We start from the raw sequence: 55,218 nt of genomic DNA, 5'->3' as shown, positions 1-55,218 counted from the left end.
GGGATCGATCCCCGGACCTCGTAGTACTGCTGGGGATCGACGACGTTGTTGAGGCCGAGGGCCGCCAGCTTGAAATAGTTGGTGACCCCGGGCACATCCGAGAGGATACGCTCGATCGAGGTCGTCGACATCAGCTTGTCGAGAGCCGCCTGATCGATCCCGGCTCGGCCGAGAGTCTCTTGCATTTGAGCTTGAATCGCGAAGTTATCGCGAATGTTTTTCATCGCCATGGGTCATCACTCCTACAATTTCAACCCTTCGCCGCCTTTTCCGCGGCATCGTACTCGGCCCGCTCGTCGAGGACCTGCTTCTTGAGGAAGCGGGCCCGGTTGGCCCAGGGATCCTTGCCCTGGGGATCGAGCTGGATCGCGGCTTCGAAATCCTGCATCGGCAAGTCATCGGAGCCGAGCAGGTAGTAGATCTCGCCGCGATTGACATAGGCCGTGGCGTCCTCGGGATCGAGCTCGATGGCCGCCGTGTATTCGGCCAGGGCATCGAGGTAATTCTCCTGCTTCTGGTAAATCGCGCCCAAGGCCGTGTGGTAATAAGCGGTCTTGTGATCCAGAGCGGAGAGCCCCTTGAACAGTATCTCGGCCTCCTTCATGCGTCCGCTCTTGAACTTGAGATAGCCTCTTTCGGCGATGTCCAAGAGCATCTGCTGGGGAATCCCTTGGACCTGGGCCCAAGTCGAATCCCCCTGAATAAACTCTTCCAGGTCGCGCAGCGCCTTCTCGGAATCCTTGGGATCGATCTTGTCGAGCAACTCGCCCAGCGCGTTGAGCCAAGGCGGCGGAGACTCTGTCGCTCCGGCGTCGGGAGCGGGACCGGATGGATTTTTCGGAATGACCATAGGTCAATAGGCTAAAACGTCCCGCCCAGGCTGACAAGATAATATCGCAAAAACCCCTTGAATAACCTCCTTCTTACCGCATCGTCATGACGCGATCGTTGGTGCGGAAGGTCTCGTCGCGGAAGGTCGCGACGGTCTGCCAAAAAGTCTCGAGGTTGCGGAATTGGGTCTGGAGAGCGTCGACCAATTCGCGCTCGGTGTTCTGCAACTCGTTCATGAGCTGGGTGCTCATCTGGACGAACTGGGTGTACTTCGCCGACTTGTCCTGAGCGCGGGCCGCGGTTTGGGGATTGCTGCCGGCATAGGCGCGCGGCGGCTGCTGGCGGGCGAAGTTGCGGATGACGGTGGAGCGAGCCCGGCGAACGCCGTCGAGCTTCTTGACGATCAGCCGAGTGAACTGCCGCATGTCGCGATCCATCAGCACCGCATAGGAGCGGAGCGCGCCGGCAATGTCGCCCATCATGATCTGCAAGAGGATCATATGGATCTTGACCTTGGCCTCTTGCTCTTTCTTCTTGGCGTCGCGAGCCATGCCCTTGGCGTCCTGCATCATCTGCTGTTGATCCATGAACTTCTGGAACTCGGGGCTGCCGTAACCCTTGGCGTAGACGCCCATGTTCTTGCCGTTGTACTGGGGATAGCCATTGGGCGGCACGTCGCCCGGGAAAGCGCCGAAGCCTTGCTTGGCGTAAGCGATGTCGGCATCGGTCGGGGTCCATCCGTAAAGCTGCTGCATCTGAGCCTTGATCTGCTGGGGCGAGAGACCCTGCTGAACGAGAGTCTGCAGGTAAGCGCCGGCGTCGGAGCTGGGCGGCTCGCTAATGCCGCCGCCGGTGGCCAAGCTCTTCCCGGGACCGGTTTGGCCGGGCTGACCGGTGCCGCCGGTGGGATAAGTTCCGCCAGTGGGATAAGTTCCGCCGGTGCCGTAGTCTTGGATCTCGCCGCCGGAGTTGACGTTGCCGCTGTCGAAGTCGTAATCGCTGCCATACTGATTGGCATAGGGATCGTTGTTGACCCATTCATCTTGGCGTTGTTGGCTGCGATCGGTCGTCCCGGAATTCTTGACTTGGCTCATGTCTTCTCCTTCGGCTTTTGCTAAAGCCAGCTCCCTCCGATTATCGGAAACGCTCCAAGCCGGAGTTGCTTCAAGGGCGCCCCAATTCGCTCTCATTTTAACGGGTTCGGCGGCCTTCGACTAGCCGAAGCAAGGCCTGGCTCCGATTTTATGCGGTGCGTCAACGAAGGAATTGTTGAAGAATTTGCTGGCTCACCTGGAGGGTCTTGAGAAACCAGACCTTCATCTGGTCGTAGACGATGGGCAGGCTGAAATAGGCCAGCAACATCCCGACGAACCCCTTGATATTAAAGCCCATTTCGAAAACGTTGATCATCGGGGCCACCCGGTTGGTGAGGCCGAGGATGAGGTCGGCGATGAAAATGGCGATTAAAATGGGGGCCGAAAGCTGCAGGCAAATGATCAAGGTGTCGGCGGTGAGGCGGATGACCAGCTCCAGCAGGGGGGTCAGACCGGGCTGGATATCGGGCATCTTCAGGATCGGGACCATTTGGAAGCTTTCGCCGATGCCCTGAATGAACATCCGGTGGCCGCCGATGGCGATGAAGGAGACCAGCGCCAGCTGGTAGTAAAAGACCCCGAACAGCGAAGCCTGGGAGCCCAAGGCCGGGTTGAAGATACGGGCATTGGCCAGCTGGCGCTGGTTGTCGACCATGTTGCCCGCCGATTGAATGCCGTAAAACAGGAAGACCAAGGGCATTCCGATCAAGATCCCCACCAGCATCTCCTTCAAGAAAAGCGCGAAGAGAAAGCCTCCGCTCTGCGAGGGCAAGGTCTCGGTGGCGGTGGCCGAGATGGCCGGGAAGAAAAAGAGCATGAGCAAGATGCTGATCGTGATTCGAATTCGCCCCGGCACCGGCCTGCCGCCCATGAAGGGAACGAAGAGAGCCAAGACAAAAATGCGGGTGAAGATGAGGCCGCCGATCAAAATGAAGCGGAAGAGATCGAGATGGATCCCCAGCGAATCGAGAAACTGCTGCGAGCTGGTGAAACTGAACATCGTGTTGAGGTGTCATTCCTCGTCGCTTCGTTCCTCGGAATGACAGAGAGCACCCTAATGGATGTAACTCGGAAATCCTTCTAGCAAAGTTTTGGTGAAGGCGATCATTTGCGCCATCAGCCAAGGGCCGGTCAGGGCCAAGATCACGAAAACGGCGACTAGCTTGGGGACGAAGGTCAAGGTCTGCTCCTGGATCTGAGTCGTCGCCTGGACCAAGCTGATCAGCAAACCCACGATCAGCGCCACCAAGACGGCCGGGGCCGAAAGGATCAGGGTGAGGAAGAGGCCTTGTTGGCCGATGGCGAGAATATAGCTTTCCATTAGCTGTACCCCAATATCAGGCCGCGGGCGATCAAGTACCAGCCGTCGACCAGCACGAAGAGCAAAAGCTTGAAGGGCAAGGAAACGGTGACCGGCGAAAGCTGGAACATGCCCAAGGCCAAAAGGATGTTGGCCACCACCATGTCGATGACTAGGAAGGGCAGGAAGATCACGAATCCGACCTGAAAAGCCTCGGAGAGCTCGCTGATGACAAAGGCCGGGATCAGGACGATAAAGTCATTGTTCGAGAGCGACGCCCGGTCCTCCGGCTTCCGCATTTGCCGGGCGAGATTGTAGAACATCGTCCGGTCCTTGGCGCTGGCGTTCTTCACCAGGAAGGCCCGCATCGGTTCCTTGCCCTGGTTGAGGGCGTCCTGCATCAGGGCCACGGTAGCGGTCGAGAAAACTCCTTGGTTGCTCGTCGCCTGGAAACTGGCGTTGGCCGCCCGGTAAATGTCGAGGCCGACCGGCATCATGATGTAGACGGTCAGGATCATGGCCAGGCCGGTGATGATCTGGTTGGGCGGAATTTGCTGGGTGCCGAGGGCGTTTCGGATCAAGGCCAGGACCACCGCGATCTTGACGAAGGAAGTGATCATCGTCAGCAAGATCGGGACAACGGCCAAGGCGATCAAGGCGAAGACGATCATCAGGGGCTTGCTGACCGGCTGATCGAACTTGCCTTGGGCCCAGAGCGCTCCGGCGCCGAGGCAGAGCGAAAAATAGATCGCCAAGCCCAGCCAGCAGGTCCGGCGGTGGCGCAGCCAGAGGTCTTTAAGCTTCTTCATCATCGTCTTCGTCTTTCGTTTGGGCATCGCCCAAGTCGGCGACCAAGCCGAGGTGGTTGTCGCTGGCCCCCACCAGCAGGCGGCGGCCCTCCACTTCCAGCACGTACAGCGATTTCCTCGAATCGAGCGGAATCCGGTCCACGATTCGGAGGTCGGTGCGTCCCGAGCCTCCGCGATGCAGGCCGAGCTTCGGGACGACGTAGCGCAAAATCACGATGGCCAGCGCGATGACCGCGATCATCGCGAAGATCATCTTCAGGAAGAGCCAGGTGAAATCCACCGAGCCCGCGCCAAGCGCCGCGACATCCGGCGTCGCCCCCCAAGGGGTCGGCGTGGGAGTCATGGCGGCCGCGATAAGGCTTGAGAAGATCATTCGAAGATCTTGATGATCCGGACCCCGAGCTTCCCGTCGATTTCGACCAGCTCGCCCTTGGCCATCAGCTTGCCGTTGGCGACCAAGTCGACGGCTTCATTGGGAAAGCGGTTGAGCTCCAGGACCTGGCCCTTTTTGAGCGAAAGAATTTCTTTGATCGAAATGGCCTTCTTGCCGAGGACCGCGACCAATTGCACCGGCACGTCGGCGGTGAGCCCGGCGCCGCGGCGATCGACCTTGCCGCCGGCCGCGGGAGCCGCCGGCGGAGCGCCAAAACCGCCCGAGGGCTGGGGAGCCTTGGGCGGAGGCGAGCCGGGATTGGGATTGAAGTCGAAGGGATCCCCGGCGCCTTCCAAGCCCGGCGTGCCTTCTTCGACACCCGCCCCTTCGGCGAAGGGGTCGAGCTCGGCATTGAACTCTTCAACTTCAATGTTGGGATCGGGTCTCTTCGCCATCACTCGCCTCCAAGGAAATCCAAAATCTTGACGACCACCTTGCCCTCGCTGTCGATCAACTCGGAGAGCAGGCCCTCCGAGGAGTTTTCGCCGACCCGAAGCACCGTTTTGCCGCTAAGCCCATGAGGGCTCTTGTTGGCCTGGGACTCATCGAACAGGATGACGTCGCCGGGCTCCAGCTGGCCGATCTCCGAAGCCATCAAGTTGACCCGCCCAACCTCCGACCAAATCGAGGTCTTGATGTGGGCCACCCTTTCCAGCCGCTGTTCGAACTCGGCGTCGGAGACGTCGGTCGCGACGTCCTCCCGGAGAAACACCCCTTCGACCAACGGATGGGGCAGATAAACACGAACATATCCCCCCCTACCCTCCAGGCCAAGGTAAAATTTGAGCACGCAGCCCCATTCCTCGGGCGGGACCGCATCGGCCAAGAGCCGGGGCTCATTCACGATTTTGGCGATCCGGAAAGCGCTGGGCCCCTGAAAAGAAGGGGCATCCTTCAACAGCGAAACCGCCTTGGCGAGAAGGAACTCCAAGGCCCCCTCTTCCAGTGGGCTAAAGGCGCGCGGCTCCCCGCTGGCCTCCCCCTCCGGTTGGCCGAGAACCCGGTCGACCATCCGGCGGCAGCTGGCGTAGTCCAGCTCGACCAGGGCGGCCTGACCCGAGGGTTGGACCGAAAGCAGGATCAAGACCGTAGGGTTGGGCATGGCCGCGATGAAGTCGGCGGCACTGGCCTCCTCAAAGCCGACGAACTCGAGCTTGAGACCGATGCCCAAGTCGCGCTCGAAGGAACGGGCGAATTCGGCGGCGAACTCGCCGGCCTCGGAAAATTGAGGATAGAGTCGCAGCAAGCTGTCGACGGTGGCCAGCTGGCGGCTCGACAGTTTCTTGAGCTTGGCGAAATCGAAGGGCCGGATCTGGGGTTGGGCCATAATAAAAGTTTCTTACGAATGTCATTCCGAGGCCCCCAAGGGGCCGAGGAAACTCATACCTCCTTGGTGGGCATGAGATCCTTCGCTACGCTCAGGATGACGCGGCTAAAGCCGCGTCACCTTGATCGAGCGGACATCGACACCTTTTTCGCCCAGGGCCAGGGCAATGTTTTCGCGTTCGTTCTTGAAGGTCTCTTCCACGCTCCGGTTGGGAACCAGGAATTCGACGCTCACTTCCTTGCCTTGGGCGGTGACCTTGAGACGAAGGCCGTTGAAGACGCTGTCGTGGAAATCGATCTGAATTTCCTTACTCAAGTCCTTCTTCTGCACAATAGTGACAGATTGGACGATCTGGTCAAGCAAAGCCTTAGGCAGCTCGCGCGGCGCCTGAGGCGATTCGATCTGGCTGAGGTCCACTTGCTGGATCTTTTGGAACTCCACCGGCACCGGGGCCGGAGTCGGCGCGGCATCTCGGCGCCGCAGATCGGCGGCGAAGCCCTGGCTGGTCTGGCTGTCCTTTTGGAAGCCCTTCTGGCCGCCGCTGCCACCCTCGCGCTTCTCGCCGGAGCCGCCGCCGGAGCCCTGCTCGCCCGAGGAATGCTTGCCTAATACCCGCTCCCGGGCGCTGAGGCCGGTTTCTTTGCTCTTCTTGCCGGCTTCGGGCTTGTTGTCGGCGGCCTTTTTGTCGTCCTCGGCCTTGTCGCGATCCGACGAGGAGGAATGGCGGTCATCGTCGTGGGTGATCTCCTTGAGCCGGGAATCGAACTTGTTCTCCGAGGGCAGAAGATTGGCGGCTTGGCCCGACTCCGAGGCATGCTTCAGCATTTCGTCGAAGGGACTGGCCTGCAGCTTCTTGTTTTGACCGGTCTGGCCCGATTGGAGCGCGCCCTGCTGGCCGGCCAAAGTCTGGGACTGTTTGGTCTGCTTCTTTTGATCCGCCGCCCGGGCCGCCGCTCGGGCTTCCTCGCCGGCGCTGGGCCGAATGCTTTCCGTCATATTAACCGTTCATCTTTCTAAGCTGATGCACGACATTGCCCAGTTCGTTCATCACTTTTTGTTCCTCGTACTCCAGCTTCTGCTTGAGCTTCTTCTTCCAAAGCTCCTTGTGTTTCTCCATGATTTTAACTTCTTTGCAGGCGTCAATGTAGTCCCTTTTGCAGGAGGCGACCCGCTCCTCGGCCTTCTCGATCTGGATCTTTTGGTTCTCGATCTCCTCGTCCTTCTTGGCCTCGTCCTCGACCAGCCGCTTGATGAAGTTGAGATGACCGTGGGAATCGGAGACGACGCTCTCGCCCATCCGCAGCATCTCGGACATTTCGCGCCTGGCGTTTTCCCGCTGCTGGATGATGGCTTGTTTTTCCTCCTCCAGTTTCACCAGCCGCTGCTGCTCTTCCTTCAGCATGCGAATCGACTTGCCCAGCTCGATCTCGGCATTCCGCTTGTTGCGGATCCGAACGTCCAAGAGCGGCTGGAGCCGGTATTTTTCTTTTTTCTTCGCCATCGCTTTTCATCACATGAAAATATTCTTCAACTCATCCACCGATTCCGAGAGGTGGATCTTGTCCATGACATGTTGCTTGAGGAAGTTGTTCACATCCTCGATCTTTTCGATCGCGTAGTCGACGTTGGGGTCGGAGCCGGCCTCGTAGGCGCCGATCAGGATGAGGTCGCGCTCTTTCTCGTAGTTGGCCACGACCTCGCGAAGCTTTCGCGCCGCCTGCTCGTGCTCTTCATCGACGATCGAGCTCATGACGCGGCTCACGCTCTCGGAGACGTCCACCGCCGGATAATGGCCCCGGGCGGCCAGAGCCCGCGACAGCACAATGTGGCCGTCCAAGATCGACCGGACCTCGTCGGCCACCGGCTCGGTCATGTCGTCGCCCTCGACCAGAACGGTGTAAAATGCGGTGATCGAACCGGTGGCCGAGTTGCCGGTGCGCTCCAAGAGCTTGGGCAGTGTCGAGAACACCGAAGGCGTGAAACCCTGTCTGGCCGGCGGCTCGCCGATGGCCAGGCCGATCTCACGCAAGGCCCGCGCGAAGCGGGTGACCGAGTCCATCATCAGGAGCACGGTGCGGCCCTGGTCGCGGAAGTACTCGGCAATCGCGGTGGCGACATAGGCCGCCTTGGAGCGGACCAAGGAAGGCTGGTCCGAGGTCGAAACCACGACCACCGAGCGGGCCATCCCGGCTTCGCCCAAGTCCTTCTCCAAAAAATCGCGAAGCTCTCTTCCGCGCTCGCCGACCAGGCAGATCACGTTGACGTCGGAGTCGCAGTTCCGCGCCAGCATCCCCATCGTCGTGGATTTCCCGACGCCGGCGGCGGCGAAGATGCCGACGCGCTGGCCCTCCCCGACGGTCAGCACCGAGTCGATGCAGCGGATGCCGACCGAGATCGGTTTGGAGATGCGCTTGCGGGTCAGCGGATCGGGCGGCGGCGCCATGACCGGATATTCGGTATCGTAGCTCAAGGGCCCATGGGTCTCGGCGTCGATCGGATCGCCCAAGCCGTCCAAGACGCGCCCCAGCAGGCCATCGCCGACCCGAACCTTGAGGCAGCCGCCGGTCGGAATGACGTCATTGCCCGGCCCGATGCCCTCGAGATCGCCCAGCGGCATGAGCAAGACTTCCTTGTCCTTGAAGCCGACCACCTCGGCTTTGATCGGGAGTGCCCGGGCATTGAAGGTCTGGATATAGCAGAGCTCGCCGACGCGGACGCCGGGAACCACCGCCTTGACGACCAGTCCGGTGAGCTCGGTCACCTTGCCCTTGATCCGGTAGGTCGAGAGCGAAGTGACCGCGCGGTAGTACTTGTGAAGGTCGATCACCGGCAGCTCGAAGCCATCGTCGAAGCCGAGATCCACCGCTTGTGCCGCTTCCATAGTCCTTACCTACAAAGCCAACGCCTTCTTGATCGCGTTGAGCTGAGTGTCCAATTGAGCGTCGATGGTGCCGATGTCGGTTTCCACCACGCAGCCCCCCACCTTTACGGTATCGTCTTCCCGGAACACCAAAGTTTTGCCGGACTCCACTTTTTGGAGCAGCTCTTCTTCGTTTTTCTTAACCTTTTCATAGTCTTTGGGGTTGACGTGGACGATGATTTTCTCTCCGACCGCGTCGCTGACCGCCAATCGGATGACGTTCATGATGGCCTTGTCGTTCTCCCGGAACTCGCGGCCGATGATCTTTTCAGCGATCTCGAAGATCAGCTTGACCATCTCCCGCTCATTGTCATCGAAGAGCTTTTGGCGCAATTCCTTGACGCGCTGCAACATTTCCAGGCCCTGTTGCAGCCCTTCCTGCTGGCCCTGCTCGAAGCCCTGCTGGCGGGCCTTTTCCATCTCCTCTTGAACCTGGCCCAAGACCTCCTTGGCTTCGGCCTTGATCCTGTCGGCTGCGGCCTTGGCCTCGGAAATGATGATCTTGGCCTGATCGCTGGCGTCGAGGATCTCCCGGTCGATCACACCACCGATTTCAGGCCCCCCGCTGAAGGTGGAGGACAGATCGGACTCGATCCGGTCCTGGAGGTTGAGCCGTTTTTTGAAGTCTTCGCCTTTGAGAATCTTTGCCATGAATGGGGACCCTGTCCTTCTGGATGACACCGCACGGGTGCCCTTCAGTCTAACGAAAAGAATCTACCAATTTCAATGATATCCTATGGGATTATCACCCGAATTGAGGCCGAATTCGCTCGAGGGAGTTGGCGATGTGCTCCCGGACCCGGCGGGCCTTTTCGGGGTTGTTCCGGGGAATGTTCAGATCGAGGTAGCGCTTCAGCACATAACCGTAACGGGGGGACAGCTTGTAGATGAAAATGGGGGCGAAGGGCTCATGTTCCTTGCCGAAGGCCCGGCTGAAGACCCCGAAGCCGATCTCGAGAGTGAGCTCGTCGGTCTTCACCTTGTCGCCCTCCAGCGAGAGGATGTTCATCTGGGCCTCGCGCATCTGATCCTTGGAATAATTCCCGCCCCGCTTGATGCGGCTGCGCAGCTCCTTGGCCTCGTCCACGCCCAAACGATGCAAGATGGCCCGAGTCGCGGCGCGGTCGACTTGGCTGAAGGCGATGGCCATCTCGCTGATCCCGAGCTCCCGCATGAGCTGGTAGAACTGGTCGACGTTGAGCTGGCGAAAATTCTCGAACTCGCCCAAGTGATCCCAGACCTCCCGCGGCACCGCCGGGAAACGGCTTTCGATCCTCCGCTTGATCATCGCCCAAATCGGCTTGGCCGGAACGTGATGAGCCATCGCCTTGATCGTCTTGCGCATCTCCTTGGGCAGCTCCGAAAGCACCCGGCCGATCTTGGCGCGGGGCAGCTCCCGGAACACCAGGGCCCAGACGAGGGCCGACTCGTTGCGCAAAGCTTCCACCACCCAACCGCCATCGGCATGGAGCCAGAGGTTGACCTTGCCTTCGGCGCCAAGCCGAGCGAGGTGGCGATGGATCTCATCGTCGCGGTTGCGCTTCGGCTGCTGGAGCAGGTTTTCGAGGACGGCGCCAAGACCGCGGCTTCTGGACTCGTCGACGGCGGCGAGCAAGGCCGGAGCCTTCTCGCCTTCAACGAGAGCGGAGACGAGGAGAAAGGCTTGCTGACGTTCGCTTAAGTCTTGGAGATCGGCCATTCGCTTATCTTAGCCAGGTGGAAAGGCTTTGCCAAAAGAAAAGGGCGACCCAAGGGTCGCCCTTTTGAAGATAGAAAATCTTAAATCAACCAACCTGCATGTTGAAGGGAGTCGAGATCGCCTTGTTGGCCATTTCGCCGACCTTGGAGACGACTTCCATGTTGACGGTGCAGGTGTGAGCGTACATCTGCATCCGGGTCAGCTCCAGAGCGGTGAAGCTCTTCTTGCTGCCGGAGAAGAAGCTCTCCATCATCTGCTCCATGTTCATCTGGTTGGTGTTGACCTCTTTGAACATGTCGAGGATGCCGGTGCTCTTGGGAGCGCTGGCTTTTTCGATCTCGCCGGCCCGGGCAACATCGACTTGGATCTCACCGGCCGGAATCGACTTCATGTTGCCGCTGACCGAATCGGCGCCGAAGTTGTCCACGAACTCCATCAGCTTGGCATTGGAAGCTTGGTTGGCGTTGCTTTGGGCGCCGATCGTGCTGTCGAGCAAGTTGGCAAAGCTGGTTTTGTCGGTTTGGAAAGTCCCGCCGGCCGGCAAAGGCGAAGAGCCGGTGTTGACGTTCTGCAGCGCGGTTTGGGTCAAATTCATCGAAATCGGGTCCATAAACTTCCTTTTAGCACCAAAAATTTCTCTGAAATCTTATCGTCTCACCACTATAGCAAAGTTTCCAGTCCAAAACAAAATCTATCAATAATCGGAGTTTACTGAGCTTGGACCGCGGCATTGGCGCGGTGCTGATGCTGGGACTTGAGCTGGATCAGGCTGATCTTCTTGAAGAGCAGGCCGAGGGCCCGGGCGTGGAGTCGGGAGGTCCAGGACTTGGAAAGACCCAGCTTTTGGCCGGCTTCTTCCAGGGTCTTGTTCTGGAAGTAATACATCTTGATGAGCTTGCGCTCCTTCTCGGGCAGCTCCTCGATGGCCTGCCGCATGTATTCCTTCACCTTCTGGAACTCGGCCTTATGCTCGATATCATTGGCCTTTTTGTCTTCAATTTCCATCGTCTCTTCGCTGGCGTCGATGCTGATGATGTAGATGGAAGCCAGGGAATTGACGGTGTCGTAGAGCTCGCCGATCTCTTCGTCGGCGCTCAGCTTGGTGCCGGCGCTCTTGTCGGCCATGGTCTGAAGGTATTCGTTGGCGGCTTGCTCGAACTTGATCTTGGAGTACAGCGAGCGGGGAATCCAGCCGGTCTTACGCAGTCCGTCATAGATCGCACCCTTGATGCGGTAATAGGCGAAGGTCTTAAAATCGACGTTAAACTTGGGATCGAAGCGCTTGGCGGCTTCCAGGAGGCCTAGGCGGGCGTTGCAGATGATTTCTTCGATATCGGCGTCATTACTGAGGGTTTGAGCCACTTTATTGGCAATGGAAGTGGCATAAGGCAGGTATTGTTCGATCAAGCTATCGCGGCCGCGAAGGTCTTCGGTGGCAACCGGCGCCGGGGTGGGATTTACTGGAGTTTTTTTAACCGCCCTTTGAGTAGCCGTTCGACTCATGCTGAATTCTCCCTAGTCAATGATGGTGGGCCAATCAACCCATTTCGCTTACCCGGAACAAGCTGCAAGAACGTCGCCACAGGTTGCGTGGAAAATGCATGAGATCTAAAAAAATTAAGTGACGGAATTATAACAACTTTTTGAACATTACGCCGATGATCAAAGGAACTCACCTGGAAAATGACCCCGACAAAAGTGCTCAAGTGGAGTCCTTATTCCCAAATGTGCAAATAGACTGGGGTATGAACCCCTCAATCGGCTCGGATTAGCGCTTCAGATAGTGGGATTGATCCAAGACGTCAGTGATCATCCGGATCATCTCGTTGCGGGCCTCGGGACCGGCTTTGTAATAGGGATGGGAAGGGTTTTCCAAGGCTTTGCGGGCAATGGCCTCGAAGACCCTTTGGCGGGCGATCCGGTCCAGCGGACCTTGAAGGGCCCGAAGCGAGGCTTGGGACGCCGCGGCATTGCGAAATTCGCGGGCACCCGCGTTGTCGATGACCAGCTTTAACGCGGCCTCGGCGGAGGTGCTCAGGTTTTGTTTGGATTCATCGGAATCGGTGGCCGGAACTGCGGAGGCGTTCGATTCGGGAAAACGGCTAACGGAGTTGCTCATCTTAAATTCCCTTAAAACAGACCCGCTAAGGTCCTTCCTTTACATCGCAGCGATGCCCTCCCGCGCTGCGGCTTCACGAGTGATCACCGTGTCCAGCTTCTGCTGATCGAAACTGCTGACCGGAGCCGAAGAGGTCACGTCAGGGCTGCCAAACATGCCGAAACCAGGAGTCATGGTGTTGAAACTGGTTTGAGCCGCGGCTTCGTCCAGGGCCAAATTGTTGAGGCGCTTCGCAACCTGATTTTCGTAAGAGCGCTGGGCCAATTGACCGACGCCGTAGAGACCGGCGGCCGCGACTTGAGCGCCGGGAAAAGGCATGAACCGCAGGATGCTCGAGCCGATGCTGGCGAAAATAGAGCCGAATTTCTTGAGGCCCATCATGAACTTTTCGCCGAAAGTGGGCTTATCCAACAGGCTGCCGCCTTGGACCAAACGCAAGCTGGTGGTTTGGATCAAAGGCTGATTGGCGATATTCGCGTTGATCATTTGCGGGTTAACTGGTTGAAATTCCATTAAAAACTCCCAATATCCTCGGCATCCACTAATTTAGTTATCGGTGGCGCCGACTATGAAAGTTTCGTTTGAAAGGGCCGAGGGTTATTTTTGCGCAGCGGCGGCCTTTTCACCAGAGGCGAGCTGGGCTGCGGGGGCATTGCCTCCCTCCAGGAGCGGCGGTGAGGCCAGCGCGGCGCCTCCCTCGGAAAGACCGCTGTTCAACTTGGACACTTTCAATTCTTGCCGCATCTTAGTCAGCTTGATGACGTTGATGATCAGGGCCGCCGAAACCCCGAGCAGGAGCACCAGCATCACGACCGCGAAGATCTTGAACCGCTTCACCGACTCGACCTTCATCACCAGCCCGGCAATGGTCGCGAGCTTGGCGTTGGCATCGATGCCGGGGCCGGCCGGGGCCTTGGGGCCCTGATTCAAAACCTCTTGGGGCGAAGGAAGGTAGCTGATGATGACCGAAACGTCGCGCGGGTCGAGGTTTTCCACCGACTTGGAGATGAATTGCTGGATGCGGGCTTCGGTGACTTCGTAGCCGTCTTGGGTTTTCTTCACCCGCAGCACCGCCGAAGCGGTGGGCCGGTTGTCGGGCCCGGTTTCGGTGTTGAAGGGGCTGATCTCCGGGACGTTGAGGACGATATCGGCGTCGATCACGCCCGGCACCCGTTGCAGCGAGTTGATGATGTCGCCCTTCTTAGCCAGAAGCTTGCGGCACTTTTCCTCTTCGGGCGTCGGAATCAGACCCTTTTCCTTGCAGATGCCCTCGGAGCCCAGCTCCCTGGCCCGCGGCAGGTTGTTTTCGACCAGGATGCGGCGGGCGCTCTGGATTTGGTCCTTGGGAACGCCGATCGTGTAAGTCGTGCCCTCAGAGGTACTGGCCATCACCTTGGTGGCGTTGACGCCGTGCTGGAAGAGAACCACCAGTATTTCGTTGGCTTCCGGCTCGGTGAGGCCTTGCTGCAAGGTTTCCTGGCCGCAGGCTGTCATGAGGAAAACGAGGCTCGTCAGGATGGCGGCGGAGCGGAGCTTGCGCCCCCAGGCTTGAAAAAGTTTTCCCATCATCAAAATCAATCCTACTTCTTTGGCGGCACCACGGGAGTGAAGCCCTTCTTGATCAAGTCGAGCAGCGAGCGGGCGAACTCACCCGACTTACCGCTGGGGTCCATCTTCGAGGCCTTTTCCAGGACGGTGACCGCCTTTTCCTTCTGGCCCTTGAAGAAGAGGGCCTCCCCCAAATAGGCGGTGGCGAAGGCGGAGTCGGGGGCGACCTCCAAGGCCTCTTCGTAGGTCTTGATCGCCTGGTCGAACTTGCCTTGGACGCAGTGAACGTTGCCCAAAGCCACCAAAGGAACCTCGCTCTTGGGCGCCAATACGACAACGCCTTCGAAGACTTCCTTGGCCTCTTTGTAACGCTGCATGCCGAGATAAAGATAACCCGATTCGAGCAGGATGCGCAGGTCCTCACTGGGTACTGGGATCATAGAAACCTCGGATAAAAAAATGGGTAAATGGTATGCTAGCATAACCATTTACCCAAAATTTTATAGTGTTTTCTGCTACTTTCTCCGCAAATTCTGCGAATTTGCTGCGCGGCCCGGCCAAGCCGTGATTCCTAGACTTCGCAAACTCTACGAGTTCGCTGCGCGGCCCGGCCAAGCCGGGCCTTGCCACATTAGGCCCGGACGTTACGAATCGCATTGAGCTTGGCGTCGGAATCGGTCTTAGCGATGTTCGACATCATCTGGCTCATCTGGGAGACGTTCTGAACCTTGGTCTGGAGAGCCAGGAAGGTCAGGTTGTTGTTCATCATCGAATCGATCTGGCTATTGAACTGGCCGGTTTGATCCGCACCGGCCGGCATGCCAGCGCCGGGATAACCGGGGGCCGAACCGAGGCCGCCCGCGATAGGACTACCGCCGCCGGCACCGGGGTAACCGGGAGCCCCGCCTGGAGGGGCCAGGAACTTGCCGGTGCCGCTGCCATAAGAAAGGCCGGGGGGGACATAGCCGGGGGTTTGACCGCCGCCCAAGGTCGAGAGCGCCGCGCTGGTGATGGCCCCACCCTTCATTCCCATGAACGGAGTGGCCGCGCCCGCCGCCGGGCCGGCGATGCTGATGACGTCGGAGGCGATGCCCAGGGCCTTGCCGAAACCTCGATCGCCCACCACGTCCTGACGGTTTTGAAAACTCGCGTCTTGGCGAAGCATTTCCCGAGTCTGATTGTTGATCGGGGTAAATCCTTGGTTGGTCACATAAGTGTCGGCCATCGGTTCTTCCTCCTAAAAAGCCCCTGGGAAATCCAATTTCCCATGCTCGTGTACTTCGCAAATTCTTGCGAATTTGCTGCGCGGTTGGAGCAAGTCCAACCTTGCTTCCCCAATTATCGAGGAGGCCGAGAGGCAAAGTTGCGGCGGGAGAGGCCTCCCCATAAAAAAATCAGGGTTTTCCAGCCTCTTTCTTGAGGACCTCCATCATTTGATATTTTAGCTTCAGCAGCTCTTTAAATAAATCCATGGTCAGCTCATAGGCCCGCATCGCCTTCTTGGCGGCCTTTCCCGGGCCCAAGCCGCTTTTCTTCTTGGCGACTTTCTGGAGCTCCTCGAAAGACTCGCCGAAGCTTTTATTCACTGCGTCAAATTCCTCGGTCTCCACCAGCTTTTCGATGCGGGGGTAACCGGCGGTCAGGGGTTCTTCTTGGTTGTTTTTGGCCATAAGTCCTCGCGGAGGGCGGTTGTGTTGAAATCATTAAAAAAGCGGGCTCTGTCTTTGTCAAGCATGTCATCGGGAAATGTAGGGGCGCCCCTTGCGGGTGCCCCGAAACGGGCGGTCTTCGGCGGACCGGGCAGCCGCAAGGGCTGCCCCTACTGGGCCGGCTGCAGCTTGACGATCAAAGGCTTGATGGCCGAGAGCGGAACCTGAACACGGGTTTCATAGGGCTTGAAACCGTCTTTTTGGACGTTGACCCGGTAAGAGCCGACCAAAAGGTCCGATAGAATCACCGGCGTCGCCTGGCCGATGGGATTGCCATTGATGCTGAGCGCTGCGCCAGCCGGATCGGTCGCCACGTAGAGCACCGATTTCATCGGCGAGATCTTGTGATAGAGGCTCTCGGCGTCGCTCTTGATCTTCTCGTCCTTGGTGTTGAGCACGATGTTGATCAGCTTGACCAAGGCCTGGTCGTTCTGACCCAGGCCGGCATGAGCCTCGGCCGCGCCCAAGTCGGCTTGCTTTTCGTATTCCGGCGCTTCCTTGGCCTTTTGGAAATAAGCCAGGGCTTGATCGTAGGTCTGAGTCTTAAGGAAGGCTTGGCCCAGCAGCATGTGAACCTGGGCCAATTCGGTCGGCTCCGGATTGCGCTTCAGGGCCTCGGCCAGATTGGACACCGCCTCGTTGTATTGACCGGCCTTCAGCAGCTGGCGGCCCTTGTTGATGAACTCGCCGGCCGGGCTGGTCGCCAAATTGAAGTTGGCGGTGTAAGGCGTGTTGAGCTCGATGGTCAGCTCTTTCTCGAAGTCGTTGAAGCCTTCCTTGCGGATCGTCAGCTTATGCCGGCCGGTCGGGAGCTGGCCGGCGAAGGGCGTGTCGCCCATCTTCTTGCCGTCCACCAAGACCTCGGCGCCCGGCGGATTGGTGTTGATCTGAGCCGGGAAGGACTTGATCGCCTCGTCGCTGGCCTCGAGATTGAATTCGGCGGCGGCGGCGCTCATCTCGAACTCGCGGCGGTATTTCACCGAATTGACGGTCGAGGTGCTGCCTTCGAGCGTTTCCGGCATCCGAACCTCGGCCACATAGCTGCCGTAAGGCAAATAAACCGGCGTCTCGAAGGACAGGTTGTTGATCTTCAAGGGCTTGGCCTGGGTGGCGCCGGGCGGGAATTTGCCCTCGAGATAAAGCTCGCCGTTCTTCGGCAGGGCCTTCACCTTCAATTGGCCGAGCTTGGCTTGGAAGTTGGCCGGGACGACTTCGTCCTGCTTCTGGACCTGGAAGCTCAGCTTCTCGGTCCACTTCTCGCCGATGCCGTCGAGGAAGTACTCGGCGGTCAACTCTTGGGGCTGACCCACCGGAACTTGGACGCTGACCTTGAAAGGCGTGGTGCCCAGCTCTTTCTCTTTATAGAAAACCTTGGCCGGCACCGGCTTGGCGTCGGCCTCGATGAAGACCGGCAGGGTTTGGCCGGCCGGAGCTTCGGCCGGCGGCGTCAGGACCTTGGGCTTCTCGCCGCTGGGAGCGGCCGGAGTGGTGGCCTTGGGCTTCTCGGACACCTTGGTCTTGCCTCCGCCCAGCGAAGCTTTGAGCTTGTCCAGGGCGCCCGACCGGTAGGCCAGATATCCGCCCCCGCCCAGGATGCCGAAGATCACCAACAGAATAAGAAGATTGCGCGCGGCCTTGGAAGGCGGCTTGGCGGCGGCGGTCGCGGCCGGAGGAACCGGCACCATCGGCGCCGCGGCTTGCGGAACGACGGCCTGTTCTTGCGGGATGATTCGCTCCTCGGGCTGCTCGATCTCGAGACCCATCGGCACGATCGGCTCCGGTTCGGGCTCCGGCTCCGGCAGGTCGGCCAGCAATTCGGCGGCCGAAGCGTCGGGGCCCGGCGCCGCCGGGGACTCGGTATGCGGCGTATGCTCTTCCTTGGCCTCGCCTTCGAAGGGCTCGTCGGAGGGCTCCTCCAGGAAACGCAAAGTGTAGATGCCCACCTTGATCGTATCCATGTGCTTGACCGGCATCTCGCCTTGAATCTTTTTATTGTTGAGGAAGGTTCCGTTGCGCGAGCCGATGTCGCGCACCGTGAAGCCATGGCCGGTCGATTGCAAAACGGCGTGGGAGCGGGAGACGCTATTGTCCTCCAGCATGATGCTATTGGTGGAAGCTCGGCCGAGAGTCAGCTCTTTTTGATAGGCGACGGTGAACCAGGCACCCTGCTTGGGCCCCTGAACGATTTCCAACAGGGGATAGGCCTCAGGACCTCGCATGGGTCCTTTCGACGTGCGCTCGATGTCGTCATAGGCCTTGATGAAAGTGTTCTCTTCAGCGCCGCTTTTATAAGGACCCTTCATTTTTTCCTCTGTTTATGCGGGGCGGGTAGCATAAAATCTTGATATTGCAAAGAAATAAACTACAATCGTTAAGCTTGTCCCGCGCGTAATGCGTGTGTAGGAGTGCTTTTGTGACCCGCTTATCCCCGATTCTAGCCGTGCCTCTCTTCGCGCTCATCCTTTTTTTTCCAACCATTGTCACAGCGCGTTATGTCGTTCGCCCGCTGGATCAAGCCGTTTTCCATAACAACCAAGGTGTGAGCTACCTCAATATCGCCGATCCTGAAAAGGCGTTGTTCGAATTCAAGACCGCCACCGAGATTTCGCCTGAGTATACCGAAGCTTGGAACAACATGGGAATCACCTATATGTACTTGAAAAAGTACGACCAGGCGAAGGAGGCCCTGCTCCGCTCCATCAAGATCGACGGCGACTACCCCTCGCCTTACAACCACATGGCTTCGCTCTACTACACGCTGGAGGATTACAATCAGGCCTTGGAATGGGCCAACAAGGCGATCAAAAAAGACAAGAAATTTGCCGATGCCTACTACAACAAGGGCATCATCCTTCGGGAGCTGGCTCGGAAAACCGGGAATAAATCTTATTATGCCGACGGCGAGCAGGCTTTCCGGCTCGCCACCGAAGCCAATTCTCGCCACTATTTGGCCAATCTCGAGCTAGGCAACATGTACAAAGCCCAGGGGAAGCTGGACGAGGCGATCATTCGCTACAAAGTCGCCCTGGAAATCCAACCTTCGGCGGCCAATGCCTGGAAGGAGCTGGGCGCACTCTACCTGCAAAAAGGGGATAACAACCGGGCCCAATTCGCCTTCAACAAGGCCATGCAGGCCAATCCCCAGGCCACCTCTTCTCATCTCGACATGGGCCTCTATTACATCCAGGAGAAGAACTACGTCCTGGCCGAAAAGGAGCTTTCGCTCGCCCGCCAAGCCGACCCCAACAATCCCCGGATCCTCTTCAACCTGGCCTACGCCAAGTTCAGCCAAGCCGAGGACGTCCGCGGCCGCAGCGGCCTGGACGCCGCCATGCCGATCTACCGGGAATCGATCAATTACTATAGCTCGCTGGTCCGAGCGGTGCCGAACTACGCCGATGCGGCCTACAACCTGGGCTACGTCTACCTGCGGATGGGCGACACGACCAGCGCCTCCGAGTGGTATCAAAAAACCCTCAGCATCGACGCCAACTATCCCCGGGCCCTCTTCGGCCTGGGAGCCATCCAGCTCCAGAGCGGGAACACCGCCTCGGCCGTCGACTACCTTTGCAAGTTCACCAAGGTGGCGCCCCAAGATTTGCAGGCTTCGGTCGACGCCGCGCAAAAAATCATCGCCCAAAACGGGAAGTGCAAGTAGACTCGGCTCCGCTTAATAACGTCCGATGCCCAAGCTGATCATCCAAAATACCAAGACGCAGGAAGAGCAGGAGTACACGCTGCCCCAGGACAGCATCGTCTTCGGCCGGATCAACACCTGCGACATCGAGCTGCCGATCAAGTCGGTCTCGCGGCGCCACGCCGAGATCGTCCGGGAGGACGCCGATTACTTCCTCTCCGACCTCAAGAGCGGAAACGGGACCTTCCTCAACAATCAAAAGATCAAGCCCTTGGAGAAGAATCTCCTCCGCTCCGGCGACTTGATCCGGATCGAGGACTACGAGATCCGCTTCCTCCTCACCGAGGACAGCATGGACCACCCGGTGGAGGAAGACACCGACACCGACATCCTCGAGATCAAGCTGATCAAGAAGATGATGAAGGCGCTCGACACCGACGAGACGCCGAGCCTCGAAGTCCTGAACGGCGTCGCCGCCGGCAAGAAGCTCCCTCTGCCCGAGAGCAAGCAAGAATTCATCATCGGCCGCGACAGCGCCGCCGACCTGACCATCGACGAGAACGTCATCAGCCGCCAGCACGTCAAGCTCGAGCGCAAATGGGGCGGCATCGTCATCGTCGACCTCCAAAGCAAGAACGGGACCTTCGTCAACAACGACCGGGTTGAGGAGAAACTGCTCCGCGACGGCGACAAGGTGATGCTGGGGACGGTGAAGCTGCTCTACCGCAATCCCAAGGACGTCAACCTCGAGATGATCAGCCAGGAAATCTCCAAGAAGAAACGCGAAGCCGCGATGCGCGAGGCCGAGATCCTGGCCCAGAAGCAATTGGAAGAAGAGCGAGCCGCCAAGAAGCGCGAGGAAGAGGAGCGAGCCCGCCAAGAAGCCGAAGCCAAGGCGGTCCAAGCGGCTTTGGAAAAGGAAAAGCTCGAGGCCGAAGAGGCCGCTCAACCGCCACCCGATATGCCCCCTGCCCCGCCGCCCGAGGCGGCGCCGGCCCCAGCTCCGACCTCCGCCCCCACTGCGGCGTCGGCCGCAGCGTCGGCCGCCGGAGGCAAACCCGGCTTCTCCACGATGGAGAAGCTCATGATCCTCGCCGGCATCTTGGTCGGCGTGGTCGCCTTAGTGGGATTGGTGATGCTGCTGCTGAAATAATCGCCGATGAAAAATTCTTTTGCGACCTTACCCCCTTTGAAAAAGGGGGGCTGAGGGGATTTAAAGACGTTGCAACGCAATGAGCTTCGATTCCTAGGCTTTTTCCTCCAGCGACCGCTTTAAATCCCCCTTGATCCCCCTTTTTCAAAGGGGGATAAGTTTTCGGGCCCAAAGCAGCAAAGAAATCGTGAATAGAAGCCCCAGCCAGACCGGGCTCGCCTTAGCGTCGCCCCTGGGATTCAAGCGGCAACCTCCGTCGCCCCCACCCTCGCCTGGATTCACCAACGTCAGGGCCGCCTGATTGTTGGCGTTGTTCGAATCGATCACGCTCCCGCTCACAGTGGAAACGAGGCTGAAGGGCAAGGCCGCGACCTTGAGGTTCAAGGTGACCGTCGCCGAGGCTCCGTTGTCCAGCTCGCCCAAGGCACAGCTCACCGCACCCTCGCCGATCGTGCAGGTTTCGGGAGCGGCCGCCAGCCCGCTGAATGATCCGAGCAATAAGGTGCTCAGCGTCACCTCGGAAACCGCATCCGGCCCTTGGTTGGTCACCACCGCGGTGAAGGTTACCAAGTCCCCGCTCTGCGCATCGGCCGGATCGGCCGAGAGCGTCACCGCCAAATCGGCGGTCGGCGTGAAGGGCTCGGCGCTGTCGCCGAGGAAGCGGGCCAAGGCGAAATTATTGAAGGCGCTGGCCGAACCGGCATCGGAGGCTCCGGAAAGGACGATTTTACCATCGGTCTGAAGGGCCATCGATCGCGCGGCCGAATCGCTGCAGAGGCAGGAAAAATCCTGGAGGACGATTCCGGCTTGGCCGAAGCCGAAGTCGAGATCCCCTCCGCTGCCATAGCGCAAAAGTGCGAAATCGTCGCCGAAGCCGTTGGCGTCGGAGGAGCCGGCCGCCAAGATCTTGCCGTCGGCTTGGATGGCCAAGGCATTGGCTTTGTCGGCGCTGCCGTCGATCGCTTCGGTGACGACGATGCCGCCGCTGCCGAAACCGGCGCCGCAGGCCGAGCCGTCGTCCAGGCTGCCGTCGCCGCAAACTCGAACCAGGACGACATCATCGTCGCTGCCGTTGTTGGCGAAGCCGGCGCCGACCGCCTTGCCGTCGGCTTGAAGCGCCAGCGACGTCAATTGATCGGCATCCCCGACATCGATCACCCGCTCGCCGGTCGAGTTGAAGGCGCTGCCGCCACAGCTTCCGGAATCGAGGCTGCCGTCGGGGCAATAGCGCGCAAAGGCCAGGTTCTCCTCGCCCTCGGTGGCGAAGCCGGCGGCAAGGATTTTGCCTTCATTCGCATCGCCCGCCGGATAGACCGCCACGCCGCGGGCCTCGTCGGCACCGCCGGCGAAGTCGGTCAGGACCGTCCCGGGCGGCGATCCCGCGGGATTGAAAGTGCCGTCCAAGGATCCGTCGGAGTTGTAACGGGCCAAGGCGAAATCGCGGGTGCCGTCGGCTTCGGAATAGCCGGCGGCCACAATCTTGCCGTCGGCCTGAAATGCCAGTCCCAGGACTCGGCTGTCGCCGCTGCCGAGCTCGGTGGTCACCGTTCCGCCGCTGCCAAAAGCCTGATCGCCGCAGTTCGCGCCATCGTCCAAAGCTCCATTGGGACAGTAGCGAGCCAAGGCGAAGCTGTTCGGCGGGTCCTCGATGGAGGTTCCAGCCGCCAGGATCTTGCCGGCGTTGGGATCCCCGGGCGGATAGATCAGGGCCGCCGTTGCCAAATCATCGCCGGCGATATCGGTTTCGATCACTCCGTTGGTTCCGAAAGAGGTATCGAGCGAACCGTCAGGGTTGTAACGGGCCAGGGTGAAGTCGTGGACGGCCGTTTGAGTGAAGCCCACGGCGACGATCTTCCCCTCGTTGGGGTCGCCCGGCGGATGGATCGCCACCGCGAGAGCGGCGTTAATCCCCGGTGTCCCGGTCAAAATGTCGTGGGGATCGGTGAGAACCAGGCCCTGGATCCCGAAATTGAAATCGAGGTTGCCGGGGGCCGCTTGGGCTTTGGTTCCGGCAAAGACGAGAGAACATACCAGGATGATGGCCATCCTGCGCAAGAGGATTCGCATGGCGCTATTCCTTACCTGATTTTGCCCGAGCCCTTTTTGAAAATACTAGCGACTGACCGACTCGACGAAGATCTGCACGCGGCGGTTCTGCTCGCGGTTAGGCTCGTCGGTGTTGGGCACCAGCGGGTTGGCCTCGCCGAAGCCGGTCACCGTCCCGATGCGGCTCGGATCGATGCCTTGCCCTTCAAGGTACGTCGCGGCGGCCTGAGCCCGGCGTTGGGATAGACGATCATTGTAACGATTGGTGCCAAGGTCGCAGGTGTAGCCGTCGATCTTGACCTTGGTGATCTCGGGGTGGGCTTTCATGAAGCCGGCGATCTTATCCAAGGTCGGCTTGCTGATGTCGCGGATCACCGCCTTGTCGAATTCGAAGTAGATTTTGTCTTGGGCGGTCAATTCGTCGCCGACCTGGACTTCGGAGATCTCGGGCGGCGGCGCGGTCACGTCGGCCACCGGCCGCTTGGTGTAGGTGTAGCCGACGAAGAGCCGGTAGTCGGGGCTGCCGATGCCGTTGCTGAGGCCGAAGCCGGCGCCGGCGTTGATGTCGTGGTTCTTGGCCCAGGTGTAGCGGAAGCCGCCCCGCGCCTCGGCCGGCGTCGTCCGGCGGGTGAAGAAGTCGCTGGTCACCGTGGCCATGTCGACCTCACCGATGAACTTCAGGCGCTCCTTGAGGATGTCGACGCTGATGCCGAAGCCGGCCAGGAATTGGTCGTTCAGCACGTTTCCGCCGATGTCGACCACCCGGTCGCGGGCGAGGTAGCCGACGTTGAGGGCCAGGGTCACCCGATCCTTGATCTTGCCGTCGATGACGACCTTGGCGCCGCCGGCGAAGCTGCCGTTGCCCAGAAAATCCGAAGCGCCCGAGGAGGTCGGGAAGTAAATGAAAGGCAGGATCGCGATGCCGACATGCTTGGTCTCGCGGTCGAGGAGCCGGAACTTCAGGACCAGCTGGATGTCGCCGATGTCGAAGTTGTTTTCGTCGCCGCCCAGGATGACGGGAGCGCGGAGCCCTTCCCAGAAATAAATCGGGATCTGCAATCCGACGGTCATCCAGTCGAGGACGCCGACGCTGCCGACGATGTTGCCGGTCAGCAGGTGATCGACGACGCCGGCGGTCCGGTCGAAATCGGCGTTGCCGAACTCATAGGGCTGGTGAGCGTAATCCAGATAGAAGCCGACGTGGAAATTACGCTGGAGCATGGTCGGCGAGCTGTAGATCGTGAAGTAGTCCGAATCGTCGACCGTCGGGTTGAAGGTATTGACCGAGAAGGAGGTCGTCAGGGCCTGGGCCTGGAAACTCACGGCGCTCAAACCCAGTAACAAGGCCAGGGCCAGGCCCTTCTTAGCCATTCGCCGAGTCAAATAGAAGATCGGTAGCATCAGGATCATCCCCCATAGCCAATGTTGTCCGATTCGCATATTTCCCTTTCCGCTCAAGCTTGCAAGGCAGCCGCCTTGGGTGTCGATGCAGCCGGTGGCGCTGGGATCTTCGCCGGCGACGCAGAGGCTGCCGCAAAGGCCGTCGAAGAAGATCTGGTCGGTGGCGCATTGGATGCACTTCCCGACCTCCTCACCGTCGATGAGGCAAATGCATTCGCCGTCGGCGGCAAAGAAGACGTCGCCGTCTTCGCAGCCGACGTTGGTCGGCTCGCAGATGCCGTCGAGGCAGATTTCCGAGCAGCCGCTGGTGGTGCAACAGTCGGAATCCCCATTGCAAGCGTCCCCCGGAACCGATTGGGAGGAACGAGGAGTGAACTGAATGAAGAGAACCGACAGCAGCAGGAAAAGGACCGGCAACAGGGTATAGCTTAGCGAACGTCCGTGCTGGCGAAAGAACAGACCCATGGGCTCCTTTTCCTCGGGGAAATCAGGCCTTGTTTTAAAAAAGGCGATCCCAGAACACAAGCAAAATTAACGGGTTTTTAGCTTCCGCCGCCGGCCCTGAAGCCAGGCGCCGCCCAGGCTCAAGCCAGCCCCGATCCAAGCCCAAACCGAGGGCCTGGCGGCGGTCGGGCTCAAATCGGCCAGGCACCCACCTTGGGTGAGGACCGGCGTTGGCGTCGGCGTGGGCGTGGGAACCGGAATCCCTCCGGCCGTGACCGTCTTGGTGTCGGTGACGATGGTGGTGCAGCGAGTGCGGCAGCTCAAGGTCAAGGTGTAAGCGCCCGGGGCGGTCGCGGTGAAGGTCGGGGTCAAGGTATCGGCGCCGCTCAAGGTCGCGCCGGCGGCCGGGTTGACTGTCCAGATCACCTCGAAGCTGGCCGGATCCGAAAAAGGCTGGGTGATCTCCGGGGTCACGGTGCAGCTGGCGCCGGAGACGGCGACGGCCTGGTTCAAGTCCGCCGTCTGATCGGCACCGGCAATGGCGCCCACCGTTTCCAAGCCGTTCATGAAGATGACGGCATTCCGGTCGGGACCGGGCGGAATGTCGGCTAGCACCATAATGTCATCGCCGCCGGCTTGGTCGAAATCGGCGGTGTCGATTCCATCGGCGAAGGTGCCGCCGATAATGAGGGCGATCGGAGAATTCAATCCACCCGAGCCATCGGAAGTGAAGACTCCGACGTTGTTGAAGAGGCTTTCGGCGTCGGTCGAGACTACCGCCACATCGCGGACGTTGTCGTTATTGTAGCAGCCGGTGCTGAGGGCGCTAAGATCCAAGCTTAGGACCCCGGCAAGGGGATAGCCGACGAATTGGGTGTTGGGAAAATTCCCGGTCCCGTCGCCAAAATAATACTGCAAGCCCTGGGGCGCCGGAGTCGGCAAAGTCAGCTCGGGCATCGCGACGACGAGGTCGGTGTTGTTGTCGCCATTGAAGTCCCCGGCCTCGACCGAAGACGGCTCGGGATTGTCGCCGGGATGAGCGGCAAACAGGTCGATGGTCGGCGGGTCGTCGCAGGTGAAGCCGCAAGAGCCGTTATTGAGGCAAACGTTGACCACCTGCTCGGTCGGACCGCTGTCGTTGTGCACGTCGATGGCGGCGGCGACGTCCAGGTCGCCGTCGTTGTCGAAATCGCCGATGGTCAAGGTGGCGTTGTCCAAGAATTCACCCCCGCCGGCGGGGCTCCAGAAGACGTTGAGCGGCACCGAGTCGGCGGCCCCGGCCAAATTTTGCAGGCCCGATCCGTTGTTTCGCAGGATGTTGATTCGGGCCGAGGCGATCGGGCTGGCTTCCGGCGTCTGGTCCTCCACCAACACCACCGCGTCGAGCGCGTCATCGCCATTGCAGTCAAAAAGCGCCGTATTGCGTTCCCCCGAAAAAACGTTGGGAACCTCTTGGAATCGTCCGGCCAGGGCGTAATCGGCTCCCACCGGCACCAGGATGCTGCCGTCGGGTCCAAAGCCGGCTCCCGGATTGAGGACTTGGAGCAGCTCGTCGGTTTCCGTCGAGGCGACCCCGATATCGGCGTTGCCGCTGTCCAAGTTCCCGGCAACGACGTTGCCCGAATCCTCGTCGAGCACGCTCAGATCGTAGTCGAGCGAGGTGTTGAATTGATCGCCCGGTCCCGGCTCGCACGCGGTGGCTCCCGCCGCCCGGTTGATCAGGACACTCAGGTTGGGTGTCGGGGCTGAGGAAGTCTCGGGCCGAAGCGCCACGCAGTCGGCGAAACCGTCGCCGTTGAAGTCGGCGCCGCTGAAAGTCTCGTCCTCATTGATGAAGCGGCAAGCGAGGCTCAGGGCATCGGGAAAAGAAGTGCATGCGTCGCTGGCGCAGATCACCGGCTCGAACTCGCAGGGTCCGTTGCTGTTTTGAAACAAGGTTTGGGCTTGAACCGTCGCTCCGGCCGAAGCGAATGCCAGGGCAGCCACCAGCGTTTTCAACGTCAATTTCATAGTCTCTCTCCGGTGTTGAGATGGATCTCGCCCCTTGAGTGCACGGCGCCGGTTTAACGAAGAAAGGCCCGGATTCCAAGTGTTTTTTAGGATTTCAATTTCAAGTCCTTGAGGGCCGAAAAGGGGGAAAACTCGTCCCGCTGGTCGCAAGAGCAGTCGCCTTGATTGAGGTTCTGGCCGCAGCGCGGGCAAAGCCCCCTGCAATCCTCGCGGCAGAGAAAGCGCATCGGCAGGGCTAGGGTGATCTCCTCGCCCAATATCTCGCCCAGGTCGATCTCCTCGCCGTGGTAAAAGCTGAAATCGAGGTCCTCGGCGCTGAGCTCGATCTCCTCCTCCTCGCTGAGCAGCTCCTCGCGGGGACCGGCGAAATAGGGGACCAAGTGGCGCTGGATCGGGATTTCCAAGTCGGCTTCGAAGGCTTGGCCGCAGCGGGCGCAGACCGGCTTCAAGCGAAGGCGGAGGCCGCCGGCCAGCGAGATGTTCTGCATGGTCTTGTGGATCTCGATTTCGCCCTCGGCCGATTCGGCTTCGGGGTTCAAATCGGGGAACTTCCGGCGGATCAGTCCCGGAAACCAGCCGGCCTCGCGATTCAGCTCCAGGATTTGCCCCTCCTCGGGGATGGCGTTCACATGGATCAGCATAAGAAAAACCCTAGCACATCCGCTTGCCGGGCTCCTAGCGCTTGGGTAATGTCCGGCGCGGAGCATCATGGACATGGCCTCGGCAAAACCCAGCCGCATCCGATTCCTTAAGGTCTACTGGCTGACCCTCACGGTGCTGACCCGTTACCTGAGCCTGGTCTTGCTGAGCAAGGTCTTCGGCGAAACCCGGCTGGAATCGCGCTGGCAAGCAACCCACCTCAAGAGTGCCCGCCAGATCAAGGCCAGCATCTTGGAGTGGAAAGGCCTCTTTATCAAAGTCGGGCAGATGATCAGCATCATGACCCATTTTCTGCCCAAGGCCTATACCGAGGAGTTGGAGGGCCTCCAAGACTCGGTGCCGCCGGCGCCCTACTCCGAAATCGAACGCCGCTTTCGCGAAGAGTTCGGCAAGCCGCCGGAGGCCTTCTTCGCCCGCTTCGAACGCCAAGCCATCGCCAGCGCCTCGCTCGGCCAGGTCCATGCCGCCTGGAGCGCCGAGGGCCGCAAGCTGGCGGTCAAGGTGCAGTACCCCGACATCGAGGAAACGGTCCGCATCGACCTCAAGGCGCTGAAACGGATCTTCTCCCTGCTCCATCTGATCTTCCCGCAGTATGGGTTGAAGAAGACCTACGCCGAGATCCGCGAGGTGGTCCTGGACGAGCTCGACTTCAAGAAGGAAGGCGGGAACCTCGAGCTGCTGGCCCAGAATTTCGCCGCCGAGAAGGACCTGCTCTTCCCCAAGGTCCATTGGGGGCTCTCGACCTCGCGGGTCCTGACTCTGGAATTCATGGAGGGGGTGAAGATCCGCAACGTCAAGGCGCTGCGCGAGCTCGGCCTCGAGCCCCGCGACGTCGCGACCAAGCTGATCCACGCCTACTGCAAGCAGATCTTTCTCGACGGCGTCTATCACGCCGACCCCCATCCCGGAAATTTCCTGGTCCAGGCGGCGGAGGAAGAGGTCGAGGTCCAAGTCGAGGCCGAAAACGAGGGCGAGGCCCCGCGGGTTTTTCGTGAGAAGCGGCTGGTGCCCAAGATCATCATGATGGATTTCGGCGCGGTGGCCCGAATCTCCGAGCCGATGCGCAAGGGCATCGCCAAGTTCTTCGAAGGCATCATCAAGCGCGACAACCAGGTGATCAGCCAGGCGATGAAGGACATGGGCTTCATCGCCAAAACCCAGGATGAGGCGGTCTTCGACAAGATCGTCGAGTTCTTCTACGAAAGGCTCAAGGACCTCGACCTCGAGGAGATCAAGAGCCTCCAGTTCAGCAAATTCCAGCGGCTCGAGGACGTCCTCGAATTCCGCAAGCTCGACATTTCGCTGAAGGACCTCTTCAACACCTTCAACGTGCCCAAGGATTGGGCCTTGCTCGAACGAAGCCTGATCCTGCTGGTCGGACTGACGACCCACCTCGACTCCGACTTGAACCCGGTCTCGATCATCATCCCTTACGCCGAGAAGTTCGTCCTCGGGAAGGACCGAACCTTCGCCGACCTGGTGCTCGACGTGGTCAAGGAAGTCCTGCTCGGCTATCTCAAGCTGCCGACCGAGCTGGAGCGGACGCTCCGCTTGCTCAACAAGGGCGAGCTGGCGGTGGTCTCGAAGACCGCGAGCCGCGACGCGCTCGGACTGCGCTCCGCCCTCCACCGCTTGAGCTATATCTTTCTCGCCCTGGGCGGGCTCAACCTGGGATACCTCTTGCAAAAACAAGGGATTTCCCATTACGAATGGGCCTATTACGGCGCCGGTTTCTTCGGATTTCTTTGCGCGGTCAACTTGATTCGCGGAAAATAAGCGGCGCCGCACAGGAGCCCGCATGGAAGCCAAACCCGTCTCCGCCTCCTCCGCCGAATTCACCCACCTGGTCTTGCCCAGCGACACCAACGCTCTCGGCACCATCTTCGGCGGACGGATCATGTCCTGGGCCGACATCGCGGCCGCCATCGTCTCCAGCCGCCATTGCCGGCGGGCCACGGTCACCGCCAGCATGGACGCGCTGCACTTCATCTCGCCGATCAAGCTCGGCGACATCGTCGTGCTCAAGGCCTCGGTCAACTACACTCACCGGACCTCGATGGAGATTGGGGTCAAGATCGAATCGGAAAATCCCATCACCGGCGAGCGCCGCCACACCGCCAGCGCCTACATGACTTTCGTGGCCCTGGATGAGGCCGGCCGGCCCTGCGATATCCCCCAGGTCCTGCCCGAAACGCCCGACGAAAAACGCCGATTTGAAGAAGGCCAAAGGCGCCGAGCCGAGCGTATCGAATGGAAATCGAGCTTGAAGGCCAAGCGCCCGAATTGATTGAAGAATATGACCGAAGACCAGAAAAACATGCGCCGCGTCGCGATATTCGCGCTGCTTTCGCTGCTCTTTCACGTGCTGCTGGGCGGGTTTTTCTACACGATGCAGGAGAGAATGCGGGCCAAGGCTCCGCCTCCGCCGCCCGAGCAAGAGGTGGTCTGGGTCGATGCCGCCGCCCTGCCGCCCCCGCCGATCCCGGTGGTTTCGGGAGCCAATCTTCAGATCGCCGACATCGCCAAACCCAAGGTCGAGAAGGTCCCGGAGAAGACCCGTTTCGCAAGCAAGTATAATTCCAGTGTTCCCGAGGAGACGGTCGCCCGGGTGCCCAAGAACGCCCGGCTCGACTCCGAGACCGACGAGGACGGCAAGCGCGGCGACAACGCCGACCTCCCGGCGCCAAAGCCCGAGAAGAAAGTCGCGATGAAGGAGCCCGAGCCGGAACCGCCGGCGCCGTCCGAGCTCGAAAAGCCGGAGAAGGAAGAGCCGGCCGAAAAGTCGGTATCGCTCGACGACCTCGCCCTCAAGCCCACCGACTTTAAGGACTACTTGCCCAAAGAGAAGAAGGATTCGAAAAAAGTCGCGATGAAGGAGCCTGCGAGCTCCAAGAAGGAGCGCTTCGAGCTTCCGCGACTCGGCCGGCCCGGCGCTCCGGGCGAGCCCGACAATTTCGTCAACGACTTCTTTCCCGACGTCAAGATCGGCGGCAAGACCTACCTCAACACCGCCGCCTTCCCGGACGTCCAATACTTCACCCAGCTCAAGCGGATTTTCCGGATGCGCTTCAACCCCTCGACGCCGCTCCGGGCCCATTTCGCCGGCAACCGGGTCGTCGTCGGCAAGGTCAACGTCTCGATGGCGGTGACAGTCAGCGCCGACGGCCGGCTCAAGGAGCTCTTCGTCATCAAGTCCTCGGGCATCCCGGGCTACGACGAGGAAGCCCTGCGCACGATCCGCGAATCAGCCCCCTTCGCCGCTCCGCCCGCCAAGGTCATGGAGGGCGGCGAGCTCCGCATGAACTGGAACTTCATCACGTACCTTTAGCAAACACTGGGGACCTCGACGCGTGCTCGGGGGTTTTTGCCCGGTCGGGGAGCCCCGGGGACATCCTCCTCACTTTTTTCCCCGGCCCTCAAGCCGGGCCGGGGAAAGCTTGAACCATCGATGTCTATTGGATGCTTTAAGGTGATCGACGGTTCAAAAGCCGTTCGGAGGAGTCCCCGGGGCTCCCCGACCTACCTTGGGCAAAGATGCAAAAAGAACTAAAGTCTTTCCCGGCAGCACAGTGGTAGGGCGGGGTCGGGGTGGGGATGCCCCCTCTCAAAATATCTCTGCAGGAGGGAGGGCGTAGGAGGGGCAAAAAATCCGACGGAGCAAAAAACTTAGGGGCTGACGAAGGAAGCCACTAAGTTTTATTGCGAAGCGGATTTTTTGACCCGACTAGCCCGACCGGGCAGATTTTTGAGAGGGGGCATCCCCACCCCGACCCCGCCCGGGCAAAAAGGCAAAAGCCGGCAGCACCACAAACTCCCTTTGTCCTTGATCCCACCCCAATCCCCGACTATCAAACAAGCATGGAAAAGCTGGTCAAAGGCATCCTCGAATTCCGCCGCAATCTCTCGCCCGAGGTCCGCGAAAGCTTCGCCAAACTCGCCCTGGGACAAAAGCCCGACGTGCTCTTCGTCGCCTGCTCCGACAGCCGGGTCGTCCCCAACCTCTTCGCCTCGACCAACCCCGGCGATCTCTTCGTCGTGCGAAACGTCGGCAACTTGGTCCCGAGCTGGGAAGAGCTCGGCGCCGGCAAGGGCGATTCCTCGGTGGGCGCGGCGTTGGAGTTTTCGGTGGGGGCGCTGAAGGTGAAGGATATCGTGATCTGCGGCCACTCCGAGTGCGGAGCCATGCAGGCCTTGATCGAAAAGCCGGTCAACTCCGAGATGCCTTATCTTTCCTCCTGGCTCAAGAACGGCCTGCCGGCGATGAAGGAAAAGAAGCTTCCGCTCCAGGAAACTCCCGGCCTGAGCCAAGCCAACCGCCTTTCCCAGCTCAACGTCCTCATGCAGATCCAGCATCTTCGAACCTACCCCTTCATCCGCAGCGCTTTGCGCAAAGGCGTGCTGCGCATCCACGGCTGGTGGTTCGACATCCACAATGCCGAGGTCCACGCCTACAAGAGCGGCATTCAGAGTTTCGTGCTGATGGATGAGAAGGAGGTCGAGAACACCCTGCTCGACCTGGAGAACACCAACGCCTAAGCCTTGGGATCGAGCTCCCCGCCGGGAATGGCCGCGGTCGGGACGTAGACGAACTTCGGTTCTTTGGCCGCCTTGACCTCGTCGAGCCGCCGGACCTTGGGAACGTGGGGCGCGGCTTTGACCAAGTCCGGGTCCTCGCGGCACTCCCGGGCGATCTCCTTCATCGAGCGGATGAAGCGCTCCAAGGTCTGGAGGCTCTCGGTCTCGGTGGTCTCGACCATCAAGGCGCCGGCGACGACCAGCGGAAAATAAATCGTCGGCGGATGGTAGCCGTAGTCCATCATCCGCTTGGCAATGTCGGCGGTGGTGACGCCGTTTTTCTTCTGGAGCTTGTCGGAGAAAACGCATTCGTGCATGCAGACGCCGGGATAGGCGAGCTGGAAATCGCCTTCGAGCTTCTTGCGGACGTAGTTGGCGTTGAGCACCGCCCGTTGGGCGACTTGGCGCAGGCCCTCGGCGCCCATCTCCCGGATGTAGGTGTAGGCCCGGACCAGCATCCCGAAATTCCCGTAGAAAGCCTTGACCTTGCCGACCGAGCGCGGCCGCTCGAAGTCCCAGGCGTAGCCCGAGTCCTTTTTCACCACCACCGGCCGGGGCAGATAGGGCTCGAGGATCTTCTTCACCGAAACCGGGCCTGACCCGGGACCGCCGCCGCCGTGCGGCGTCGTGAAGGTCTTATGCAAGTTGAAATGGAGGACGTCGACGCCCATGTCGCCGACCCGGGCCATGCCGACCAAGGCGTTCTGGTTGGCGCCGTCGCAGTAGACCAAGCCGCCCTTGGCATGGACGATCTCGGCGATCTCGGCGATGCCCGACTCGAAGAGGCCCAAGGTATTGGGGTTGGTCAGCATGATCGCGGCCACGTCCTGGTCCATCGCCGCCGCCACCGCTTCGGGCGTGAGGATGCCCTCGGGACCGGTCTTGATGGTGACGACTTTGTAGCCGCAGGCCGCGGCGCTGGCCGGGTTGGTGCCATGGGCGGTGTCGGGGATCAAAACTTTCTTCCGGGCGTCGCCCTGCTCGGCCAGGTAGGCCCGGATCATGAGGAGACCGGTGAACTCGCCCTGGGCGCCGGCCGCCGGCTGGAGCGTCGTCGCGTCCATGCCGCTGATCGCGGCCAAGTAGTCCTGGAGATGGAACATCAGCTCGAGGGCGCCTTGGATATCCTCTTCCGGCGCCAGCGGATGGAGCTTCACGAAGCCGCTCATCCGGGCCACCTCCTCGTTGACCTTGGGATTGTATTTCATCGTGCAGGAGCCCAAGGGATAAAGGCCGGTGTCGATGGAGTAGTTCCACTGCGAAAGCCGGGTGAAGTGGCGGATGACGTCGAGCTCCGAAACTTCGGGCAGGAGCGGCTCGGCCGAGCGGAGCAAGCCGGCCGCGATCTCCTCGCCGGGATCGCTCAGCGGAACCTCGACCTCGGGCAAGGAATATCCTTGCCGGCCCGGTGCGCCACGCTCGAAGATCGTCGGCTCGGCGAAGATCATGCCGCGCTTGCCGGGACCGGTTTTTTTGAGGTCGTTTGAGCTCATAATATTACCAATGCATATTCCCCCCCTTTGAAAAAGGGGGAATCAAGGGGGGATTTAAAACGTCGGCCTGCCAATGAATTCCGCTTCGGCACCTGCCACGGCTTTAAATCCCCCCTGCCCCCCTTTTTCAAAGGGGGGTTACAAAACTTCTCGCAGCGCCCGGATGTACTCATCCATCTGGCTTTTGCTGTTCATTTCAGTCGCGCAGACCAGTATCGCCCTCTCCAAGCCCGGGCCCCAGCTGCCGAGAGCAATGCCGCCGGCGATGCCCTTGGCATGGAGCGCGCTCAGGACTTGCTTAGGGTCGGAGGGCAGGTCCAAGACGAATTCGTTGAAGTGCGGCGCGGCGAAGAGCCGCTTCACGCCCGGCACCTTGGTCAAGCCATCCCGCAGGTAGCGGGCGTGGGCGTAGTTGATCTCGGCCAATTGCCGCAAACCCTTGGGCCCGAGCAGCGAGAGATAGACCGTCGTCGCCAGCGCACAGAGCGCCTGGTTGGTGCAGATGTTGCTGGTCGCCTTCTCGCGGCGAATGTGCTGTTCGCGGGTCGAAAGGACCAGAACGAAGCCGCGCTTGCCCTCGGCGTCGATCGTCTCGCCGACCAGTCGGCCCGGCATCTGGCGAACGTATTCCTTCTTGGTGGCGAAGAGCCCGAGATAAGGGCCGCCCAAATTGAGAAAGTTGCCGAAGGAGGCCCCTTCACCGACCGCGATGTCGGCGCCTTGCTTGCCCGGCGGCTCGAGCAGGCCCAGGCTCAAGGCTTCGCTGAAAGAGGCGATCAGCAGCGCGCCGGCCTGGCGGGCGGCGGCCGAGATCTTGGCGGTCTCCTCGATCACGCCGAAGGCGTTGGGCGATTGGATGCAGACCGCGGCGACTTGGTCGTTCAAGAGCTTTTGCAGCGCCGCTCCGTCGAGCCGGCCATCGGCGCCGCGCGGCACCTCGACGATCTGGCAGCCGATGTTGCTCAGGTAAGTTCTCACCACCTCGCGGTACTCGGGGTGGATCGAGCCGGCGAGCAAAACGGTGTCGCGCTTTTCGTCGCTCAGGCGCAGCGCCATCAGCACCGCTTCGGCCAGGGCCGAAGCGCCGTCGTAATTGCCGGCGTTGGCCAAATCCATCCCGGTCAACGACGCGATCATCGTCTGGTATTCGAAGATGGCCTGGAGGGTGCCCTGGGAAATCTCGGGTTGGTAAGGCGTGTAAGAAGTCTGGAACTCGCCGCGGCCGGTGATGGTGGAAACCGCGACCGGAATGTAATGATGGTAGGCGCCGCCGCCGAGGAAGGAGGATAGGCTGTCGACGGTCTCGTTATCCCGGCCCAAAGCCTTGAGGTGGCGCAGCAAATCGATCTCGGAGAGAGCTGGCGGCAGCTCAAGCCGGCCTTGGAACCGCAATTTTTCGGGAATGACCTTGAATAAATCGTCGGGGCCTTGGATGCCGATGGCCTCCGACATCCGGCGGATCTCTTCGGGGGTATGGGGCAGATAGCGCATGCCGCCTTATTCGCCCTCTTCTTCTTCCTCGATCAGCTTTTGGTAGGCCTTGGCGTCGAGCAGCTCTTTGATTTCCTCGGGCGATTTGAGCTTGATCCGGATCATCCAGCCCTCGCCGTAAGGATCCTCGTTGATGACCTCGGGACTGTCGAGGAGAGGATCGTTGCTCTCGATGACGGTGCCGGTCAAGGGCACGTAGAGATCGCTGACCGACTTGGTCGACTCGACGACGCCGAAGGTGTCGCCCTTTTCGATGGTTTCCTCTTCCTCGGGAAGCTCGACGAATACGATGTCACCCAATTGCTCCTGGGCAAAGTCGGTGATTCCGACGGTGGCGACGTCTCCTTCGACTCGGACCCATTCGTGCTCGGTGGTGTATTTCAGGTCTTCGGGAAAATTCATAAAGCGCCGGCTCCTGCCCCTATTTTTCGATTTAGGAAGGGAATTTTCGTGATTTTTGCTTTCTTCATTTTACCCCTGATGTCAACGAAAATTTCCCCGCCCTCGACGCCGGCATCGGCGTCGAGGAGCGCGGTGGCGATGCCAACGTTGAGCGAGGGACTGAAAGTTCCGGAGAGGGTCGCGCCGATCCGATCGGCCCCGCGGTAAACGGCGAAGCCTTCGCGCGGAATGCCCGGCTCCTCCATCCGCAGGCCCCGCACTCTCTTGGCCACACCCTTGGCCTTGGCCTCCAACAGCGCCGGCTTGCCGATGAAATCCTTGGCGTCGAGCTTGACCACCCAGCCGAGCCCGGCCTCCCAAGGCCCGAGGCTCTCGTTGAGCTCATGGCCGTAGAGCGGATAGCCCATTTCGAGCCGCAAAGTATCCCGGGCTCCCAAACCGACCGGCACCAAGCCTTCGGAGCGGCCGGCCGCCAGCAACTCTTCCCAAAAATCCAAGAGAGCCTTGGACTCGAGGAAGAACTCGCAGCCCTCCTCGCCGGTGTAGCCGGTGCGGGCGAGCAGAACCGGAGCCCCGGCGATCCGCAGCTCCCGGCAATGGAAGCGGTCGACCGAAGCCAAATCGAAGCCGAGCTTGGCCAAGACCCGAGGGCTGGCGGGCCCTTGCAGGGCGATCATGCCCATTTCGGGGCTGCGGTCGGTCAGCTCGGCATCGGGCTTGAGGTTGGCCTTCATCCACTCCCGGTCCTTGTCGATGTTGGCGGCATTGACGCAGACCAGGAAGCGGTCGGGCTTCAGACGATAGACGATGATGTCGTCGACCGCTCCGCCCTTCTCGTTGAGCAGGAGCGAATATTGGGCTTGGCCGTCGCGGAGCCGGGAAACGTCGTTGCTCGTCAGCCATTGGAGGGCGTTTTCGGAGCCGGCCCCGCTGATGAAAATCTCGCCCATGTGGGAGATGTCGAAGAGACCGCAGGCTTCGCGGACGGCCTTGTGCTCGGCCAGCACCCCTTCGTAGGAAACCGGCATGTCCCAGCCGCCGAATTCGACCATCTTGGCGCCGTGACTGCGATGCCACTCGTAGAGCGGAGTTTTTAGAGCCATTGGGAAGCATCTCCTGTGTCATCCGGAAACCCATCGCGCCAAGTCACTCCGCAGGGATTCCTCGTCGCTTTGCTCCTCGGAATGACAATGCATCAAAGTCCCGCTCGATCCAAAATCTGCGGCACCAAGTCCTCGCGGCCCACGGTCATGATGTGGACGCCATGGGCCCGGCCCTTGAGCTCCCGGATTTGCTGGGCCGCGAAGTCGATGCCGACCTGGAGCGGCTCGGAGCTGCCGTTGAACTTGGCGATGATCTCGTCGGGAATCTTGATGCCCGGAACGTGGGCATTGAGGAAGGCCGCTTGCTTCGGCCCCTTGACCAACAGGACGCCGATCAGGCTCTTCACTCGCTGCTCTTCGCAATAGCGGTGGAAAGCCTCGACTTGGGCCAGGTCGTAGACCGGCTGGGATTGGAAAAAGGCCGCCCCGTGCTTGATCTTCTCTTCCATCTTTTGAAAGAAGGCCCGGTTGCCGAAGTTCTTCGGGTCGACGGCTCCGCCGACAAAAAAATTCGTTTTGGCGCTGAGCGGATGGTCGCCCATGCTCAAGCCTTGGTTGAGCTTTTCGATGAGCATCATCAGCTTCACCGAGGTGCAGTCGAAGACCGGCTTGGCATCCTTGTGGTCGCCCTGGGCCACCGAGTCGCCGGTCAAGGGCAGGACGTTCTGAATGCCGAAAGCCGCGGCGCCCAGCAGATCGGATTGCAGGGCCAGCCGGTTCCGATCGCGGCAGGCCAGCTGGTAAATCGGCTCCATGCCCTCGCGGATCAGAGCGATGCTCGCGGCCAGCGAGGAAAGCCGCATGATGGCCCTTTGATTGTCGGTGACGTTGTAAGCGACCACCCGGCCCTTGATGAGGCGGGCGTGCTCCAGGAATTCGCCGAGGTCGGCGCCCTTGGGCGGCGCAATCTCGGAAGTGACGACGAATTGGCCGCTCTCCAACTGAGCTTTGAGCTGGGACATCAGCCGGCCGCCGTTCTGGCCGCCTGGAGGGTGTTCCAAAGCAGCATGGTGATCGTCATGGGGCCGACGCCCTTCGGCACCGGCGTGATCCAGGAGGCCCTTTCCAGAGCCGGCTCGAACTCGACGTCGCCGACCAGCTTGCCGCTGGCCAGCCGGTTGATGCCGACGTCGATCACCACCGCCCCGGGCTTGATCCAGCCGCCCTTGACGAATTCGGGCGAGCCGATGGCGGCGACCACTAGGTCGGCCCGGCCAACTTCACCGGCGAGATCGACGGTTTTGGAATGACAAAAGGTCACGGTCGCGTTGCGCTCCAGAAGCATGAGCCCCATCGGCTTGCCTACCATATTGCTCCGCCCCACCACCACCGCCCGTTTGCCGCTGAGATCGTAGCCGATCTCGTCGAGCAGCTTCATGACGCCGAAGGGCGTGCAGGAACGGAAGCAGGGCCGGCCGGTCGCCAAATTGCCCAGGTTGAGCGGATGGAGGCCGTCGACGTCCTTGGCCGGATCGATCTTGGATTGGATGTCGAGGTTGCGCAGGGCCGGCGGCAAGGGCATCTGGACCAGGATGCCATGGACTTGGGGGTCATGGTTGAGGCGGTCGATCAGCTCGAGCAGCTGGGCCGGCTGGGTGTCGGCCGGTAAATCGTGCTGGAATCCGGCGATCCCGGCCTCGCCGCCGGCCTTCGTCTTGTTACGGACGTAGATTTGGCTGGCGGGGTCCTCCCCCACCAAGACCACGGCGAGACCGGGCCGGACCTTCTTTTCACGGACCAGATCCTCGACGCCCGCTTTCACTTCCAAGCGGAGCTTTTGGCTAATGGCCTGTCCGTCGATGATCTTGCCCATTTCAACCCATTAGAAAGCGTACTTCAGGACCACCGGCATGAGCCGGGTCGCAAAGGCGGCATTGTCGCCGTCGAAGACGATGTCGAAAGACACGTCGGAACCGATCTTGAAGTGCTCGCCGATGCCGTACTGCCAACCGAAGACCGGGATGGCGATGTCGCCGAAACCGTTGCCGTCGAAATCGGTGCCGCCGCCGGCGCCGGCGCCGACGAAGATATCGACCTTGGGCGTGATGTTGAAATAGTAGCGGAAGCGGGCGCCGAAGTGGACCGAGTCGGTGCCGCCGGCGGTGATATCGAAGCGGAAGGACAGCGAGGTATGCTCGGTGAAGAAATACTCGGGCTCCAGGCTGACGTCGAAAGCGGCATCGAGGCCGTCGGTGCCCACGAAAACGCCGAGGCCGCCGTTGAAAACGAACTGCCGGCCGCGGGTCTCGGCTTGGGCCGCGGTGACCGAGGCGCTGAGCAGGAGAACGGCTAATAGAAATTTTTTGGCGGTGCGAAAAAAGTTTCGAGACATAATTCGACTCCTATCTTTAAGGGTATCCCAGGGTGACACTTGCGTCCGCAGACAAGCGGTCTGCCCGATAAGTAAAAAAAATTCCGAGGCTTGGCTAACGGCTGGCCTCTTCGGTGTCAACCGATATTTCCCTCGCGGCCACCTTGGTTTGACCCTTGCGATGAAAGCCGAGCTTTTTGGCCGCGGCCAGCGAGAGATCGAGAATGCGATGACGATAGAAGGGACCGCGATCGTTGACGCGAACGACGGCTTTTTCGCCATTGGAGAGATTGGTCAATTCCAGCATGGTGCCGAAAGGCAGGGTTCGCGAAGCGCAGGTCATCGCGTGCATGTTGTAGCGCTCGCCGCTGGCGGTGCGGCGACCGTGGAAGCCGGGGCCGTACCAGGAGGCGAAGCCGATGAAGTCGGGCTCGCTTTCGAGCTCGAGACTTAGCTCGACCGGCGGCGGAGCCTCCATTTCGACACCTCGAAAATGGGAGCGCAGCTCCTTCTTGTGGATTTTGGCTTGGGCGGCGCCGGCGAAAAAGACCAGCGCCGTGGCGAGGGCGGCGGCGAGGATCCGTTTTTGCATCCGCCGGGGCTAACCGTATTAGCAGCCAAAAGTCAATTCAGGAAGCCCCTGTCATCCTGAGCGAAGCGAAGGATCTATGACCACCCTGGTGGGTATGAGATCCGTCGCTTCGCTCAGGATGACCCAGCAAAAAAATCGAAGCGCCCGGGATCATTGACTTTTCCTCGGGATCCCCGCTATCTCTCGATCATGTCCAAAACCGCCAAGCCGCGGCTGCCTCAAACTCGACTGATGGTCGCCGCCTCCGAGACCGACGCCAACCTTTATTGGGCCACCAAGTTCCTCGCTCCCGACCCCATCGTCTTCATCGAGCACCGCAAGAAACGCTACCTCATCTTGAACGATCTCGAAGTCGACCGGGGCCGCAAGGAGGCCGAGGTCGACAAGGTGCTGAGCTATTCCGAGATCGAGAAAAGAATCGCGCCCAAGGCCAAGCGAGCGACGATGTCGGAAGTCATCGCCCACGTGCTCCGCGATCTCGGCGCCAAGGAAATCGCGGTGCCTTCCAACTTCCCCCTCGCCTTCGCCTTGGGTCTCAAGAAGCAGCGCTTCAAGACCCAGGCCCTGCCCGACCCCTTTTATGCCGACCGGGTTTTGAAGACGAAAGAGGAGAAAGCCGCGATCAAGCGTTCGCTGCGCTTCACCTCCGAGGCGATCCAAAAAGCTTACCAGGTGCTCGGCGAAGCCAAGATCAAAAACGGCTACCTGTATTGGCGCGGCGCCAAGCTCACCAGCGAAATCTTGCGGGGCGTCATCAATGTCTACTTGATGGAGAAAAACTGCCTCGGCCTCGGCACCATCGTCGCCGGCGGTGAGCAGGCGGTCGACCCGCACTGCCGTGGCTTCGGCCCGCTCAAGGCCCATCAGACCATCGTCATGGACGTCTTTCCGCGCTCGATGGACACTCAATACTATGCCGACATGACTCGCACCGTGGTCAAGGGCAAGGCCTCCGACGCCGTCCGCAAACAATGGAACACCGTCAAGGAGGCCCAGGAGGGCGCGATCAAAAAGATCAAAGCCGGCGTCAACGGGATGGCGATCCACCAATGGATCCACGATTACTTCGAGGCCCGGGGCTACAAGACCGGGCTGGTGAAGGGGCGGATGCAGGGCTTCTTTCACGGCACCGGCCACGGCTTGGGGCTCGACATCCACGAGGCGCCGCGGGTGTCCAAGATCTCGGAGATCCTTCAGGCCGGAACGGTCGTCACGGTCGAGCCGGGCCTTTACTATTCAGGCTTGGGCGGAGTGCGGATCGAAGACGTGGTCTACGTCAAGAAGGGCGGCTGCGAGGTCTTGTCGCATTGCCCCAAGGTGCTGGAGATTTCTTAACCCTCTCCCCTCGCGGGGTCCAAAAGGCAAACTGGCGACTTAATGTCGCCAGGCAAACTTTTGGACAATGTTAGATTTTTCTGAGCTTGCTGGTGCCCGAAGGGCGGGAGAGGGGAGCGTCAAGTCAATGCTTGCTTTGCCACGCCCCCTCTCCCGGTTCGACTACGTCGAACCGACCTCCCCCGCGAGGGGGGAGGTTAGAGATCCTTCAAGATCTCCGCTTTCTTCTGCTCGTAATCCTTTTCGCTGATCAAGCCCTTATCCTTGAGGCTCTTCAGCTCGGTGAGCCGGGTCTGGGCGTTCTTTTGATCGACCGGCGAAACCGCCGGCTTGGTGGCGGCGGTCGAGCTGGAAGTCGTGGTGGTCACCGAAGTCGGCGCGGCCGCGGCCGGAGTGGCGTTGGCAGTGCGATGGCCCTTCTTGGCGGCCTTCTCGGCCTCGGCCTCTTGGCGAAGCCGCTCGTCCTCGGCCGCCAAATTGGCCGAAATCGTCGGCCAATCGGCCTTAAGGTCGATGATCAGCTCGTCGGTCGAATTGAGGCCGAACTTCTGGCCTTGCTGCGGCTCGATCGTCACGCCGATGCTCTTGGCCTCGTCGATCAGCTTCTGGCCGGTGGTCTTGGCCTGGTAATCGCCCTGGAGCTTGGCCTCGGTCTTGATGAAATCCATGTGCAGCTCGCTGCCGACCACCCACATCCGCACGATCGTCAGCTTGTCGTTGCGAATGATGAAATAGGGCCGCTTCTGAACCACCGACCAAACCACCGCTTGGTTCGGCTTCGCCTTGGCGAAGGCTTGCACCAGGTAGGGCACGAACTTGTCGATGTACTCGACTTCGTAGAGGTCGCGATTCTTGGATTCCTTGAGCAGGATGAGCTTCTTGCCGTACTTGAGGCTGCTCAGGATGGCCCGGAGCTGGGTTTCATCGAAATTGTAGGGTTGGTTCAGCGTTTCCCCGTCCTCGGACTTGAACTTCTCGATCTTGACGAAGTTGGCCTGGTTATTCGGCTGCTTGTAGATCGTCTCGGCCAGGGCCGGCGACGAGAGCGCGAACATTAATATAGGGAAAAGGGTCAAAATCTTTTTCATGGAAGCTCCAGTTCAAATTTCCAGAATTGCGAAGCAGATAGCCAAAAAGGCCAGATAGGTCAATACGATCAAATATTTGTTGCCTATCGCCAGGGCTTTCCACACTATAGCCCGTCAAGGAGTACCATGATTCGACGCCGGTTCTGGCTGCTGCTTCCCGTCGGTTTTTTGATCGTCGTGGGTCTTAGCGCCTTGCTCACGCCCAATCCTGCGGGTCTGGGCACCCATCGCTCGCTCGGCCTGCCCGACTGCCTTTTTCTGCACTGGACCGGCATCCCCTGCCCCGGCTGCGGCCTGACCACCAGCTTCGCCTGGATGGCCCATGGGGCATGGCTAAGGGCCTTCGAGGTTCACCCGCTGGGGCCGCTGCTTTTCCTGGCCTTCGGCTCGGCCGCCCTCCTGGCCGGCTTCGAGTATTTCGGCCGCTCCACCCCGCTCTCGGCCCTGGCTCGAGGCAAGGGAATGGGTTGGGCCTATGCCGCTGTGACGCTTTACCTGGGAACTTGGGCCTTTCGTTGGGTCCTGCCCCAGATTTTTTCCCATTGAACGAAAGGACGAGCCTATGACGCCTCCCATCACCTCCACTCCGGTTCAACCGACTCCGCCGCCGGCGGCGCCCAGCCAAAACAATTCCAAGGCGACCATCGCCCTGGTGTTGGGCATCCTCAGCCTGGTCTGCTGCGGTTTCCTGTCGGGCATTCCGGCCATCATCCTGGGCCGCTCCGAGCTGAAGGCCATCGATGAGGGGCGTTCGCCGGAGACGAACCGGACTCTGGCCAAGGTCGGCTGGATCCTCGGTTTGGTCGGAACCATCCTCAGCGTCGTCGGGGCCATCGTCTACATCCTGATCATCGTTCTCGCGGTCACCACCGGCACGATGCAGAACGCGCCGGCCACTTTCTAAGGCATGGGCCTGAAAATCACGGCCGGCTCGGCCAAGGGCCGCAAGCTCAAGGGCCCGAAAAGCGCCGGCATCCGTCCGGCGGCGGCCCGAGTTCGGGAGTCGGTGTTCCAAATCCTCGGCGATCTCGAGGGCCGGCGGGTGCTCGACCTTTTCGCCGGCACCGGCAGCATGGGTCTGGAGGCCCTCTCGCGCGGCGCCGCCCAGGTCGATTTCGTCGATCCGAACCAAGCCGCGGTCAGCCTGCTTTTTCACAATCTCAAGCTGACCGGCTTCAGCGACCGGGCCCGGGTGATCAAGAAAAAAGCGATTCCGGCCATCGATTGGCTGGGCCGGAAGAGCGAGCCCTACGACCTCATCTTCGTCGACCCGCCCTATGACAAGGGCCATGTCGATGCCACCTTGAAGCAGCTCCTGCGCCATCCGCTGCTGGCCGCCGACGGCCTCCTGCTCTGCGAGCATTCGCCCCGGGAAAAACCCACTTTTTTGGGTGGACTCGAAGTCGTGGATGAACGTAAGTACGGCCAAACTTACGTGACCTTTCTCAAGCGGAAAGCCGATGCGCCATAAAATCGCGATATACCCCGGTTCCTTCGATCCCCCAACCTACGGCCACATGAACATCGTGGAGCGGGGCTTGGATATTTTCGAGAAAGTCATCATCGCGGTGGCCCGCAACACCTCGAAGAAATCGCTGCTCAGCCCCGACGAAAGGGTCGAGCTCCTGCGCAATCTCTTCAAAGGCCGGCGCAACGTCGAGGTCGACCAATTCGAGGGCCTCTTGGTCGAATACGCCAAAACCAAAAAAACCAACGTCATCCTCCGCGGCTTGCGCACCGTCGCCGATTATGAGTACGAATTGCAGATGTCCTTCTCGAACAAGAGCCTCAACCCCCAAGTTGAGACGATCTTCATGATGACCGAGAGCAAGTTCAGCCACATCAGCTCCTCCATCATCAAGGAGATCGCCTACTTCGGCGGTTCGGTGAAGGGCATGGTCCATCCGCTGGTGGAGAAGACCATTCGGAAGAAATTATGATCCAACTCGCCAAACGCATCGCAAAAGTGAAGCCCTCCCCCACCCTGGCCATCGACAGCAAGGCCAAGGCGATGAAGGCCGAGGGCATCGACGTCGTCGGCTTCGGCGCCGGCGAGCCCGATTTCGACACGCCGGAGCACGTCAAGCAGGCCGCGGTCGAAGCCCTCAAGGCCGGCAAGACCAAGTACACCCCGGTCGGCGGAATCAACGAATTGAAGGACGCGATCGTCGCCAAGCTCAAGCGCGACAATGGCCTGACCTACAGCCGCGACGAAGTCCTGGTGAGCTGCGGCGGCAAGCACTCGCTCTACAACATCGCCCAAGTCCTGCTCGAGGAAGGCGACGAGGTCATCATTCCGGCGCCCTACTGGGTCAGCTATCCCGATCAAGTCCTGCTCAACGACGCCAAGCCGGTGATCGTCGACACCCAGGAGAAGAACGGCTTCAAGATCACGCCGGCCGAGCTGGAGAAGGCGATCACCTCCAAGACCAAGGCCTTCGTCCTCAACAGCCCCTCCAACCCGACCGGGTCGGCTTACACCAAGGCCGAGCTCCAAGCGGTGGCCGACGTGCTAGTGGCGAAGAACGTCGTCTGCATCTCCGATGAGATCTACGAGAAGATCGTCTATGACGGCTTCGAGTTCGTCTCAATCGCCTCGCTGGGCGACAAGATCAAGGCCCTGACCATCACCGTCAACGGCGCCAGCAAGGTCTACTCGATGACCGGCTGGCGGATGGGCTACGCGGCCGGGCCCAAGGAAATCATCGCGGCCATGACCAAGCTCCAGGGCCAGGTGACGACCAACATCAACAGCATGACCCAATGGGCCTGCGTGGCGGCGCTCAACGGCGACCAGGGCTTCCTCAAGGAATGGGTCGGCGAGTTCAAGAAGCGCCGGGACTACATCGTGAAGCGCTTCAACGCGATGCCCGGGATCCAATGCTACAATCCCCAGGGCGCCTTCTACGTCTTTCCGAACATCTCGTCTTATCTTGGCAAGAGCGCCGGCGGGAAGAAGATCGCGACCGACTCCGATTTCTGCGACTACCTGCTGGAGAAGCACTTGGTGGCCTGCGTGGCCGGCTCGGGCTTCGGCGCGCCGGGCTTCATGCGGCTCTCCTACGCCACCAGCATGGCCAATATCGAGAAGGGCTTGGACCGGATCGAAAAGGCCTTGAAGGACTTCTCCTAGCTAAGCCATTGGACTTTCATGCCGTCCGTTTCATCGGTCGATCTTAAGCCACGGTTACCGATTTGGCGAGGTAGACGTCTTGAATCGCGTTGAGCAATTCGACGCCTTCCTTCAGCGGCTTCTGGAAAGCCTTGCGTCCGCTGATCAGACCCATGCCGCCGGCCCGCTTGTTGATCACCGCGGTCCGGACCGCTTGGGCCAAATCGTCCTTGCCGACCGAGGCGCCGCCGCTGTTGATCAAGCCGGCCCGGCCCATGAAGCAATTCAAGACTTGGTAGCGGGTAAGATCGATCGGGTTCTCCGAGCAGAGCTCGCTGTAGACCTTCTTGTGGGTCTTGCCGAAGTTCAAGGCCTCGTAGCCGCCGTTGTTCTCGGGCAGCTTCTGCTTGACGATGTCGGCCTCGATGGTCGCGGCCAAGTGGTTGGCCTGGCCGCTCAAGTCGGCCGCGACATGGTAGTCCTTCTCCTTGGTCTTGAAGGCCGAGCTGCGAAGATAAGCCCAAAGGATCGTCACCATGCCGAGCTCATGGGCCTTCTTGAAGGCCTGGCTGATCTCCCAAATCTGGCGGCGGCTCTCCGGCGAGCCGAAGTAGACGGTGGCGCCGACGCCGACCGCGCCCATGTCGAAGGCCTGCTCGACCGAGGCGAAAAGGCTTTGGTCGAAGGTGTTGGGATAGCTCAAGAACTCGTTGTGGTTGATCTTGAGGATGAAGGGAATCTTGTGGGCGTATTTCCGGGCCACCGAGCCGAGCACCCCCAAGGTCGAGGCCACCGCGTTGCAGCCGCCCTCGATGCCGAGCTTCACCAAATTCTCGGGATCGAAGTAGATGGGATTGGGAGCGAAGGAAGCGCCGGCCGAATGCTCGATGCCTTGGTCGACCGGAAGGATCGAGAGATAGCCGGTGCCGGCCAGGCGGCCGTGGTTGAAGAGGGACTGGAAATTCCGGAGGACATTGATCGGGCGGTCGGTCAGGGTCCAAACCCGGTCGATGAAATCGGGCCCCGGCAAATGGAGCTGATCCTTCGGCACCGTCTTGCATTGATGGCTGAGCAGCGCCTCGCCATCCGAACCCAATAATTGCAGAATCTTTTCGCTCATGACGATCTCCAGGCTAATGTCATTCCGAGGAGCGAAGCGACGAGGAATCCTCAAGGGACTCCGTAGCGGATCCTTCGCTGGCGCTCAGGATGACAAGTTTCCCAAACGCCGGCTGGAGATAAACGATGGGCCTGGATTAGGTAAAGACAAAAAACCCGATCCGCGTTTTCAGCGGATCGGGTTCAAAACCGGTTCCTTCGGCGAGCCCACTTCCAAAGAGGAGGTCTCGAATTCCGCCTCTCCACCCCTAGTTTCTCGCCTTTCCCCGGAACCTGGCTGGCTAATTATAATTGCAAAACCATTGCCAAAGAGGCAATCCCTCCCTTAGTATAAGCACTTGATTTAGTTTAGTTTTTTAGGATAAACCGAGAAAGTTCCTCCACGCTTTCGATCATTTTGAGAAGGTTTCTCAGTTTGAGAATGGCCTCTATAAGCAAAAAAGATGCTGCTCCGGCGCGAAACGGAAAACTCGCCGGCCCTGTCTTTTCCCGCACCCTTTTCGACAAGCTTTTAGAAATCGCGAAGACTTTGAAGAACTTCGACGGCAAACTCTCGCGCGGCCAAGTCCATCGGCTGCGAGTGGCGACGCGCCGGCTGCGGGCGATTTTCGAAGTTCTGGCCGAAGCCCCACCCTCCGGCCTGAATCGCCGGGCCGAGAGGTCCGTCAAGTTTTTGACTAGCCGGCTCGGCGAAATTCGCAGCCTCGACGTCAGCCTGAAGCTCTGGCGCCAACGCTTTTCTCTCCCTTTCGCCGAAGCGGAGCTGAAAAAATCAGCCCGCCGGGCCCGGAAAGGGCTGGCGAAGAAAATCGGAAAAGGCCGCCGGGCCGGTTTGGAGAAAGCACTGCGAAAAATTCTTCGGCAGCTCCGCCGCGGTGAGGAGAACTATCAGCCGGCTTGGGAAAAGCGCCGAGCCTTGGCCGAGCGCGAAGCCCGAAACAGCTATTCGGCCTTTCGCCGTGGCGGCGACATCGAGTCGCTTCATGAGCTGCGCATCCGACTCAAGCAATGGCGCTACCTGCTCGAGCTGGCGGCAAATCCGACGGCCGAGCTCCGGGCGATCGAGCAGCTCAAGGCGCTCCAGGACGACATCGGCGAGATCCACGACATGGAAGTCTTGCTCCAATGGCTGAAGAAGGGCCGCCTCAAACGGCTCGCTCAAAAGGAAGGGGCCGGGAGTGATGTGAAAGAGATTCGCCAAAGCCTGAAAGACGACATCGAGGCCGGGCAAAAGAGCTTTCTGGCCCGCCAAAGCTCGGCCCTCGCTCGAATCTTTCCAAAGGAGAACGCTTGAGAATCGCCGTCATCGACCTGGGAACCAACTCCATCCACATGCTGATGGCCGAGATCCATCCCAATTTCACCTTCGAGGTTCTGGGTCGGGAAAAGGAGATGGCCCGGCTCGGCGACGGAACCATGGCCAAGCGCTACTTGAGCCGGGCGGTCATGGAGCGCGGCCTGGCAACGATCCGCAAATTCTACTTTTTGGCCCAGAGCAAGGGCATTCAAAAGATCGTCGCCGTCGCCACTTCGGCGGTGCGCGAGGCCCACAACGGCGGCGAGTTCATCCAAAAGATCCGCAAGGAAACCAAGATCCGGGTCCGGGTCATCACCGGCGAGGAAGAAGGCCGCCTGATCTACCTCGGCGTGAAGCATTCGCTGGAGCTGCCGGAGGGCAACACCCTGATCATCGATATCGGCGGCGGCAGCGTCGAGATCCTGCTGGTCAATCCCCAGCGCATCCTCTTTTTGAAAAGCCTCAAGCTCGGGGCGGCCCGGCTGAAACAGCTCTTTCTCAAGGAAGGCGGCGAAAAAGAAATCCACCGGATGGAAAAGTACGTCACCACCCAGCTCAAGAGCATCGCCCCCCAAATCAAGGCCCTCGGCGTCGACCGGGCCATCGGAACCTCCGGCACCCTGCAAAATTTGGGGGCCATGGCCGTCGGTGGAGCCCGCGCCGACACCTTGAGCTACGAGGACCTGAAGGAGCTCTACGGCCGCTTGATCCACTCGACGGCCGAGGAGCGGGCCGCGATGAAAGGCCTCGATCCGCTGCGCAACGACCTGATCGTCAGCGGCGCGGCTTCGGCCTTCCTGGCGATGAAGGCCTTCAAGCTCGATTCGATCTCGCTCTGCGACAAGGCGATCCGCGAGGGCATGGTCTACGATTACATCGCTCGCAACCGCTTTCGCCTCAAGAGCGAGGAAACCATTCCCGATGTCCGGCTGCGCAACGTCCTGCGCTTGGCCAGCAAATGCAATTACGAAAAGACTCACGCCGAGCACAGCGCCAAGTTGGCGCTGCAGATCTTCGACCAGACTCTCAAGCTCCATGGGCTGGGCGGGCTCGACCGCGAGTTGCTGAACTATGCGGCTTTGCTTCACGACATCGGCTACCATATCGGCTTCTCCCGGCATCACCATCACGCCTACTACCTGATCAAGAACTCGGGGATGAACGGCTTCAGCCAGGAAGAGCTCGATATCCTGGCCCTCGTCGCCCGCTATCATCGCCGGAGCCTGCCCAAATCGAAGCACCCGGAATGGGCCAAGCAAGGCAAGGCGGTCCGGCGGCGGGTGAAATGGCTGGCCGGAATCCTGCGCGTTGCCGACGCCCTCGACCGCTCTCACTTCGGCGTCGTCGACTCGGTGGAAGTGAAGATGAAGAAGAAAGAGATTTCCTTTCTGCTCAGCGCCCACAACGACGCCGAGTACGAGCTTTGGGACGCCCGCCAAAAGTGCGATCTCCTCGAAAAGCTCGCCGGCCGAGATTTATTTTTCTTGTTGAAAGAAAAGGCGGCGATGCCTAGTGGCAAGGTATTGAGGGGCCCTTGGGACAGGGATAGTATGGAAAAGGCGACGGCACGGTTGAAGCGTTCGCCTTCCATCGTGAAGTGACCGGAAATACTATGATTTTTCAAGAGCCGCACAAATACCCGGGCAAGCTCATCATCGTCGAAGGCATCGATGGCTCCGGAAAATCCACCCAAGTCCGTCTCCTCCACAGCTTCCTCGAGTCCCAAGGCTATCCGGTCTTCATGAGCGAGTGGAACAGCTCGGTGGTCGTCAAGAAAACCACCAAGGAGGGCAAGAAAAAGAAGTCGCTGACCCCGACGACCTTCAGCCTCCTCCACGCCACCGACTTCGCGGACCGGCTTTATTACCAAATACTTCCGCCGCTCAAGGCCGGGATGATCGTCTTGGCCGACCGCTATGTTTACACCGCCTTCGCCCGCGACGTGGTCCGGGGGGTTCACCCGGTTTGGGCGCGAAAGGTGTACAACTTCGCCGCGCGGCCCGACCTGGCCTTTTATTTTAAAACGCCTTTGGCGGTGGCCATCGACCGCATCCTCTCGGGCCGTCCCAAGCTGAAATATTATGAAGCCGGCCTCGACCTGAACCTCTCCGGCAACATCGAAGAGTCCTTCAAGGTCTTTCAAGGGATGATTTTGAAAGAATACGACCGCATCGTGTCCGAATTCGGCCTGACCGTCATCGACGCCACCGAGGACATCGAAGAGCAGCAAAAGAAGGTGCGGGAGCTGGTGATGAAGCAGCTGGAAGGCTTCACCACCAAAAGGAGAAATTATGCCAAACGGAATAAAGTTTTTTGGCGAAGGTTTGCCCTACCTCAAGACAAGCGACCTTAAGGGCAAGCTGATCGCGATCGAGGGGACCGACGGCGTCGGCCGGTCGACCCAGATCGAGCTGCTCGACGATTGGCTCCAGGTCCAGGGCTTCGGCACGGTGATCACCGGCTGGACCCGAAGCAACCTCGCCGGCAAGGCCATCGAGATGGCCAAGGGCGGCAACATGATCGACCGCATGACCTTGGCCCTGCTCTATGCCACCGACTTCGCCGACCGCCTCGAAAACCAGATCCTGCCGGCCATGCGCAGCGGCTTCGTCGTGCTGGCCGACCGCTACGTCTACAACGCCTTCGCCCGCGACTCGGCCCGCGATCCCAGCATGGCCTGGATCAAGGACGTCTACGGCTTCGCGCCGGTCCCGGATTTGGTCTGCTATCTCCGCATCGACGTCGACAGCCTGATCCCCCGGGTCATCGAGTCGGGCGGCATGAATTACTGGGAATCGGGGATGGACCTGCACCTGGCCGACAACATCTTCGATAGCTTCAAGAAGTATCAAAAGACCTTGATCGACGCCTACGACAACATGGCCGAGCAATATCAATTCCAGGTCATCGATGCCCGACGCGGCGTCGAGCAAATTCAACAGGATTTGCGGGAACGGATCCAGGGCCTGATCCGGAAGGGCGGCAAGGGGCCGAAGACCTTGGTGCCGATCTCCGGCAGCGGCGCGGAGAAGCCGAAGGCCGGCGCCGACAACCTTACCTCGCGGAACATCGAGCGTCGCCTGCAAAGCGTCGAGCTCAGCCCGAGCGCCCCATTGCTCTCAACTGTCTCGGTTGGAGAAGATAAATTAGTTCTGACGAAGCCGTCTCCGACGCTCGTTCCAGATCCAGCCGACAAAGTCCTCCCTTTTTCAAAAGAAGGCCTCCCCGCCGGCCGCAATTCAGAAGACTCCGAATCCACGAGCTCAAGTTAGGCTCGTGCCCGACCAGCATGAAGCGCTTGCCCTCGCGCCGGCCGATTTTCTCCAAAAAAGGCTTGAGCGAGCCGCTGGGCGCCAAGTCCTCCTGGATTTCCAAAGCCCCTCCGTAAGGCAGGTGCTGGCGGACGAGCTCGGCGGTCTGGACCGCGCGGGTGAGCGGCGAGCTGAGCAGGCCGTCGAGCTTCAATTCGAGCCGATGCATGCCGTGAATCGCGGCGACCATCTTCAAGCGGCCTTTCTCGGTCAGGGGGCGCTCCTCTTCCGAGTAATCGCCCTCGCCCCTTTCGGCCGCGATGGCATGACGCAAAAAATACAATTCCAGGGACATTAGCGACCATCCTCTCGAACCGAATCGGCGACGTCTCGAATGACGCCGCGGTGTTTCGGATAATTCGAAGCCTCGGCCCAGCCGACGACTTGATGGAAGTACTCCGGCGTCTCGACGATGGTGTGGAGGTAAGTCACCTTCATCCCGTCTTGGGCGGTGCCGTAAATTTCGTAACGCAGGGCCCGATGCTGGCCCACCGAGACCCACCAGGGTCCGCCTTGGCGGACACCGCTCATCGAAGCGGTTAAGCGAGCCCGGGCATTCTGCGAGTATTTTTGCAAAGTGTGGTTATCGCCCTGAACCTCGGATTTTTTCTCGCTCACCACGATCAAATAGATATCGGCTTCGGAATCGCCGACCTTGAGGTTCGCCAGGGGGTTGAGTGAATCGACGGTCGACCAATTCGGCGGCAGGGTCACGGTCAAACGACCGTCCAGACCGCTGGGCATCGGATTCGGGCCCTTGCCTCGAAAGTAGCTCAGCCCGACCGAGAGGGCCATCCCCAGCAAGGCGAGCCCGACTAAGGCCGGAACCAAACGCTGCTTCATTGAGCCGTGCTTCCCGGGACTTCCCGGAACATGGCGATCACCTTCTGCAGGGTTTCTTTATTTTTCTCGAAGCGTGAAGGGACGGTCCAAGCCAGGATCTGGTGGAAGTAATTGGGGCTCTCGGCGGTGGTGTGAAGGTAGACGATGTTGACGCCGTCCATCGAGCCGCGGATCTCATACTGGAGGGCGGCCATGTCGCCGACTTTCATCGCGAAGGCCGGTGACAGCTGGGGCTTCTTGACGCCGTCGATCAGCGCCTGGCGAGTCAGCTTGGAGTGGCCTTCCAAGGTCATCTCGTCGAGATCGGCCTTGGGCTCGCTTAAGACCACGATATACATCTCGCTGGGCCGATGCGAGGCTTGGAGGTCGGCCGAATCGTTCAGGGATTTTTCCTCTTTCCAGCCGCCGGGCACGGTGATCTCGAAATGGCCGTCGGCGCTGACGATCTTTCGGGTCGCCGGCCCCTTTTCCCTCGGGCCGCAGCCCAGCGTCAGCAGGCAGAGCAAAAGGGGAAGGCCCAGAATTAGCTTGAGGCGAATCGGTTTCATCAAGTCTCCTTGGTCGGCATCAGCGGATTTTATCGGCGCCAAGCAGCTCGCGATGGGGATCGTGGCGTCGGCGGAGAGACCGCCCCAAATCCAATCCGGCCCCGCGGAGCAGCGAGAGCGCCGCCAGCTCCCCGGCGATGGCCGCATCCCGGACGTAACAGCCCAGGCCTAAAGTATGATTGGCCATCCGTAGGCGCTCGGCATCATAGCGGCGGCCGAAGTACTGGTCCATCGCAAAACGCGCGACCGCGTAACCCTGCCCCGGAGCCGGCATCGTGGTGTAGTAATGGGGAATCCCGTCCTGGGGGCGCCCGTCCCAAACCTGCTCGTGGACTTGGATCATCGCCTCGGCGTCTTCCCGGCCGTAGGCCTCGAGCATCATCTCGCGCAAAGTCAGGCGCTGCTCGCCGTTCCAACCGTGAAAAAAGGTGACCATCGGCAGCCGCGGGCTCAGCGGATCGGGCGAGTTCCAGCGGGCGAAGCGCGGGTTGGCCGATTCCTCGGTCGGCGGCAGCAAGTGGCTGCGGAGATTGGTCTTGCGGATGTGGGCCGGCTCGAGCCGGGCCAGCGTTTCGACCGGCATCTCGGTGCCCGAGATCTCGAAGCCGCGAAGATGCTCGGGCGCCAAGGCCAGGATCGCGTAGTCGAAGCTCTCCTCCCGCGGCCGGCCGCCTTCGTTGAAGGAAAGCCGAATGCCGTCGGCCAGCGCTTGAGCGCCGCGCACCGGCGTCCCCAAGCGAACCTCGCCGCCGGCCGCGAGGATGGCTCCCAGCTCGGCCTCGGCCAGGCGCTGCATCCCGCCGACGATCTCGTAGCGCGGCATGGGAGTCTGGCTCTTCGCCAGGTTGATCGCATACGAGAGAGCCGAGATGTTCAAGGTCCCCTCCTCGAAGCCGAGCCGGGCCACCATGGCCTCGACCTCCTCGGAGCTCAAGGGGCCGTTGCGGCGTCCCAAATAACGGATGAAGTCGACGGCGCTCTGGCGATCCAGCTCTTCCCAGCTCCGGGACGAAAGGGCCTCGCGAGCCGACTGGCGGAGGATGCGCAGGGCCTGGGAGAATTGGTGGCCGGAAATCCGGATACCTGACGGTGTGACGAAGGGCGCGAGGTCGTAATCGTGGCGCAGCGCTGTGGTCGGGAGCTCGTGCTCCCGGATCATCCGGTCGATCGGATAAAAATGCTCGGCGTCGACGAACTGAGCCCCGAGGTTGTCGGGCGCGGCTTTTCCGCCGGTCCGGTTCATCCCTTCAAAGACCGTGATGCGAGGCTCGAAGCCCTGGGCCCCGTCGCTGAAGAGGCGGAAATTCCGCAGGGCATTGGCCGCGCCGACCCCGGCCATGCCGAAGCCGACGATCGCGACGCGGGGCCGCAGCGGCGGCCGACTGCTGACCAGCGAAAAGCCGGAGCCGGGATCAGACCCGTTGGTCGGCGCCTCGGTTGAATCCGATGCCGAAGCTTTCCGAACCTTTGGGGCCTTGTAAAACGCCGGATGGCGCAAGGGCTCGGCCCATTCGACCCGGACCCCCTGGCTCTCCAAATGAACTCGAAGCTGATAAAGGAGCCGGGCCTCGCGGCCTTTGACTTCGGCGGCCGTGCTGCCCAAGCGCGCCGCCACCAGCTCACGGCTCGGCTCGGCGGGATCGAGGAGCCGGCTTTGCAAGATGACTCGATCCGACTCGGCCGGGCGGCTGGCGATGAACCGCTCGATCGAACGGCTAAGCCCTCGGCCCACCAATTGCTCGTCAACCCGCGGCTTTTTGTCGGGCAGGATCTCGTGCAGATCGTAGCCTTCGTCCTCGCCGGAGCCGCGCTTGGCGTCGATGCGCTCCAGGTAGCGCGAGCGCTCCATGCCCCGGAGCTCCTCGAGCCGGGCGGGCGAGATATCCAGGCGCTCGGCCAGTCCCAATTTCTCGATTTCGGCGCCCGAGGCCTGCAGAGCCTGGATCTCCTTGCGCAAGGTCCGGAGCATGTCGAGCTGATGGGCCGGAAGCCTCACCTGGTCGAGGTAATGCGAAGCGTAGTCGGTCAGGTTGGATCGAATCCACCAAGTCCCGTAAGACTCGAATTTCACGCCGTCGCGAAAGTCGAAGCGCTGGGCCGCCTCGAGCAGGCCGATCTGCCCTTCTTGCATGGCGTCCAAGAGCTCTTGGCCGCGAAAGCCGTAAGCCCGTACCCAATGGTGGACATAGCGGATCTCGGAGCGCAGCAATTCGTTCTTGGCGCCTTGGTCGCCGGCCTGGATCCGGCGGATCACCTCGCGCTTTTCGGCCTCGGGCAGCATCGTCGCTTCGCGCAGCATTTTGCGGAGAGCGTCGAGCGAGCTCAAAGCCGCGAGCGGGCGGGAATCGGCTTGGCGGCGCGCCGGCTCGGGGCTTGGGCTCCTGGGCGACATCGGCGACTCAGGTGAGGCGGCCGCCGGCCTTTCAATCTCGACCGGAAGCGTGGGGCCCGACGAATGGCGGAAGCCTTCGGGTCCCTCCGGCACGGCGATCGAATACACCGGCCCATCGAGCAAAGGCCCGCGTCCCGCCAAAAAACGCGGCCGCGATGAAGGCTCGGAGACCGCGGCGGCGGCCCGCGAGTCCCACTCGCGTTCCAAGCGACGGCCACCCTCGCCGAGCAAGCCTTGGGAAAGGCGCCCGGCGACGTGAAATTGAAGCTGAAGAACCAGCGAATCGACCAAGACCGAAGCGCCGTCGCGCCGCGGAGCCAAGCCGGCTTGAACTTCGAGCGCGTGGGCGCCGAGAATTCCGGTGAAAATGCCGGCTTGGGTGAAAACACTCTGCAGCGGCGAACCGCCGGTTCCGCCAACCCGGCGGTAAGCGGCGGTGGAAGCCGCGCCGCTCAAACGCAAGGCGCCGAGAAAGAGATAGCTCGCGGCCAGCTCCCGGCCCAAGCCGGCGCCGCTCCAATCCTGAGCCCGACCCAGCGTTTGATGGCCAAGCTTGGCGCTCAAAGTGAAGACCGGGGCTTCGACCGCGAAACCGGCCAAGGAAGCGGCCAAGCGAGCGCTGCCCGCCCCACTCAGCCATCCATTGGGCGAGGCCGCCAGCCGTCCGACCACCGCCAAACGAGTGGCCCGAAAGGCCAAGCCGCCGGCCGCCATCGCCGCCAGTGCCGCCGGATCGGTGGCTTCGCTGAAAAAATGACGGAAGCCCCGCTCGACCCGGTCGCCGACCGGACCTTCGCCGCTCAAGACCGCCAAGCGGCGCTCGGCCCGCTCTCGCAAATTCGAAGGAAAAGATTCGCCGGCCACCCGGCCATATATTTCGGCGGCCATCGCCTCTTCGCCCCGCGATTCGATTCGGGATGCCAAAGACAATAGTCCCTCGGCGCGCAATTCCGCGTCGTGTTCAAAATCCAAGGCGCGAAGCTCGCGCTGCCAAGCCGGTGAAGTCCTCATAACCCAAGGTACTTGTGCCTATCCCCTAATATCGCACGGAAGAATGCCGACCCTG

The 55,218-nt window shown here is 60.6% G+C and carries 56 protein-coding genes and 1 pseudogene (1 of these 57 only partly in view); 17 read left to right on the top strand and 40 right to left on the bottom strand.

The features are described from left to right. From VJR29_09620 to VJR29_09510, 23 genes are all read right to left on the bottom strand, one after another. Positions 1 to 230, bottom strand: the 5' portion of a protein-coding gene (locus VJR29_09620; protein HKY63665.1) for a hypothetical protein. It extends 733 nt beyond the left edge of the window; only the first 230 of its 963 coding nucleotides appear in the window; its start codon is at positions 228 to 230; its stop codon lies beyond the left edge, outside the window. A gap of 20 nt (positions 231 to 250) precedes the next feature. After that, the gene (locus VJR29_09615) at positions 251 to 850 is read right to left on the bottom strand and encodes a tetratricopeptide repeat protein (GenBank protein HKY63664.1); all 600 of its coding nucleotides are present in this window, start codon (positions 848 to 850) and stop codon (positions 251 to 253) included. A 73-nt stretch (positions 851 to 923) separates the two neighbouring features. Next, on the bottom strand, positions 924 to 1,925 hold the full coding sequence (locus VJR29_09610) for a hypothetical protein (GenBank protein HKY63663.1): 1,002 nt from the start codon (positions 1,923 to 1,925) through the stop codon (positions 924 to 926). A 160-nt stretch (positions 1,926 to 2,085) separates the two neighbouring features. Beyond that, positions 2,086 to 2,925: a flagellar biosynthetic protein FliR gene (locus VJR29_09605; GenBank protein ID HKY63662.1), complete on the bottom strand. Its 840-nt coding sequence runs from the start codon at positions 2,923 to 2,925 to the stop codon at positions 2,086 to 2,088. Between the two features lie 54 nt (positions 2,926 to 2,979). After that, positions 2,980 to 3,246: a flagellar biosynthesis protein FliQ gene (gene fliQ / locus VJR29_09600; GenBank protein ID HKY63661.1), complete on the bottom strand. Its 267-nt coding sequence runs from the start codon at positions 3,244 to 3,246 to the stop codon at positions 2,980 to 2,982. Next, positions 3,246 to 4,037: a type III secretion system export apparatus subunit SctR gene (gene sctR, locus VJR29_09595; GenBank protein HKY63660.1), complete on the bottom strand. Its 792-nt coding sequence runs from the start codon at positions 4,035 to 4,037 to the stop codon at positions 3,246 to 3,248. The genes fliQ and sctR overlap by 1 nt, the downstream gene beginning before the upstream one ends. After that, the gene (locus VJR29_09590) at positions 4,021 to 4,407 is read right to left on the bottom strand and encodes a flagellar biosynthetic protein FliO (protein HKY63659.1); all 387 of its coding nucleotides are present in this window, start codon (positions 4,405 to 4,407) and stop codon (positions 4,021 to 4,023) included. Before VJR29_09590 ends, sctR begins: the two co-directional genes overlap by 17 nt. Beyond that, a complete protein-coding gene (locus tag VJR29_09585; protein HKY63658.1) occupies positions 4,404 to 4,862 on the bottom strand; it encodes a FliM/FliN family flagellar motor switch protein in 459 nt (152 codons plus the stop codon). Before VJR29_09585 ends, VJR29_09590 begins: the two co-directional genes overlap by 4 nt. Next, positions 4,862 to 5,794 carry a hypothetical protein gene (locus VJR29_09580; protein HKY63657.1) on the bottom strand — a complete coding sequence of 311 codons (933 nt, stop codon included), beginning with the start codon at positions 5,792 to 5,794 and terminating at the stop codon, positions 4,862 to 4,864. Before VJR29_09580 ends, VJR29_09585 begins: the two co-directional genes overlap by 1 nt. Positions 5,795 to 5,899: 105 nt before the next feature. Further along, a complete protein-coding gene (locus VJR29_09575) occupies positions 5,900 to 6,790 on the bottom strand; it encodes a hypothetical protein (protein ID HKY63656.1) in 891 nt (296 codons plus the stop codon). A 1-nt stretch (position 6,791) separates the two neighbouring features. After that, positions 6,792 to 7,295: a hypothetical protein gene (locus VJR29_09570; protein ID HKY63655.1), complete on the bottom strand. Its 504-nt coding sequence runs from the start codon at positions 7,293 to 7,295 to the stop codon at positions 6,792 to 6,794. Positions 7,296 to 7,304: 9 nt separating this feature from the next. Beyond that, positions 7,305 to 8,675, bottom strand: a complete 1,371-nt coding sequence (gene sctN, locus VJR29_09565; protein HKY63654.1) for a type III secretion system ATPase SctN — start codon at positions 8,673 to 8,675, stop codon at positions 7,305 to 7,307. A 9-nt stretch (positions 8,676 to 8,684) separates the two neighbouring features. Then, complete coding sequence (locus VJR29_09560; GenBank protein HKY63653.1) at positions 8,685 to 9,365, bottom strand: FliH/SctL family protein; 681 nt, start codon at positions 9,363 to 9,365, stop codon at positions 8,685 to 8,687. Between the two features lie 94 nt (positions 9,366 to 9,459). Then, positions 9,460 to 10,413, bottom strand: coding sequence for a FliG C-terminal domain-containing protein (locus VJR29_09555; GenBank protein HKY63652.1), 954 nt, complete (start codon positions 10,411 to 10,413; stop codon positions 9,460 to 9,462). Positions 10,414 to 10,498: 85 nt separating this feature from the next. Beyond that, positions 10,499 to 11,023: a hypothetical protein gene (locus tag VJR29_09550; protein HKY63651.1), complete on the bottom strand. Its 525-nt coding sequence runs from the start codon at positions 11,021 to 11,023 to the stop codon at positions 10,499 to 10,501. A 98-nt stretch (positions 11,024 to 11,121) separates the two neighbouring features. After that, complete coding sequence (locus tag VJR29_09545; protein ID HKY63650.1) at positions 11,122 to 11,916, bottom strand: sigma-70 family RNA polymerase sigma factor; 795 nt, start codon at positions 11,914 to 11,916, stop codon at positions 11,122 to 11,124. A 265-nt stretch (positions 11,917 to 12,181) separates the two neighbouring features. Beyond that, positions 12,182 to 12,532 (bottom strand): hypothetical protein, encoded by a 351-nt coding sequence (locus VJR29_09540; protein HKY63649.1) that lies wholly within the window; start codon positions 12,530 to 12,532, stop codon positions 12,182 to 12,184. Positions 12,533 to 12,571: 39 nt separating this feature from the next. Then, positions 12,572 to 13,045, bottom strand: a complete 474-nt coding sequence (locus VJR29_09535) for a hypothetical protein (protein ID HKY63648.1) — start codon at positions 13,043 to 13,045, stop codon at positions 12,572 to 12,574. An 84-nt stretch (positions 13,046 to 13,129) separates the two neighbouring features. After that, the gene (locus VJR29_09530; GenBank protein HKY63647.1) at positions 13,130 to 14,101 is read right to left on the bottom strand and encodes a hypothetical protein; all 972 of its coding nucleotides are present in this window, start codon (positions 14,099 to 14,101) and stop codon (positions 13,130 to 13,132) included. 11 nt (positions 14,102 to 14,112) lie between these two features. Further along, a complete protein-coding gene (locus VJR29_09525) occupies positions 14,113 to 14,520 on the bottom strand; it encodes a tetratricopeptide repeat protein (protein HKY63646.1) in 408 nt (135 codons plus the stop codon). Positions 14,521 to 14,711: 191 nt separating this feature from the next. Next, positions 14,712 to 15,305, bottom strand: a complete 594-nt coding sequence (locus tag VJR29_09520) for a hypothetical protein (protein ID HKY63645.1) — start codon at positions 15,303 to 15,305, stop codon at positions 14,712 to 14,714. Positions 15,306 to 15,474: 169 nt separating this feature from the next. After that, the gene (locus tag VJR29_09515) at positions 15,475 to 15,750 is read right to left on the bottom strand and encodes a hypothetical protein (GenBank protein ID HKY63644.1); all 276 of its coding nucleotides are present in this window, start codon (positions 15,748 to 15,750) and stop codon (positions 15,475 to 15,477) included. Between the two features lie 149 nt (positions 15,751 to 15,899). Next, positions 15,900 to 18,092, bottom strand: coding sequence for a PEGA domain-containing protein (locus VJR29_09510; protein HKY63643.1), 2,193 nt, complete (start codon positions 18,090 to 18,092; stop codon positions 15,900 to 15,902). Positions 18,093 to 18,202: 110 nt separating this feature from the next. Here VJR29_09510 and VJR29_09505 point away from each other — a divergent pair, with 110 nt between their 5' ends. Together VJR29_09505 and VJR29_09500 are read left to right on the top strand one after the other, a co-directional pair. After that, entirely contained in the window at positions 18,203 to 19,447 is a 1,245-nt protein-coding gene (locus VJR29_09505; protein ID HKY63642.1) for a tetratricopeptide repeat protein, read from the top strand. Between the two features lie 25 nt (positions 19,448 to 19,472). Then, a complete protein-coding gene (locus tag VJR29_09500; GenBank protein HKY63641.1) occupies positions 19,473 to 20,579 on the top strand; it encodes an FHA domain-containing protein in 1,107 nt (368 codons plus the stop codon). Between the two features lie 144 nt (positions 20,580 to 20,723). Here VJR29_09500 and VJR29_09495 read toward each other — a convergent pair whose 3' ends face one another. The 4 genes from VJR29_09495 to VJR29_09480 all read right to left on the bottom strand — a co-directional run bounded on the left by VJR29_09495 (position 20,724) and on the right by VJR29_09480 (position 27,121). Then, complete coding sequence (locus VJR29_09495) at positions 20,724 to 22,646, bottom strand: CARDB domain-containing protein (GenBank protein HKY63640.1); 1,923 nt, start codon at positions 22,644 to 22,646, stop codon at positions 20,724 to 20,726. A gap of 45 nt (positions 22,647 to 22,691) precedes the next feature. Beyond that, a complete protein-coding gene (locus VJR29_09490) occupies positions 22,692 to 24,491 on the bottom strand; it encodes an OmpA family protein (protein HKY63639.1) in 1,800 nt (599 codons plus the stop codon). Positions 24,492 to 24,557: 66 nt separating this feature from the next. Next, positions 24,558 to 26,480: an FG-GAP-like repeat-containing protein gene (locus VJR29_09485; protein ID HKY63638.1), complete on the bottom strand. Its 1,923-nt coding sequence runs from the start codon at positions 26,478 to 26,480 to the stop codon at positions 24,558 to 24,560. 86 nt (positions 26,481 to 26,566) lie between these two features. Next, complete coding sequence (locus VJR29_09480; GenBank protein HKY63637.1) at positions 26,567 to 27,121, bottom strand: DUF177 domain-containing protein; 555 nt, start codon at positions 27,119 to 27,121, stop codon at positions 26,567 to 26,569. Positions 27,122 to 27,194: 73 nt separating this feature from the next. Between VJR29_09480 and VJR29_09475 the strand changes: the two genes are divergently transcribed. The 4 genes from VJR29_09475 (at position 27,195) to VJR29_09460 (ending at position 31,676) form a co-directional block, all read left to right on the top strand. Next, positions 27,195 to 28,916: an AarF/UbiB family protein gene (locus VJR29_09475; GenBank protein HKY63636.1), complete on the top strand. Its 1,722-nt coding sequence runs from the start codon at positions 27,195 to 27,197 to the stop codon at positions 28,914 to 28,916. 22 nt (positions 28,917 to 28,938) lie between these two features. Further along, on the top strand, positions 28,939 to 29,427 hold the full coding sequence (locus VJR29_09470) for an acyl-CoA thioesterase (GenBank protein ID HKY63635.1): 489 nt from the start codon (positions 28,939 to 28,941) through the stop codon (positions 29,425 to 29,427). A 9-nt stretch (positions 29,428 to 29,436) separates the two neighbouring features. Further along, the gene (locus tag VJR29_09465) at positions 29,437 to 30,468 is read left to right on the top strand and encodes an energy transducer TonB (GenBank protein HKY63634.1); all 1,032 of its coding nucleotides are present in this window, start codon (positions 29,437 to 29,439) and stop codon (positions 30,466 to 30,468) included. A gap of 530 nt (positions 30,469 to 30,998) precedes the next feature. Then, on the top strand, positions 30,999 to 31,676 hold the full coding sequence (locus tag VJR29_09460; protein HKY63633.1) for a carbonic anhydrase: 678 nt from the start codon (positions 30,999 to 31,001) through the stop codon (positions 31,674 to 31,676). Here the strand turns inward: VJR29_09460 and gcvPB are convergent. The 8 genes and pseudogenes from gcvPB to VJR29_09420 form a co-directional block, all read right to left on the bottom strand. Then, positions 31,673 to 33,208, bottom strand: coding sequence for an aminomethyl-transferring glycine dehydrogenase subunit GcvPB (gene gcvPB / locus VJR29_09455; protein ID HKY63632.1), 1,536 nt, complete (start codon positions 33,206 to 33,208; stop codon positions 31,673 to 31,675). The two genes, VJR29_09460 and gcvPB, sit on opposite strands and share 4 nt — an antisense overlap. Positions 33,209 to 33,346: 138 nt before the next feature. Then, positions 33,347 to 34,699, bottom strand: coding sequence for an aminomethyl-transferring glycine dehydrogenase subunit GcvPA (gcvPA, locus tag VJR29_09450; GenBank protein ID HKY63631.1), 1,353 nt, complete (start codon positions 34,697 to 34,699; stop codon positions 33,347 to 33,349). A gap of 6 nt (positions 34,700 to 34,705) precedes the next feature. After that, positions 34,706 to 35,101: a glycine cleavage system protein GcvH gene (gene gcvH / locus VJR29_09445; protein ID HKY63630.1), complete on the bottom strand. Its 396-nt coding sequence runs from the start codon at positions 35,099 to 35,101 to the stop codon at positions 34,706 to 34,708. Next, positions 35,098 to 36,204, bottom strand: coding sequence for a glycine cleavage system aminomethyltransferase GcvT (gcvT, locus tag VJR29_09440; GenBank protein ID HKY63629.1), 1,107 nt, complete (start codon positions 36,202 to 36,204; stop codon positions 35,098 to 35,100). Before gcvT ends, gcvH begins: the two co-directional genes overlap by 4 nt. A gap of 92 nt (positions 36,205 to 36,296) precedes the next feature. Then, positions 36,297 to 37,166 (bottom strand): methylenetetrahydrofolate reductase, encoded by an 870-nt coding sequence (locus VJR29_09435; protein ID HKY63628.1) that lies wholly within the window; start codon positions 37,164 to 37,166, stop codon positions 36,297 to 36,299. Then, the gene (gene folD, locus VJR29_09430) at positions 37,166 to 38,017 is read right to left on the bottom strand and encodes a bifunctional methylenetetrahydrofolate dehydrogenase/methenyltetrahydrofolate cyclohydrolase FolD (protein ID HKY63627.1); all 852 of its coding nucleotides are present in this window, start codon (positions 38,015 to 38,017) and stop codon (positions 37,166 to 37,168) included. The genes VJR29_09435 and folD overlap by 1 nt, the downstream gene beginning before the upstream one ends. Positions 38,018 to 38,026: 9 nt before the next feature. Continuing rightward, positions 38,027 to 38,536: an outer membrane beta-barrel protein gene (locus VJR29_09425; protein ID HKY63626.1), complete on the bottom strand. Its 510-nt coding sequence runs from the start codon at positions 38,534 to 38,536 to the stop codon at positions 38,027 to 38,029. Positions 38,537 to 38,630: 94 nt separating this feature from the next. Next, a pseudogene (locus VJR29_09420) lies at positions 38,631 to 38,933 on the bottom strand (septal ring lytic transglycosylase RlpA family protein). 327 nt (positions 38,934 to 39,260) lie between these two features. On the opposite strand from VJR29_09420, the gene VJR29_09415 reads away from it, so the two are divergent. Next, the gene (locus VJR29_09415) at positions 39,261 to 40,442 is read left to right on the top strand and encodes a Xaa-Pro peptidase family protein (protein HKY63625.1); all 1,182 of its coding nucleotides are present in this window, start codon (positions 39,261 to 39,263) and stop codon (positions 40,440 to 40,442) included. 197 nt (positions 40,443 to 40,639) lie between these two features. Here VJR29_09415 and VJR29_09410 read toward each other — a convergent pair whose 3' ends face one another. Then, positions 40,640 to 41,530, bottom strand: a complete 891-nt coding sequence (locus tag VJR29_09410) for an SHOCT domain-containing protein (GenBank protein HKY63624.1) — start codon at positions 41,528 to 41,530, stop codon at positions 40,640 to 40,642. A gap of 126 nt (positions 41,531 to 41,656) precedes the next feature. On the opposite strand from VJR29_09410, the gene VJR29_09405 reads away from it, so the two are divergent. Genes VJR29_09405 through VJR29_09385 form a run of 5 tightly spaced genes read left to right on the top strand, consistent with a single transcriptional unit; the run spans position 41,657 to position 44,663 of the window. Beyond that, positions 41,657 to 42,076 (top strand): DUF2752 domain-containing protein, encoded by a 420-nt coding sequence (locus VJR29_09405; protein ID HKY63623.1) that lies wholly within the window; start codon positions 41,657 to 41,659, stop codon positions 42,074 to 42,076. A gap of 16 nt (positions 42,077 to 42,092) precedes the next feature. Next, positions 42,093 to 42,434 carry a DUF4190 domain-containing protein gene (locus VJR29_09400; GenBank protein HKY63622.1) on the top strand — a complete coding sequence of 114 codons (342 nt, stop codon included), beginning with the start codon at positions 42,093 to 42,095 and terminating at the stop codon, positions 42,432 to 42,434. A 3-nt stretch (positions 42,435 to 42,437) separates the two neighbouring features. Continuing rightward, positions 42,438 to 43,001 carry a 16S rRNA (guanine(966)-N(2))-methyltransferase RsmD gene (rsmD, locus tag VJR29_09395; GenBank protein ID HKY63621.1) on the top strand — a complete coding sequence of 188 codons (564 nt, stop codon included), beginning with the start codon at positions 42,438 to 42,440 and terminating at the stop codon, positions 42,999 to 43,001. After that, on the top strand, positions 42,991 to 43,470 hold the full coding sequence (gene coaD, locus VJR29_09390; GenBank protein ID HKY63620.1) for a pantetheine-phosphate adenylyltransferase: 480 nt from the start codon (positions 42,991 to 42,993) through the stop codon (positions 43,468 to 43,470). Before rsmD ends, coaD begins: the two co-directional genes overlap by 11 nt. Next, entirely contained in the window at positions 43,467 to 44,663 is a 1,197-nt protein-coding gene (locus tag VJR29_09385) for a pyridoxal phosphate-dependent aminotransferase (protein ID HKY63619.1), read from the top strand. Before coaD ends, VJR29_09385 begins: the two co-directional genes overlap by 4 nt. Before the next feature lie 43 nt (positions 44,664 to 44,706). On the opposite strand, the gene VJR29_09380 is transcribed toward VJR29_09385, so the two are convergent. Beyond that, positions 44,707 to 45,762, bottom strand: a complete 1,056-nt coding sequence (locus tag VJR29_09380) for a class I fructose-bisphosphate aldolase (GenBank protein HKY63618.1) — start codon at positions 45,760 to 45,762, stop codon at positions 44,707 to 44,709. A 528-nt stretch (positions 45,763 to 46,290) separates the two neighbouring features. Here VJR29_09380 and VJR29_09375 point away from each other — a divergent pair. From VJR29_09375 to VJR29_09355, 5 genes are read left to right on the top strand one after another with little or no spacing between them, the layout of a single operon-like run. After that, a complete protein-coding gene (locus tag VJR29_09375) occupies positions 46,291 to 47,055 on the top strand; it encodes a CHAD domain-containing protein (protein ID HKY63617.1) in 765 nt (254 codons plus the stop codon). Continuing rightward, a complete protein-coding gene (locus tag VJR29_09370; protein ID HKY63616.1) occupies positions 47,052 to 48,659 on the top strand; it encodes a Ppx/GppA phosphatase family protein in 1,608 nt (535 codons plus the stop codon). Before VJR29_09375 ends, VJR29_09370 begins: the two co-directional genes overlap by 4 nt. A gap of 11 nt (positions 48,660 to 48,670) precedes the next feature. Further along, complete coding sequence (locus VJR29_09365; protein HKY63615.1) at positions 48,671 to 49,411, top strand: thymidylate kinase; 741 nt, start codon at positions 48,671 to 48,673, stop codon at positions 49,409 to 49,411. Next, positions 49,350 to 50,330 carry a dTMP kinase gene (gene tmk, locus VJR29_09360; GenBank protein HKY63614.1) on the top strand — a complete coding sequence of 327 codons (981 nt, stop codon included), beginning with the start codon at positions 49,350 to 49,352 and terminating at the stop codon, positions 50,328 to 50,330. The genes VJR29_09365 and tmk overlap by 62 nt, the downstream gene beginning before the upstream one ends. A 4-nt stretch (positions 50,331 to 50,334) precedes the next feature. Next, entirely contained in the window at positions 50,335 to 50,667 is a 333-nt protein-coding gene (locus VJR29_09355) for a hypothetical protein (protein HKY63613.1), read from the top strand. Here the strand turns inward: VJR29_09355 and VJR29_09350 are convergent. From VJR29_09350 to VJR29_09340, 3 genes are read right to left on the bottom strand one after another with little or no spacing between them, the layout of a single operon-like run. After that, positions 50,664 to 51,212, bottom strand: coding sequence for a hypothetical protein (locus VJR29_09350; GenBank protein ID HKY63612.1), 549 nt, complete (start codon positions 51,210 to 51,212; stop codon positions 50,664 to 50,666). The genes VJR29_09355 and VJR29_09350 overlap by 4 nt on opposite strands. Continuing rightward, positions 51,209 to 51,760 (bottom strand): hypothetical protein, encoded by a 552-nt coding sequence (locus tag VJR29_09345; GenBank protein HKY63611.1) that lies wholly within the window; start codon positions 51,758 to 51,760, stop codon positions 51,209 to 51,211. Before VJR29_09345 ends, VJR29_09350 begins: the two co-directional genes overlap by 4 nt. A 19-nt stretch (positions 51,761 to 51,779) precedes the next feature. Then, entirely contained in the window at positions 51,780 to 55,163 is a 3,384-nt protein-coding gene (locus VJR29_09340) for a sigma-70 family RNA polymerase sigma factor (GenBank protein ID HKY63610.1), read from the bottom strand. Positions 55,164 to 55,218: the final 55 nt, after the last annotated feature.

The sequence above is a fragment of the bacterium genome (genome assembly GCA_035281585.1).
Classification (GTDB): domain Bacteria; phylum UBA10199; class UBA10199; order DSSB01; family DSSB01; genus DATEDP01.
The sequence above is the reverse complement of the archived record's forward strand: the minus strand, read 5'-3'. Positions and strand labels throughout refer to the sequence as shown.

What these genes read in the sequence shown, in the direction of transcription:
- VJR29_09615 (HKY63664.1), bottom strand. Translation starts at nt 850, where the DNA reads ATGGTCATTCCGAAAAATCCATCCGGTCCCGCTCCCGACGCCGGAGCG.
- VJR29_09610 (HKY63663.1), bottom strand. Translation starts at nt 1,925, where the DNA reads ATGAGCCAAGTCAAGAATTCCGGGACGACCGATCGCAGCCAACAACGC.
- VJR29_09605 (HKY63662.1), bottom strand. Translation starts at nt 2,925, where the DNA reads ATGTTCAGTTTCACCAGCTCGCAGCAGTTTCTCGATTCGCTGGGGATC.
- fliQ (HKY63661.1), bottom strand. Translation starts at nt 3,246, where the DNA reads ATGGAAAGCTATATTCTCGCCATCGGCCAACAAGGCCTCTTCCTCACC.
- sctR (HKY63660.1), bottom strand. Translation starts at nt 4,037, where the DNA reads ATGATGAAGAAGCTTAAAGACCTCTGGCTGCGCCACCGCCGGACCTGC.
- VJR29_09590 (HKY63659.1), bottom strand. Translation starts at nt 4,407, where the DNA reads ATGATCTTCTCAAGCCTTATCGCGGCCGCCATGACTCCCACGCCGACC.
- VJR29_09585 (HKY63658.1), bottom strand. Translation starts at nt 4,862, where the DNA reads ATGGCGAAGAGACCCGATCCCAACATTGAAGTTGAAGAGTTCAATGCC.
- VJR29_09580 (HKY63657.1), bottom strand. Translation starts at nt 5,794, where the DNA reads ATGGCCCAACCCCAGATCCGGCCCTTCGATTTCGCCAAGCTCAAGAAA.
- VJR29_09575 (HKY63656.1), bottom strand. Translation starts at nt 6,790, where the DNA reads ATGACGGAAAGCATTCGGCCCAGCGCCGGCGAGGAAGCCCGAGCGGCG.
- VJR29_09570 (HKY63655.1), bottom strand. Translation starts at nt 7,295, where the DNA reads ATGGCGAAGAAAAAAGAAAAATACCGGCTCCAGCCGCTCTTGGACGTT.
- sctN (HKY63654.1), bottom strand. Translation starts at nt 8,675, where the DNA reads ATGGAAGCGGCACAAGCGGTGGATCTCGGCTTCGACGATGGCTTCGAG.
- VJR29_09560 (HKY63653.1), bottom strand. Translation starts at nt 9,365, where the DNA reads ATGGCAAAGATTCTCAAAGGCGAAGACTTCAAAAAACGGCTCAACCTC.
- VJR29_09555 (HKY63652.1), bottom strand. Translation starts at nt 10,413, where the DNA reads ATGGCCGATCTCCAAGACTTAAGCGAACGTCAGCAAGCCTTTCTCCTC.
- VJR29_09550 (HKY63651.1), bottom strand. Translation starts at nt 11,023, where the DNA reads ATGGACCCGATTTCGATGAATTTGACCCAAACCGCGCTGCAGAACGTC.
- VJR29_09545 (HKY63650.1), bottom strand. Translation starts at nt 11,916, where the DNA reads ATGAGTCGAACGGCTACTCAAAGGGCGGTTAAAAAAACTCCAGTAAAT.
- VJR29_09540 (HKY63649.1), bottom strand. Translation starts at nt 12,532, where the DNA reads ATGAGCAACTCCGTTAGCCGTTTTCCCGAATCGAACGCCTCCGCAGTT.
- VJR29_09535 (HKY63648.1), bottom strand. Translation starts at nt 13,045, where the DNA reads ATGGAATTTCAACCAGTTAACCCGCAAATGATCAACGCGAATATCGCC.
- VJR29_09530 (HKY63647.1), bottom strand. Translation starts at nt 14,101, where the DNA reads ATGATGGGAAAACTTTTTCAAGCCTGGGGGCGCAAGCTCCGCTCCGCC.
- VJR29_09525 (HKY63646.1), bottom strand. Translation starts at nt 14,520, where the DNA reads ATGATCCCAGTACCCAGTGAGGACCTGCGCATCCTGCTCGAATCGGGT.
- VJR29_09520 (HKY63645.1), bottom strand. Translation starts at nt 15,305, where the DNA reads ATGGCCGACACTTATGTGACCAACCAAGGATTTACCCCGATCAACAAT.
- VJR29_09515 (HKY63644.1), bottom strand. Translation starts at nt 15,750, where the DNA reads ATGGCCAAAAACAACCAAGAAGAACCCCTGACCGCCGGTTACCCCCGC.
- VJR29_09510 (HKY63643.1), bottom strand. Translation starts at nt 18,092, where the DNA reads ATGAAGGGTCCTTATAAAAGCGGCGCTGAAGAGAACACTTTCATCAAG.
- VJR29_09500 (HKY63641.1), top strand. Translation starts at nt 19,473, where the DNA reads ATGCCCAAGCTGATCATCCAAAATACCAAGACGCAGGAAGAGCAGGAG.
- VJR29_09495 (HKY63640.1), bottom strand. Translation starts at nt 22,646, where the DNA reads ATGCGAATCCTCTTGCGCAGGATGGCCATCATCCTGGTATGTTCTCTC.
- VJR29_09490 (HKY63639.1), bottom strand. Translation starts at nt 24,491, where the DNA reads ATGGGTCTGTTCTTTCGCCAGCACGGACGTTCGCTAAGCTATACCCTG.
- VJR29_09485 (HKY63638.1), bottom strand. Translation starts at nt 26,480, where the DNA reads ATGAAATTGACGTTGAAAACGCTGGTGGCTGCCCTGGCATTCGCTTCG.
- VJR29_09480 (HKY63637.1), bottom strand. Translation starts at nt 27,121, where the DNA reads ATGCTGATCCATGTGAACGCCATCCCCGAGGAGGGGCAAATCCTGGAG.
- VJR29_09475 (HKY63636.1), top strand. Translation starts at nt 27,195, where the DNA reads ATGGCCTCGGCAAAACCCAGCCGCATCCGATTCCTTAAGGTCTACTGG.
- VJR29_09470 (HKY63635.1), top strand. Translation starts at nt 28,939, where the DNA reads ATGGAAGCCAAACCCGTCTCCGCCTCCTCCGCCGAATTCACCCACCTG.
- VJR29_09465 (HKY63634.1), top strand. Translation starts at nt 29,437, where the DNA reads ATGACCGAAGACCAGAAAAACATGCGCCGCGTCGCGATATTCGCGCTG.
- VJR29_09460 (HKY63633.1), top strand. Translation starts at nt 30,999, where the DNA reads ATGGAAAAGCTGGTCAAAGGCATCCTCGAATTCCGCCGCAATCTCTCG.
- gcvPB (HKY63632.1), bottom strand. Translation starts at nt 33,208, where the DNA reads ATGAGCTCAAACGACCTCAAAAAAACCGGTCCCGGCAAGCGCGGCATG.
- gcvPA (HKY63631.1), bottom strand. Translation starts at nt 34,699, where the DNA reads ATGCGCTATCTGCCCCATACCCCCGAAGAGATCCGCCGGATGTCGGAG.
- gcvH (HKY63630.1), bottom strand. Translation starts at nt 35,101, where the DNA reads ATGAATTTTCCCGAAGACCTGAAATACACCACCGAGCACGAATGGGTC.
- gcvT (HKY63629.1), bottom strand. Translation starts at nt 36,204, where the DNA reads ATGGCTCTAAAAACTCCGCTCTACGAGTGGCATCGCAGTCACGGCGCC.
- VJR29_09435 (HKY63628.1), bottom strand. Translation starts at nt 37,166, where the DNA reads ATGTCCCAGCTCAAAGCTCAGTTGGAGAGCGGCCAATTCGTCGTCACT.
- folD (HKY63627.1), bottom strand. Translation starts at nt 38,017, where the DNA reads ATGGGCAAGATCATCGACGGACAGGCCATTAGCCAAAAGCTCCGCTTG.
- VJR29_09425 (HKY63626.1), bottom strand. Translation starts at nt 38,536, where the DNA reads ATGTCTCGAAACTTTTTTCGCACCGCCAAAAAATTTCTATTAGCCGTT.
- VJR29_09410 (HKY63624.1), bottom strand. Translation starts at nt 41,530, where the DNA reads ATGAAAAAGATTTTGACCCTTTTCCCTATATTAATGTTCGCGCTCTCG.
- VJR29_09405 (HKY63623.1), top strand. Translation starts at nt 41,657, where the DNA reads ATGATTCGACGCCGGTTCTGGCTGCTGCTTCCCGTCGGTTTTTTGATC.
- VJR29_09400 (HKY63622.1), top strand. Translation starts at nt 42,093, where the DNA reads ATGACGCCTCCCATCACCTCCACTCCGGTTCAACCGACTCCGCCGCCG.
- rsmD (HKY63621.1), top strand. Translation starts at nt 42,438, where the DNA reads ATGGGCCTGAAAATCACGGCCGGCTCGGCCAAGGGCCGCAAGCTCAAG.
- coaD (HKY63620.1), top strand. Translation starts at nt 42,991, where the DNA reads ATGCGCCATAAAATCGCGATATACCCCGGTTCCTTCGATCCCCCAACC.
- VJR29_09385 (HKY63619.1), top strand. Translation starts at nt 43,467, where the DNA reads ATGATCCAACTCGCCAAACGCATCGCAAAAGTGAAGCCCTCCCCCACC.
- VJR29_09380 (HKY63618.1), bottom strand. Translation starts at nt 45,762, where the DNA reads ATGAGCGAAAAGATTCTGCAATTATTGGGTTCGGATGGCGAGGCGCTG.
- VJR29_09365 (HKY63615.1), top strand. Translation starts at nt 48,671, where the DNA reads ATGATTTTTCAAGAGCCGCACAAATACCCGGGCAAGCTCATCATCGTC.
- tmk (HKY63614.1), top strand. Translation starts at nt 49,350, where the DNA reads ATGCCAAACGGAATAAAGTTTTTTGGCGAAGGTTTGCCCTACCTCAAG.
- VJR29_09350 (HKY63612.1), bottom strand. Translation starts at nt 51,212, where the DNA reads ATGAAGCAGCGTTTGGTTCCGGCCTTAGTCGGGCTCGCCTTGCTGGGG.
- VJR29_09345 (HKY63611.1), bottom strand. Translation starts at nt 51,760, where the DNA reads ATGAAACCGATTCGCCTCAAGCTAATTCTGGGCCTTCCCCTTTTGCTC.
- VJR29_09340 (HKY63610.1), bottom strand. Translation starts at nt 55,163, where the DNA reads ATGAGGACTTCACCGGCTTGGCAGCGCGAGCTTCGCGCCTTGGATTTT.